The following is a 57358-nucleotide window of genomic DNA, read 5'->3' as shown; positions in this document are numbered from 1 at the left end:
TTCGCCGGCTCGCGCTGGGTCGACGATGCCCTGCGCATCGAGGATGATGACGGCAGCAATCCGGCCCGACGCTGGCTGGCCCGCTACCGCCTCGAAGCCGAGAGCCGCACCAGGGCCTCGGCGCAACCGCAGGTACGCGGCAGCCACGGGCTGAACGAGTTCGGCGTCGCCGATCTGGGCGGCAACGTCTGGGAATGGACGCAAAGCTGCCACCAGCGGGTCAATCTCGATGCGCAGGGCATCCAGACCGAGCGCGCCGAGTATTGCTCGATCCGCATCGCCGAAGGCCGCCACCGCACCGCCATCAACGATTTCGTCCGCGATGCCCGTGGCGGCGGTTGCAGCGCCGGGCAACCACCGGACAACCTGGGATTCCGCCTGGTCCGGGACATCCCCTGATTCCCCCAGCAAGGAGCGCGCCCTGGTTCGCGGCGGACGGCAGAAGCTGCTGGTACGCGATCCACAGCGACGGATGCGGATCGCCGGCGGCGAAGGGCGGGACATCGCGCACCCGCGCGCTTGACTGCAATCAAGGCGTGTTGGGGTCCTGCGTCCCTAGACTGGCCGCAACCGCCACGCTGATGGCAATCGCCATGCCCTTCCGTCCGAGACCCACCATGACCGACAAGCTTACCGAACGCACCCTGAGCGACCTGGCCTTCAGCCTGCCGGGCAGCACCGCGCTGTTCCACGACTACAAACTCGACTTCTGCTGCGCCGGCCAGCGCAGCCTCGGCGAGGCGGCCAGGGAACAGGGCCTCGACGTCCAGCGCATCGCCGCCGAGCTGCAGGCCCTGCCGCCGGCAAACGAGCAGGCCGACTGGCGGCACAGCAGCAATGACCAACTCATCGACCACATCCTCGAGCGCTACCACAAGGTCCACCGTGAACAGCTGCCGGCGCTGATCCCGCTGGCCGAGCGCGTCGAGAACACCCACGCCGCGCATCCGCAATGCCCGACCGGGCTGACCGCGCACCTGAAGAAGATGCTGGAAGAACTGGAATGGCACATGTGCAAGGAGGAAAGCGTGCTGTTCCCCTGGCTGCGCCAGGGTATTCCGCTGACCCACGTGCAGGGGCCGATCGGCGTGATGCGCCATGAGCACGACGAACATTCGCAGTCACTGGCGGTACTGGCCGATCTGACCGGCGACCTCAGCGTCCCCGCCGACGGCTGCAACAGCTGGCGCCGGCTCTACGCCGGGCTGGAAGAGCTACGCCGCGACCTGATGCAGCACATCCACCTGGAGAACAACCTGCTGTTCCTCGGCGCCAACCGTCCGGCCTGAGGCGCCGTCGAAAGCGGCGACGGTGGACACCGGCCGGACCCGTTTCACACTTGAGGCAAGGCGCGAAGGGTTGTTGATCGCCATCAAGCCGGGGCCGTTCAGGGCGCTCCTAGAATCGCCCCGGATGCCAGGCGGGAAGCCGGCGTCATCGACCGGCGCTCCGGCGCCCAGCCCCGAGGAGGAGATTTCATGAACAAAGCCCTGGTTGCCCTGCTGTTCGGCGGACTGCTGGTCCAGACGACGGCCATGGCCAGTACCGGCGAGGAACTGTTCAAGGCCAAGGCCTGCGTGGCCTGCCATGCCGTCAACAAGACACTGGTCGGCCCGGCCTTCAAGGAAGTCGCGGCGAAGTACGGCACCGACGGTGTTGCGCACATCAGCAACAGCATCGAGAAGGGCAGCAAAGGCGTGTGGGGCCCGATCCCGATGCCGGCCAACGCCGTCAGCCCGGAGGAGGCCAGGACCCTCGCCGAGTGGATCGTCACCCTCAAGTGACACCCCGCGCGGCCGGCGCGCTCAGTGCCGGCCGACGCTTCCCAGCAACTCCAGGCAATCCCCCGCCGCCAGCGGCGGGCTGATCAGGTAGCCCTGGATCTCGTCGCAGCCGTGGGCACGCAGGAAGCGCAGCTGCTCGGCCTGCTCGACGCCCTCCGCCACCACCTTCAGCTCCAGGCTGTGCGCCATGGCGATGATCGCGCGGGTGATGGCCGCGTCTTCGCCGCGCTCGGACAGGTCGCGGATGAAGGTCTGGTCGATCTTCACGTAGTCCACCGGGAAGCGCTTGAGGTAACTGAGCGAGGAATAGCCGGTGCCGAAGTCGTCGATGGCCAGTTTCACGCCCATCTCGCGCAGTTGGCGGAAGGTCGTGGTGACGCTCTCGACGTTGTCCAGCAGCTGGCTTTCGGTCAGTTCCAGCTCCAGCAGGTGCGACGGCAGGCCGGTCTCTTCCAGCACGGTGCGCACCAGGTCCACCAGGTTGCCGGTGCGCAGCTGGTGCACCGAGAGGTTCACCGAGACCCGCAGTTCATGGCCCTGGCGCTGCCAGTCGCGGGCCTGACGGCAGGCGCGGCGCAGGACGAACTCGCCGATGGCGCCGATCAGTCCGGTTTCCTCGGCCAGGCCGATGAAGTCGCTGGGCGGCACCATGCCCAGCTCCGGGTGGCGCCAGCGCACCAGCGCCTCGGCGCTGTCCAGGCGTTCGTTGGCGAGGTTCAGCTTGGGCTGGTAGTGCACGTCCAGCTGGCCTTCGTCGATGGCCTTGCGCAGCCGGGTTTCCAGCTGCAGGCGCTCCAGGGTGCAGGCCTGCAGGTTGTCGGTGAAGAACTGGAAGGTGTTGCCGCCCAGGTGCTTGGCGTGGTGCATGGCCATGTTTGCCTGGCTCATCAGCGCGGAGATTTCCCAGGCGTTCTCCGGCAGCAGGCTGATGCCCACCGAGGCGCTGATCACCAGTTCGTGGCCGCCCACGGTCATCGGCGTGCGCAGCTTGGCCAGCAGGCGGCTGGACAGGCGCGCCAGCGCGGCGAGGCTGGCGTAGGAGTCGATCAGCACGGCGAATTCGTTGCCGGACAGCCGGGCGATGGTGTCCGCCTCGGGTACCGTCTGGGTCATGCGCCGCGCCATCTGCCGCAGCAACTGGTCGGCGACTTCGTGGCCGAGGCTGTCGTTGAGGAGCTTGAAGCGGTCCAGATCGATCAGCAGCAGCGCCGCCGTGCGGCCCTCCTGGCGGGCGCGCTGGCTGGCTTCGTGCAGGCGCTCCTTGAACAGGCTGCGGTTGGCCAGCCCGGTGAGTTCGTCGTAGTGCGACAGGTAGCGCAGGCGCTCCTCGGCGTCGCGTCGGGCGGTGAGGTCGGCGAAGAAGCCGACCACATGGGTCACCTGGCCCCGGCCGTCACGCACCACGTTGAGTTGCAGCCACTGCGGGTACAGCTCGCCGTTCTTGCGGGTCTCGATCAGCTCGCCCTGCCAGGTGCCCTGGCACTCCAGCTCGGTGCGGATCGCCTGGTAGCGGCGCAGGGTCTCCGCGGAGCCCATCAGGCGGCTGACGTTGCGCCCCAGCAGCTCCTCGCGGCGATAGCCGGTGAGGCGGGTGAAGGCTTCGTTGAGGGCGAGCAGGCGGTAGCTCGGGTCGAGGATGATGATGCCTTCGCTGGCGGCCTCGAACACCGTGGCGGCCAGGCGCTGTTCTTCCTCGCGCAGCTTGCGGGCGGAGATGTCGCAGCGGGTGCCGACCATCCGCGTAACCTGCCCGGATTCGTCGCGCTCCATGGCCCGGCCCCGGTCTTCCACCCAGACCCAGTGGCCGTCGGCGTGGCGCACGCGGTATTCGATACGGTAGCCGTCGGTGCGGCCCTTGAGGTGTTCGACCAGCGCCCGGCGCAGCAGCGGTAGGTCGTCCGGGTGCAGGCGCGGGCGCAGGTCGTTGCGCACGCTCTTCACCGCGTCCTGGGTGATGCCGAAGATTTCCTCCAGGTGCGAGTGGTGCACCTCGTCGGTCAGCAGGTTCCAGTCCCACAGCCCGAGTTCGCTGGCTTCCAGCGCCAGGGCCAGGCGCGCCTCGGTGTTGCTGAGCTGCGCGCTGCCCGCCTCCACCCGCTCCTGCAGGGCGTCGCGGGCGCGGCACAGCTCGCGTTCGGCGCGGCGGCGCTGCTCGACTTCGCGCTCCAGATCGTGGTTCAGCGCCTCGGTCTGGCTGTTGGCGCGCTCCAGGTGCGCCACCAGCGCCTGGGCCTGGAAGCGCCGCAGCAGGCTGGTATGCACCAGCCGGTGAATCTGCCAGGCCACCACCAGCAAGGCCGCCAGCAGGATCACCCCGAGCACGCCCCAGCCCTGCTGCAGCGGGTTCTCGCTGAGCAGCAGGTAGGAAATCGACGGGAACAGGCAAGGCAAGGCGAAGGTCAGGAAGGCCGGCAGGCTAACCGCATAGGCCACGCTGGCCGAGAGGATGGCGGCGGCGATCAGGCCGAACACCAGGGATTGCTGGAGGAAGGCGTCCGCCGGCACCAGGGCGATGGCGGCAAAGGCCAGGGTCAGGCCGGAAGCCCCGGCGCCGAACAGGAAGGCGCGCTGCCAGTGCGGGCTGGCCTGGCGCTCGGCGCTGGCGGCGTGGAAGGCCGATACCTGGATCAGCCGCAGCACGGCCAGCAGCACCAGCGATACCAGCCAGCCGCCGAGCAGGGCGGTGGATACCCGTTCCCACAGCAGCCCGGCACAGGCCAGGCCGTTGAGCAGCATGAGCAGCGTCGGAATCCGCGACCCCTGATACAGCAGGCGGGTGCGTTCGACGGCAATTTCGTGAGCATACTGCTGGCGGATCTCGGCATGGCTCACCGGGATCGCCGAAGGCTCTACATACGCTGTCATAGGCAGTTTTTCTTGTAGGTTCTGGCCTAGGAGTCGGCGGAGCATACCCGAGGACAATCCTCCGCTGACAGCATCACAGATGGCATTTCGCCGGCTGCCTGCCCAACTTTCGTCGGGAATCCGCCGAACGGCGGGCCGGTTTGCCGGGGTTTCGGCCCCACCGGTAGAATGCCGCCCCATGAATGACGACCTCTCCCTCCTGCTCAACTCCCTCAATGACCCGCAGCGCCAGGCCGTGGCCGCGCCGCTGGGGCGCCAGCGCGTGCTCGCCGGCGCCGGGTCCGGCAAGACCCGCGTGCTGGTGCACCGCATCGCCTGGCTGATCCAGGTGGAGCGCGCCTCGCCGCACAGCATCCTGGCCGTGACCTTCACCAACAAGGCCGCCGCCGAGATGCGCGCGCGGATCGAGCAGTTGCTGGGGATCAACCCGGCGGGCATGTGGGTCGGCACCTTCCACGGCCTGGCCCACCGCCTGCTGCGCGCGCACTGGCAGGAAGCCAACCTGCCGGAGAACTTCCAGATCCTCGACAGCGACGACCAGCTGCGCCTGGTCAAGCGCGTGGTGCGCGAGCTGGGCCTCGACGAGCAACGCTGGCCGCCGCGCCAGGCGCAGTGGTTCATCAACGGGCAGAAGGACGAGGGCAACCGCCCGCAGAACATCCAGGCCAGCGGCGACCTGTACCTGTCGACCATGGTCAGCATCTACCAGGCCTACGAAGAAGCCTGCGCCCGCGCCGGCGTGGTGGACTTCGCCGAGCTGCTGCTGCGCTCGCTGGACCTCTGGCGCAACCGCCCGAGCCTGCTGGAGCACTACCAGCGGCGCTTCCGCCATATCCTGGTGGACGAGTTCCAGGACACCAACGCCGTGCAGTACGCCTGGCTGCGTTTCCTCGCCAAGGGCGGCGAGAGCCTGATGGTGGTAGGCGACGACGACCAGTCGATCTACGGCTGGCGCGGCGCGAAGATCGAGAACATCCAGCATTTCGCCGATGACTTCGCCGGCACCGAGGACATCCGCCTGGAGCAGAACTACCGCTCCACCGCGACCATCCTGAAGGCCGCCAACGCCCTGATCGCCAACAACAGCGGGCGCCTGGGCAAGGAGCTGTGGACCGACGGCGTCGACGGCGACCCGATCACCCTGTACGCCGGCTTCAACGAGCACGACGAGGCGCGCTACATCGTCGAGACCATCGAGGACGCCCTGCGCAAGGACGGCCTCAAGCGCAGCGAAATCGCCATCCTCTACCGCTCCAACGCCCAGTCCCGGGTGCTGGAAGAGGCGCTGCTGCGGGAGAAGATCCCCTACCGCATCTACGGCGGCCAGCGCTTCTTCGAGCGCGCCGAGATCAAGAACGCCCTGGCCTACCTGCGCCTGATCCGCCTGCGCGACGACGACGCCGCGCTGGAGCGGGTGATCAACGTGCCGCCGCGCGGCATCGGCGAGAAAACCGTCGAGGCGATCCGCAACGCCGCGCGCCTGAACGGCACCTCGATGTGGCGCGCGATCAACGACGTGATCGCCGCCAAGGCCGTGGCCGGCCGCGCCGCCAGTGCGCTGAACGGTTTCCTCGAAGCCGTCGACCTGCTGGCGCTGAAGGTCGAAGGCCTGCCGCTGCACCAGATGACCCAGATCGTCATCGAGCAGTCCGGCCTGATCACCTACCACAAGGAAGAGAAGGGCGAGAAAGGCCAGGCCCGGGTGGAAAACCTGGAAGAACTGGTCAGCGCCGCCCGCGCCTTCGAGACCCCGGACGACGAGGACACCCCGCCGCTGGTGGCCTTCCTCGACCACACCGCGCTGGAGTCCGGCGACACCCAGGCCGACGCCTTCGAGGACAGCGTGCAGCTGATGACGCTGCACAGCGCCAAGGGCCTGGAATTCCCGCTGGTGTTCCTGGCCGGCATGGAAGAAGGCCTGTTCCCGCACAAGATGAGCCTGGAAGAGCCCGGCCGTCTCGAAGAGGAACGCCGCCTGGCCTACGTGGGCATCACCCGCGCCATGCAGCGCCTGGTCATGACCTACGCGGAAACCCGCCGCCTGTACGGCAGCGAGACCTACAACAAGGTGTCGCGCTTCGTCCGCGAGATTCCGCCGAGCCTGATCCAGGAAGTGCGCCTGTCCAACTCGGTGAGCCGCCCGCTGTCGGGCAACCAGCGCAGCGGCAACCTGTTCAGCGGCGCCAGCGTGCCGGACACCCCGTTCAGCCTCGGCCAGTCCGTGCGCCACCCGCTGTTCGGCGACGGCGTGATCCTCAACTTCGAAGGCTCCGGCGCCCAGGCGCGGGTGCAGGTGAACTTCGACAGCGAGGGCAGCAAGTGGCTGATGATGGGTTACGCGAAGCTGGAAGCGATCTGAGGCGCTAGCAGCGAACTCACCGGGATACGTAGGAGCGGACTCCGTCCGCGATAGCTCTCAGCAAGCTCGGAACATCGCGGACAGAGTCCGCTCCTACGCCCCGTTCGGCAGCGACATCAAGGGTGATGCCCACCGCCGTTCTGCTCGAAGGTTTCGATCAGCGCCACCTGCATCCGCGAGTGCACGCGGATGAACCAGCGCCAGAACACCGCGATCACCAGCGCCGCGATCAGCGCCACCACCACCAGCAGCTCGCCCGGCGGCAGGATGCTGGAACTCAGCGCCGCCAGCAGCAGCATCATGCCGCCCAGCGACAGCAGCGGGATCAGCTCGGAAATCACCCGGCGCACCCGCGCCGTATGGCGGCCCGCGCTTTCCGCCTTCACGCCCATTTCCGCCAGCAGCATCGCCAGCGCCTTGAGCTTGCGGTAGGCGGCGATCAGGAACGGCAGCGACAGCAGCAGCGCGGCGCCCCAGACCAGCGCCTTGTGCAGCGCTTCCTGCTCGACGACATCGGCCAGCCACTGGGAAATGGTCCCGGCGAAGTAGGCCAGGCCGAAGAAGATGGCGATCACCAGGGTCAGGTTCACTCCCACCTGCAGCAGGATGCGGCGGATCATCCCGGCGAGGATCGCCTTGTCGCCACGCGGCTTGATGCTGCGCAGCCATTCGCCGTACAGGCTGAACACCCGCACCATGGGCGAGGGCAGGCTGCGCCCCAGGTACAGCGCCAGCGGGTCGGCGGAGCGGATCAGGTAGGGCGTCAGCAGCGTGGTAATGGCCGAGACGCCGACCACCACCGGATAAAGGAAGTCGCTGGTCACCCCCAGGCTCATGCCCAGCGCGGCGATGATGAAGGAGAACTCGCCGATCTGCGAAAGGCCCATGCCCACGCGCATCGAGGTGCGCCCGTCGTTGCCGGCGATGAAGGCGCCGGCGCCGCAGGACACCAGCTTGCCCAGCACCACCACCAGGGTGATCACCAGGATCGGCGCGGCGTAGTCCACCAGCACTTTCGGGTCGATGGTCAGGCCGATGGCGACGAAGAAGATCGCGCTGAACATGTCGCGCACCGGCTCCATCAGGCGTTCGATCTGCACCAGCTGGCGCGACTCGGCCATGATCGCGCCGATCAGGAAGGCGCCGAGGATCATGCTGTATTCCAGCTTCACCACCAGCAGGCAGAAGCCGAAGCACAGGCCCAGCACCGTCACCAGCAGCATCTCGTTGCTTTCGAACTTCGCCACGTAGGCCAGCAGGCGCGGCACCAGCAGGATGCCGACGACCAGCGCGACGACCATGAACAGGCTGAGCTTGCCGACCGTGGAGAACACCTGGTCGGCTTCTACCGTGCCGCTCACGGCGATGCCGGAGAACAGCGCGATGATGCCGATGCCAAGGATGTCCTCGATGATCAGCACGCCGAAGATCAGCTGGGCGAAGCGTTCGTTCTTCATCTTCAGGTCGCCCAGGACCTTGATGATGATGGTGGTGGAGGACATCGCCAGGATCGCGCCGAGGAACAGCGAATCCATGGTGTTCCAGTCGAACAGCCGGCCGATCTCGAAGCCGGCCCAGATCATCAGGGTGATTTCCAGGAAGGCGGCGATGAACGCCGTGGCGCCGACCTGGAACAGCTTGCGCAGGGAGAACTCCAGGCCCAGGCAGAACATCAGGAAGATCACCCCCAGTTCGGCGAGAGTCTTGATCGTCTCCTGGTCGTGCACCAGGGCGAAGGGCGGGGTGTGCGGGCCGATGATCACCCCGGCGATGATGTAGCCCAGCACCACCGGCTGCTTGAAGCGGTGGCAGAGGATGGTGACGAAGCCGGCGATCAGCATGATCACCGCGAGGTCCTGGATGAAGTCGATGGCATGCATGGTCGGCGGTCCTCGCGGCGTGGGGTCTGGGGATCGCGCGGCGAATGGCCTCGCTCAGCGAAGCCTAACACCCGACCCGACCGGCGGGCGGCTCTGAAAAAATCAGTAACAGACTGATTTGGAAAGGGAATCCATAGACCCCATCTAAGCGGCGAGCCCGAAAAAGACAGGGCAACAGCGCGAAACAAAATCCGACTGGTCCTCTAAGGCATTGCTCGGCAACATGACGCGCGTCGAATACCAACCAAGAGAATGACAACGATGAAGCGCTTTCTCAGCCTTGCCATGGCCTTCTGTGTCGCCGTGACGCTCAGCCTCGACGTCAACGCCGCCAAGCGTTTCGGTGGCGGCAAGAGCATGGGCTCGGCGCCGAGCCACCAGACCCGCCAGGCGCAACCTTCCGCCGCCCCGACTTCTCCCACCGCCGCCCCGGCCGCGACCGGTGCCGCCGCAGGTGCTGCCGGCGCCGCCGCCAAGAGCGGCGCTTCGCGCTGGCTCGGCCCGCTGGCCGGCCTCGCCGCCGGTGGCCTGCTCGCCTCCATGCTGATGGGCGACGGCTTCCAGGGCATGCAGTTCCTGGACATCCTGATCATCGCGCTGATCGCGTTCATCGCCTTCCGCTTCATCGCCTCCCGTCGCCGCCAGCAGCAGGGTCACCAGCCCGCCATGGCCGGTGGACATGCGCCGATGCAGCGTGAAATGCCGGCCCAGCCGTCGGTCTTCGGTGGCGCGTCCCGTCCGGTCATGGACACCCGTCCGGTGATCAACGCACCGAGCTGGTTCGATGAAACCCGCTTCGTCGGCGCCGCCCGCGAGCATTTCATGGCCCTGCAGCAGCACTGGGACGCCAACGAGATGGACAAGATCGCCGAGTTCGTCACCCCGCAGATGCTGCAGTTCCTCAAGCAGGAGCGCGCCGACCTGGGCGACGGCTACCAGTCCACCTACATCGACAACCTCGATGTGCAGCTGGAAGGCGTGGACGACAACGCCGAGAAGACCATCGCCACCCTGACCTTCAGCGGCGTGTCGAAGACCTCGCGCTTCGACCAGGGCGAGCCCTTCAGCGAAAGCTGGCGCATGGAGCGTGCCCAGGGCGAGAACCAGCCCTGGCTGGTGGCGGGCATCCGTCAGAACTGATCCTGCGCGCAACACTGGAAAAGCCCGGCCTTGCCGGGCTTTTTCGTTTTCGCTGGGAGCCACCGCCCGTCCGGCCACCGCCACGGCAGTGGCCTTGCGCGAAGTGCCGGCTACTACTGTATAAAGCGCGCCACCATCCAGACGTAGAGAGGCCCCGCCTGTGGAAGATGTGATCGAAAAACTGCGTGAAGCGAACGAACCGGTTCCCGTCCCGCTGGAATTGCCGGACGAAGAACTGCTGGTGGAGATCGAAGAAGCCCTGCTGATTGGCATTCCGTCGGAATTCCGCGAATTTCTGCTGCAGGTCAGCGACGTGGTTTATGGCCGCCTGGAGCCGGTCACGGTGACCGATCCGCAGTCCCATACCTACCTGCCGGAAGTGGCCGCCGTGGCCTGGGCCATGGGCCTGCCGCGCGAGCTGATCCCGCTCTGCGCCGATGGTGACGACTATTACGCGGTGGCCGAGGACGGCGAAGTGGTGCTCTGGGCCGACGGCGAGCTCACCGAAGAGACCTGGGACTCGGTCTGGACCTGGGCACGCGACGTATGGCTCGACACCTGATCGCGAGCTTCGGAATTTCCTGACACTTCGATGGTCTCACTGGCAACTCACCGTACCTTCGGCCCCTTTGCTGTCCAGGCCAGGCACGATGCCTTGTTGTGGAGATGCTATGAAGTTCAAAGCCCTGTTCACCAGCCTGTTGCTGCTCGGTCTCGCCGGATGCGCCGACAAGGCCGTGGTGACGCTGCAGGATGGCAGCGAAATCCTGGTGAAGGATCACTCTGATTACGACAAATACAATGACTACTACGAATTCGAGCAGCTCAATGGCGAAACGATCCTGATCAAGAAGGACAACGTCCGCTTCATCAAGACGCCTTGAATGCCGACACGGTGAGATATCGATCAGCCAGGAGCTGAGCGCAGCGCCCGCGCTCCTGGCTGATCCTGTCCGCTTTGCTGCGGGGCCTATCGCGCCCCCAGCCGTCCCCCGCTTTCCAGTTCGAGCAGATTGAGCAGGTACTGGCCGCAATAGCCCAGGTCCTGCTCGATGGCCTTGCGCGCGCCTGCGCCATCGCCGCGCTCCAGGGCGCGCAGCGCGTCTTCGTGGAAATCGTTCAGGCGCAGCGACAGGTCGGCCTCGGTGAACAGGCGGTTGAAGAACGGCCCGACCTGCAGCCAGAGCGCCTCGATCATGCGCAACAGGGTCGGGTTGCCGCAGGCGCTGTAGAGCGTGAGGTGGAACAGGCTGTTGGCGTCGAGATAGCCCTGGACGTCACGGGCGTTCAGCGCGGTTTCCATGCGCTCGGTGCATTCGCGCAGCACCTCCATGTCAGCCGGGCGCAGATGCCGGGCCGCGTCCTCCACTGCCAAGCCCTCCAGCGACTGCCGCACCTGCAGGATCTGCAGATAGCGCTCGCGGGTCATCACCGGTACCCGCAGCGAGCGCTGCGGCTCGCCTTCCAGCGCACCCTCGGCCACCAGCCGCTGCAGGGCGGCGCGCACGGGCATCGGGCTGGTGCCCCATTCTTCGGCCAGATCACGGATCTTGAGCCGCTCGCCGGGCTGGAAGCGCCCGCTCAAGAGAGCCTGGCGCAGGTCCAGGTACAGCTGTTCCTGAAGGTTGTCGGCCATCGCACATCACTCCCGGCCGGCCGGCGGCGCCGGCAGTTGGGCGAAGGTCAGGCTGCAGTTGTGCATCATCTTGCGTATCCTTTTTTTCAATCTGTGATCACAGAATTTGTTACAGGCCAGATTATCAGGCTACACATCTTCTGTATTGACATTTTTGTGATCACAAATGGAAGATGTGCGAAATAACAAACGAGGTGTGCAACATGACCGCCAGCGGAATCGCCCAACAGGCCGTTGATCTCTTCACCGCCCGTGAGCGCCAGCGCTTCCTGGAACAGAATCCCAAGTCCGTCGCCCTCGCCGAGCGTGCGCACAAGTCGCTGTACGCCGGCGTGCCGATGCACTGGATGGCCGACTGGTCCACGCCCTGCCCGCTGTTCGTCGAGCGCGCCCAGGGCGCCCGCTTCTACGACGTGGACGGCCATGACTATGTGGACTTCTGCCTGGGCGACACCGGCAGCATGTTCGGTCACTCTCCGGCGCCGATCGCCCGCGCCCTCGCCGAACAAGGCGCCCGCGGCCTGACCACCATGCTCCCCGGCGAAGACGCCGTGGTCTGCGGCGAGCTGCTCGCGGAGCGCTTCGGCCTGCCCTACTGGCAGGTGACCGCCACCGCCACCGACTCCAACCGCTACGTGCTGCGCTGGGCCCGCGCGGTGACCAAGCGCAAGACGCTGCTGGTGTTCGACGGCTGCTACCACGGCACCGTGGACGACGTGATGGTGCGCTACCGCGACGGCGAGACCGTGCACCGCTCCGGCCTGGTCGGCCAGGCCTACGACCTGACCCAGCACAGCCGCTCCATCCCCTTCAACGACGTGGAAGCACTGGAAGCCGCGCTGGCCCAGGGCGACGTCTGCGCCCTGCTGTGCGAGCCGGCGATGACCAACATCGGCATGGTCCTGCCCGATCCGGGCTTCATGCAGAAGTGCCGCGAGCTGACCCGTAAATACGGTTCGCTGCTGATCATCGACGAAACCCACACCATCTCCACCAATATCGGTGGCTGCACCAGGCTGTGGAACCTCGACCCGGACTTCTTCGTGGTCGGCAAGCCGATCGCCGGCGGCGTACCCTGCGGCATCTTCGGCTGCAGCGCGGAGATGGCCGAACGCATGGCTGCCTCGCGCAAGAGCGCCCAGGAAGACAGTCATGGCCACGGCCACAGCGGCATGGGCACCACGCTCTCGGCCAACGCCCTGGCCATGCACTGCATGCGCGCCAATCTGGAACAGGTGATGACCCAGGCGGCCTACGACCACATGCTGCCGCTGGCCAAGCGCCTGGCCGACGGCTTCCGCCGGCTGATCGCCAAGCACGAGCTGAAGTGGTCGGTGACCGAGCTGGGCGCGCGCAGCGAATTCCAGTTCTGCCCCGTCTCCCCGCGCACCGGCGCCGAGGCCGAAGCGGCCTTCCACGACGAACTGCAGATGGCCCTGCACCTATACCTGATCAACCGCGGCATCCTCATCACGCCGTTCCACAACATGACCCTGTGCTGCCCGGACACCACCGCCGCCGACGTGGATCGCCTGATCGAGACCCTCGATGCCGGCATCACCGAGCTGCTGGCGATCCCCGGCGCGCGCGAGGCCTGATCTCCAGGAACCCGTAGGAGCGGACTTCGTCCGCGATGCTTTTCGCCGCCTGCCGGCGGATCGCGGACAAAGTCCGCTCCTACAAAAAGAACAATTCGGCGCCTAGCGCCATCGAGGACCACCATGCAATTCGCCGATCGAAAGGAAGCCGAAGCCTTCCTCGCCGCCCACCCGGACGTGCGCAGCATCGAACTCTTCATCATCGATTCCAACGGCATCCCGCGCGGCAAGCTGCTGCACCGTGACGAGCTGCTGGCGATCTACGACAACGGCCGCCCGCTGCCCAGCTCGATCCTCGCGCTGACCGTGCAGGGCGAGGACGTCGAAGGCACCGGCCTGGTCTGGGAAGTCGCCGACGCCGACTGCTGGACCTATCCGCTGCCCGGCAGCCTGACCCTGCAACCCTGGCGCGCCAGCCCCACCGGGCAGTTGCAAGTGAGCATGCACCCGACCCAGGGCCTGCCGGCCACCCCGGCCGATCCGCGCCAGGCGCTGCTGCGCGTGGTCGACCGGCTGAAGGCCGACGGCTTCCACCCGGTGATGGCGGTGGAGCTGGAGTTCTACCTGCTGGACAAGCAGCGCGACGCCAACGGCCGTCCGCAGCCGGCAGTGCAAATGAACGGCATCCGCCCGGAGGCGCCGCAGGTCTATGGCGTCTACGAACTGGAACAGCTGCAGCCGTTCCTCGACGACCTCTACGCCGCGTGCGAAGCCCAGGGCCTGCCGGTGCGCACGGCAATTTCCGAATACGCGCCGGGCCAGGTCGAGCTGACCCTGGAACACCGCTTCGACGTGATGCAGGCCATCGACGAAGGCGTGCGCTACAAGCGCCTGGTGAAGGGCGTGGCGAACAAGCACGGGCTGCAGGCCTGCTTCATGGCCAAGCCGTTCGGCGACCGCGCCGGCAGCGGCATGCACCTGCACGTCAGCCTCGCCGACGAGCAGGGCAACAACCTCTATGCCAGCGAAGACATCCACGGCACCCCGCTGCTGCGCCACTCCATCGGCGGCATGATGGCGCGCCTGCTGGATTCCCTGGCAATCTTCTGCCCCAACGCCAACTCCTTCCGCCGCTTCCAGGCCAACAGCTATGCGCCGCTGGCCAAGAGCTGGGGCGTGAACAACCGCACCGTGTCGTTCCGCGTACCCGGCGGCCCGGCCAAGAGCCGGCACATCGAGCACCGCATCTGCGGCGCCGACGCCAACCCGTACCTGGCGGCGGCGGCGATCCTCGCGGCCATCCACGAAGGCATCCGCGAGCAGATCGATCCGGGTGCCCCCATCGTCGGCAACGGCTACGAGCAGGCCACCGAATTCCTCCCCACCGACTGGCTCACCGCGCTGCGCGCGCTGGAGTCCTCTACCTGGGCCCGCGAGGCGCTGGGCGAGGAATTCCTCAAGGTGTTCCTGGCGATCAAGTGGGAGGAGTACCGCCAGTTCATGGGCGAGGTCGGCGAGCAGGACTGGCGCTGGTACCTGAATCACGCGTGAATGGTCGCTCGGTGCCAGGGCTTCCCCCTCACCCCAGCCCTCTCCCTCAGGGAGAGGGGGCCGTCCGTGCCGGCTGATTGCGCAGTTTCATCCTGCACCATTCAGTCCCCTCTCCCTCCGGGAGAGGGTTAGGGTGAGGGGCCTTTGAACTTGCCGGGGACACGACCAACTCAACCCTCCCCACTGACCCACGACAGCCTTACGAAAAATTTACCCTGTCAGACTGAAGAATCTGGTCTTTTCTTGGTCTGTAATTGCACGGGGCGCAGACGCGCTTCGTGGTCACCTCGGCGCCGCCGGTACTGCCTGCCGGCCGCCGTCCTCTCTCAGGCAGGGAGAACCCGTAGACAATGAGCACTCCTGTCGTACTGATCACCGGCGCCGCCGGTGGCCTCGGAAAAGCCATCGCCAAACGTTTCGCCCAAAGCCACTGGCGCATCGCCGCCACCGATGTGGATAAAGCCGGCCTGCACGCGTTGAACGCCCAGGTGCCGCTGGATGCCACCGCCGTCGGTGACCTGCGACGCGCCGACAACTGCCACAGCCTGGTCTCCGACATCCTCGCCCGCACCGGCCGCCTCGACGCCCTGGTGAACGCCGCCGGCGTCTGGCGCGAAGGGCCGGTGGAAGACTTCAATGAGGACGACTTCGACCTGGTAATGGGCGTGAACCTCAAGGCTGCCTTCTACATGTGCCAGGCGGCGACGCCTTATCTCAAGGAGAACCACGGCTGCATCGTCAACATCTCCAGCGACTCCGGCCGCCAGGCCTATCGCGGCTCCGCGGCCTACTGCGCGAGCAAGGCGGCGCTGACCATGCTCACCCGCACCCTGGCGCTGGAACTGGCCGAGTCGGGCGTGCGGGTCAACGCCATTTCGCCCGCCGACATCGCCACGCCGATGCTCGATTACCAGGCCGAGCGCTATGGCCAGGGCAATCCGGCAGCCTACAAACTCGAACTGCTGAAAGATTATCCACAGGGCAAGGTGGCGCGCTTCATCCGCCCGGAAGAAGTCGCCGAACTGGTCTGGTACCTCTGCAAACCGGAATCCGAAGCCATCACCGGCGCGGACCTGGCCATCGACTTCGGTCTCTCCGCCGGACGCTGATCCGGCACCACCGACAACGGGCGGCCATGGCCGCCCGTTGTCGTTGCGGGGCGTTGATCGAACGACGGATACACCGCTGGCGGAGCCTCCACTGGTGCCAGGCGCCAATCGGCGGTATAGAAAAAACTGTGTCGCGAGCCCCGCCCCGGTGCGTCCAGAGTGGGTCCCTTTTCCATTGGCCACAGAGAACAGCATGGAACCCGGCAACCACCAGCTCAGCATGACCGTCCTGATGACCCCCGACATGGCCAACTTCTCCGGCAATGTCCACGGCGGCACCCTGCTCAAGTACCTCGACGAAGTCGCCTATGCCTGTGCCAGCCGCTATGCCGGCCACTACGTCGTCACCCTGTCGGTGGACCAGGTGATCTTCCGCGAGCCGATCCATGTCGGCGAACTGGTCACCTTCCTGGCCTCGGTCAACTACACCGGCCGCACCTCCATGGAAATCGGCGTGAAGGTGGTCACCGAGAACATCCGCGAGAAGTCGGTGCGCCACACCAACAGCTGCTTCTTCACCATGGTGGCGCTCGATGACGAGCGCAAAACCACCGCGGTGCCGCAGCTGGAGCCGCAGACCAAGGACGAGAAACGCCGCTTCGCCCAGGCCCAGCAGCGTCGCCAGCTGCGCCAGGAGCTGGAACAACGCTACAAGGCAATTCGCGACGAATGACAGACGATCGCGACATTTCTTGATAAGAATTGCCTGTGCCTCGAAAAAATTCTGTCGCGTCAACGGGTTACTCTTGCGCGAAAGCAATGTAGGAATTCATTCCAGCGCCTAGAGTTTTCGTACGCGGGTTTGCCCCCGTGATCCACCTTCGAGCAACCCGGGCCCACCGGCTCCGGTTGCTCCCTGCGTGCCCGGAGCCCAGACCATGCATCACACGCCCCTGCTTACCACCCTCGCCGTCGGCTTCGTGCTGGCCTTCGTCCTTGGCGCCCTGGCCAACCGCCTGCGTATTTCGCCGCTGGTGGGCTACCTGGTCGCCGGCGTGCTGGCCGGCCCCTTCACCCCCGGCTACGTCGCCGACCAGGCGCTGTCCGGCGAGATCGCCGAACTGGGCGTGATCCTGCTGATGTTCGGCGTCGGCCTGCACTTCTCGCTGAAGGACCTGCTGTCGGTCAAAGCCATCGCCATCCCCGGCGCGGTGGTGCAGATCGGCGTCGCCACCCTGCTCGGCATGGGCCTGGCCTGGATGATGGACTGGCAGTTCGGCGCCGGCCTGGTGTTCGGCCTGGCCCTGTCGGTGGCCAGTACCGTGGTGCTGCTGCGCGCCCTGGAGCAGCGCCAGCTGATCGACACCAAGCGCGGCCGCATCGCCATCGGCTGGCTGATCGTCGAGGACCTGGCGATGGTCCTCACCCTGGTGCTGCTGCCGGCGCTGGCCGGCTCCCTGGGCGGCACCTCCGACGGCAACGAAGGCAGCGTGCTGATGCCGATCCTGCTGACCCTGGGCAAGGTCGCCGCCTTCGTCGCGGTGATGATTCTCGGCGGCCGGCGCATCGTGCCCTGGGCCCTGGAGCGGGTGGCCAAGACCGGTTCGCGCGAGCTGTTCACCCTGGCCGTGCTGGCCATCGCCCTGGGCATCGCCTACGGCTCGGCGGTGATCTTCGGCGTGTCCTTCGCCCTCGGCGCCTTCTTCGCCGGGATGATCCTCAACGAATCCGAGCTGAGCCACGAGGCCGCTGAGAATTCGCTGCCGCTGCGCGACGCCTTCGCCGTGCTGTTCTTCGTCTCGGTGGGCATGCTGTTCAACCCGGCCATCCTGATCCACGAGCCGCTGCCGGTACTGGCGACCTTCCTGGTGATCGTCTTCGGCAAGTCGGTGGCGGCGTACGTCATCGTGCGGATGTTCGGCCACCCCAACAGCACCGCGCTGACCATCGCCGCGAGCCTGGCGCAGATCGGCGAGTTCTCCTTCATCCTGGTCGGCCTGGGCGTCAGCCTGCACCTGCTGCCCGAGGCGGGCCGCGACCTGGTGCTGGCCGGGGCGATCCTGTCGATCCTGGTCAACCCGCTGCTGTTCATCGCCATCGACCGCCTGCAGGCGCGCCAGGCGCAGAAGGCCGAAAGCGAGCCGGGCGTGGTGCAGGTAGAGGCCCAGGACCTGCCGCCGCCGGTGCTGGAGCATGACCATGCAATCCTCATCGGCCACGGCCGGGTCGGCGCGCTGGTGAGCGAGCGCCTGCGCCAGGACAAGGTGCCGCTGGTGGTGATCGAGGACAAGCGCGAGAAGGCCGCCGAACTGCGCGAGCACGGCCTGTGCGTGGTGGTCGGCAACGCTGCCCATCCCGAGGTGCTGGCCCAGGCCAACATCGCCTCGGCGCGCTGGCTGCTGATCGCCATTCCCAACGGTTTCGAGGCCGGGACCATCGCCAGCCACGCGCGGGCGATCAACCCGGATCTGAACATCGTCGCCCGTGCCCACTTCGATGCCGAGGTGGACTACCTGGAGCAGAACGGCGCCAATCTGGTGATCATGGGCGAGCGGGAAATCGCCCGGGGAATGGTCGAGCAGGTGGAGCGGCAGGGTGCCGAAAGGGCCGTCAGCGACGACGAGTTGCCGCAGTCGGCTTGAGCATCCCCTGCGCGGAGCGGATGCCACTTTGTAGGAGCGCGCCATGCGCGCGATCGCGGGCATGGCCCGCTCCTACAGGGAAGCGCCCCGAACGCGAATAACCGCGCTCAACTCACCCCAGCTTCACCGCCTCGAACTTCACCCGCGGATGCGCGATGCGATCCTGCGCCCGCACCAGCTCCAGCTCGTAGCTGCCGCAAACCTGGGTCTCCAGCAGCACTTCATGCACGGCGGCGGCGCAGAATTCGAAGGCGCTGCGCAGGTCGTCGCCCAGCAGCAGGCGGGCGAGGAACAGCCCGGAGGTGAGATCCCCCACCCCCACCGGCTGGCGCGGGAAAGCCAGCAGCGGACGGCGCAGGTGCCAGGTCTCGCCCGGCGTCACCAGCAGCATCTCGAAGGCGTCCGCCGGCTTGCCCGGATAGTTCAGGTGCTTCACCAGGACCGCCTTCGGGCCGCGCTCCAGCAGGCCGCGCGCCATGGCAATGCAGTCCTCCAGCGAGGTCGGCTGGCGGTCGCAGAAGCTGTCCAGCTCCAGCTGGTTCGGGCACAGGTAGTCGGCCACGGCGGCGGCTTCATTGAGCAGGAATTCACCGACTTCCGGGGCGACGATGCAGCCCTTTTCCGGATGGCCCATCACCGGGTCGCACAGGTACACCGCGCGCGGGTTCACCTCGCGGATACGGCGTACCACTTCGAGGATCGAACGCCCCTGCTCCGCGCTGCCCAGGTAACCCGACAGCACCGCATCGCAGTTGCCCAGTTCGCCGATGGCGGCGATGCCGTCGACCAGCGCGGGAATCTGCTCCGGCGGCAGCACCTGGCCGGTCCAGTGGCCATACTGAGTATGGTTGGAGAACTGTACGGTATTCAGCGGCCAGACGTTGACCCCGACGCGGCGCATGGGGAACTCGGCGGCGCTGTTGCCGGCATGGCCGAACACGACGTGGGACTGGATGGCGAGAACGTGGGGAGTGCGCGACATAACGGTGTCCTGCAACGGAATGGGGCAGTATGGGGCGCAATTCACGGGCTGTGAACATCCGCCCCTCGCCGCCCGGCGGCGGAGTGAGTAAGCTGATGCGCCGATTCCGAGGAAGTAGAAGTGGACCTGGGCAATCTTTTCGTCTTCATGCTGGTTGTCGCGGCTGCCGCCTGGTGGTGGCGCGCCCACGGCATCCGCGAGCGTGCGCTGGTCCTGGCCAAGCAGCACTGCGCGCGCGAGGGCGTGGAACTGCTCGACGAAGCCATGGCCCTGCAGCGCATCCGCTTCCGCCGGGATGGCCGCAACCATCTGCGCCTGGCCCGTGAATACGGCTTCGAATTCACCGCCACCGGGCAGGAACGTTACAACGGCACCATCCGCATGTTCGGCCACTACCTGGGCCGCATCGAGCTGGCGCCCTTCCGCATGACGCCCGAGCCGCGGGCGACCGTCGTCGCGCCGGTTGCGACCTTCAACCCGGTCGATGACGAGATCGTCGACGCGGTGTTCGACGACACCCCGCCGTCGCGCCCCAAGGCCGAAGTGGTGCGCCTGGACGAATGGCGCCGGGCGCACCAGGACAAGAAGGTCGGCGACTGAAGTACCTAGTCGCGACAGCGATATCCACGCTGCGCGAAGTCTCTGTAGCCGACCATCGCCGAGTCCTCAGACGCCTTCAGCAAGCGCCGCTCCTTGAAACTCCAGTAGTACAGGCCATCACCGGCAACCAGCGCACCGAAGTGAATGGGCACCTCACCGGACCAGCTGAGGATTCCAGCCTGGGTCAGGAGATTCTGGGTCAATAACTTGTCGGGCCTGATGCTGAACAGGGAGGTGGAGCAGTGAACGCCATGGGGCTCATCATCTGGGAAGAAGCCGGCGTCGGAGTAGAGATACTCGAACGGCCCTTTCTCCAGGTGAGTCTTCACCTCGATGAAGATGGCCAGATACGCTGTCGCCATGAAAACGGCATACACGCCTACCGCCACCGCTACCGCACGCAGCACCCTGCTCCTTCTGCTCACCGACCTTTACCTGCAACCGTTGGACATGTGGCCAGATACCACAACGTCGAGCACGGACATACAGGTGCTCCCCCGGATTATCCCGGATGTGAAAACGCTCTCATCGAGCGAGGGTAGCCCCCTGGACTAACGCCTTTACACTCTGCCAGTCGTCCTCGACCGCCGCCGTCATCGCCCGCCGTAGCAGCCGGCAACGCCCACGGTGCCACAGCGAATGCCGGCGCTTCTGGTTGCGCCGGCAGGCCTCGAACAGCCAGTCCGGATCGAAGCCTTGCCACACGCCCGCCGTCGCCCAGGCGTTGGTCCAGACCACCGGCGCCACTTCCAGGCGGTAGATCGCCTCCAGTTCCGCCACGGAAAACCCGCTGATCGCCAGGGTCTTCGCAATGGCGGCGCGATCGGATTTATCCAGCTCGGTGTCCAGCCATAGCTCGGACAGCGCCAGCCAGACGGACTCGCGGGCCGGATCGTTCATTCGTGGCCCAGCAGGAAGCGCGAAACGCGCTCCGCGCTGTCCTCGGGATACTCCTGCATGAAGCAGTGCCCGCCATCGACGCATTGCCCGCTGATCACCGGGTTGCTCGCGCACCAGCGCGCCACCGCCTTGGGCACGAAGGGATAGGTGTGTTCGCCGAACAGCACCTGGGTCGGCGTCACCACCTTGTTCAGCGACGGCCACAGGCGCTTGGGGAAGGAGCTGAAGATTTCCGCCTCGCGGCTGGGCCGGCATTTCAGTTCGACGCCGCCCTCCACCGCCTTCATCGCGTGCTCCACATAGGCCCACAGCGCGGCGTCGGTCCAGCCCTTGAAGATGCCCCGGCCGTGCAGGCTGGCGTAGGCGGCTTCACGGTCCGGCCACTGGCTGCGCCGGGCGCGCGCCTTCTGCACCATGGTGCGGCGCTGGTGCAGGCCGAGCACCTCGGAGAGCGCCATCACGCCGATCATCGCCGGGGTGAACAGCACCGGATCGAGCAGCACGGCGCGACGGAACAGCTGCGGATGACGCCCGAGGATCAGGCTGGTCAGCACGCCGCCAAAACTGTGCCCGCAGGCGTAACGCGACACGTCGCCGAACGGCCCACGCCCGGCCTCGAAGGCTTCCACCGCCATCTCGGCGTTGCGGTTCCAGCCGTGGAAGCGCCCGCCATGGTCGCTGTCGCCGTGGCCCTGGACATCGCACAGCCAGAGGTCGAAATCCTTCGCCAGCAGCTTGAGCAGCGGCTCATAGGCGCGGGTGCAGAAACCGTTGCCATGAATGAAGTGCAGCAGCGGTTTGCCGCTGGGCTCGCTGCGCCAGCCGCGCAGGGTGAAACCGGCGGACCCTTCGTGGGTCCAGGACAACAACTGCATGGATGCGTCTCCGTCGGGATGCCCGCAGTGTAGCGAGGCGGCCGGCCGCCGAACCAGTGCGACAACATGCTATCGTCGCCGTCCTATGCTCGACTTGCTTCGAAAATGCCGCTTCCCCGCCCCCTTCGCCTCGCCCTGATCAGCCTGCTCCTGCTGGCCGGCCTGCTGCTGTCGGCGTACTGGGCGGGCGAACAGGCGCGGCACCGCGCGCTGCTCGCCGAGACGGAGGCGGCCCACGAGCAGCTCGGCCTCTACGCCAATTCCCTGCACACCCTGATCGAGCGCTTCCGCAGCATTCCGGCGGTGCTCGCCCTCGACCCGGACCTGCGCAGCGCCCTGCAAGGCCCGGTGACCGGCGAGCGGCAGCACCGGCTCAACCTCAAGCTGCAACAGATCAACGCCGCGGCACGCTCCTCCACCCTGGAAGTGCTCGACCGCGACGGCCTGGCGGTGGCGGCGAGCAACTGGGACCTGCCGACCAGCTATGTCGGCCACAACTACAGCTTCCGCCCCTACTTCCGCCAGACCATCGCCCAGGGCGCCGGGCGCTTCTATGCGGTCGGCGTGACCACCGGGATTCCCGGCTACTTCCTGTCCAACGCCGTGCGCGACGACGCCGGCAACTTCCTCGGCGCCATCGTAGTCAAGCTGGAGTTCCCCGACCTGGAACGCCAGTGGAGCCAGACCCCGGACGTGGTGCTGGTGAGCGACAGCAAGGGCATCGTGTTCCTCGCCAACCACCCGCGCTGGCGCTACCGCGAGCTGCTGCCGCTGGACGCCGTGGCCCGCGCCGAACTCAGGGACACCCGCCAGTACCACCAGCACCCGCTGAGCGCCCTGTCCCACCAGACCCTCCAACGCCTGGGCGACAACGCCCGGATGACGCGGGTGGAAGGCCAGGACATCGGCGGCGACTACCTCTGGCAATCGGTCGAGCTGCCCGAGGACGACTGGACCCTGCACCTGCTGCGTGACGCCGGCAGCATCCAGAACGACGTCACCAGCGCCCGCCTCGCCGCCGCCGGCGCCTGGCTGGCGCTGGTGTTCCTGGTGCTCTGGCTGCACCAGCGGCGACGCCTCGCCCGCCTGCGCCAGCGCAACCAGGCGGAACTGGAACAACTGGTCGAGCAGCGCACCGCCGCCCTGCGCACCGCCCAGGACGGCCTGGTGCAGGCCGCCAAGCTGGCCGCGCTGGGGCAGATGTCCGCGGCGCTGGCCCACGAGATCAATCAGCCGCTCACCGCCCAGCGCATGCAGCTGGCCAGCGTGCGCCTGCTGCTCGACGCCGGCCGCCAGGACGACGCCCGCAGCGCCTTGCAGCGGGTGGATGAACTGCTGGAACGCATGGCCGCACTCACCGGCCACCTGAAGACCTTCGCCCGCAAGACCCCCGGCGGCCTGCGCGAGCGCATCGAGCTGGGCCATGTGCTGGACCAGGCGCTGCACCTGCTCGCCGTGCGCATCCGCGACGAGCGGGTGGAAGTCGTCCGGCAGCTGGACGAGCCGGCCTGGGTGCTGGGCGATGCGATCCGCCTGGAACAGGTGCTGGTCAACCTGCTGCGCAACGCCCTGGATGCGCTGGCCGGCATCGAACACCCGCAGATCACCCTGAGTCTGCGCCGCGAAGGCGATCACTGGTGCCTGGACGTCGCCGACAACGGCCCCGGCATCGACGAAGCCAACCTCGCCAGCGTCTTCGATCCCTTCTTCACCACCAAGCCGGTAGGCGAAGGATTGGGCCTGGGGCTCGCGGTATCCTACGGCATCGTCCATGAACTCGGCGGGCGCCTCGGCGCCGCCAACCAGCCCTCCGGCGGCGCGCTGTTCCACCTGAGCCTGCCCGCCGCCCCGGAAGAAATCCGAGCATGAGCCAGACCATTCTCTTCGTCGACGACGAAGCCGCCATCCGCGAAGCCGTGCAGCAGTGGCTGCAACTCTCCGGCTTCGACGTGCGCCTGTGCAGCAGCGCCGACGAGTGCCTGAAGAGCGTGGCGCGCGAACTGCCCGACGTGATCATCAGCGATGTGCGCATGCCCGGCACCGATGGCCTGGCCCTGCTCGAACGCCTGCAGCAGCAGGACCGCGACCTGCCGGTGATCATGGTCACCGGCCACGGCGACGTGCCTATGGCGGTGCAGGCGATGCGCCAGGGCGCCTACGACTTCATCGAGAAACCCTTCACCCCCGAACGCCTGCTCGACAGCCTGCGCCGCGCCCTGGAGAAACGCCGGCTGGTTCAGGAAAACCGCCAGCTGCGCGAACAGGCGGCGCTCAAGAACCAGATCGAATCGCGCCTGCTCGGCGTGTCGCGGCCGATGGAAACCCTGCGCCGGCAGATCATGGCGCTGGCCGGCACCCCGGTGAACGTGCTGATCCGTGGCGAAACCGGCAGCGGCAAGGAACTGGTCGCGCGCTGCCTGCACGACTTCGGCCCGCGCGCCGGCAAGCCCTTCGTCGCGCTGAACTGCGCGGCGATCCCCGAGCAGTTGTTCGAGAGCGAACTGTTCGGCCACGAGAGCGGCGCCTTCACCGGCGCCCAGGGCAAGCGCGTCGGCAAGCTGGAACACTCCAACGGCGGCAGCCTGTTCCTCGACGAGATCGAGAGCATGCCGCTGGCCCAGCAGGTGAAACTGCTGCGCGTGCTGCAGGAACAGCAGCTGGAGCGCCTGGGCTCGAACCAGAGCATCAAGGTCGATTTGCGGGTGATCGCCGCGACCAAGCCGGACCTGCTGGAAGAGGCCCGCGCCGGGCGCTTCCGCGAGGACCTGGTGTACCGCCTGAACGTCGCCGAACTACGCCTGCCGCCGCTGCGCGAGCGTCGCGAGGACATCCCGCTGCTGTTCGAACACTACGCGCTGCTGGCCAGCGAGAAATTCGGCCGCGAGTCGATGCCGCTGTCGGCCACCGAACTGGCTCGCCTGCTTGCCCACGACTGGCCGGGCAACGTGCGCGAACTGGCCAACGCCGCCGAGCGCCACGTGCTCGGCCTGGACCGCGACGACACGCCCATCGAGCCGGCCGGCAACGGCCTGTTCGAACGCATGGAAGCCTACGAGGCGCAGTGCATCCGCCAGGCGCTGGGCCAGTGCAAGGGCGACATCAAGGCGGTGATGGAGCTGCTCGGCCTGCCGCGCCGCACCCTCAACGAGAAGATGCAGCGCCATGGCCTGAGCCGTGGGGATTACCTGGGCGAGGACTGACGCCCCGGCAACCAGCGCGCGCCAAGACAGGTGCTGCCGGCCAACAACAGCAGCGGCCCGAGGATCGAGATCGACGCGACCAGGGGCAGGCCCGCGGAGGTCTGCATACGCATCAGCGCGTCATGGAACAACACATAGCCGAGCGCGCCGAACAGCGCCGTGCACAGCAGCCAGCCAAGGCCGACGGTCAAGCCCGCCAGCAGGACGCGGCCGGCGCCATAACGCTGCAGCCGGTTCGGCAGCCGCGCGTAGACGCACAGCAGCACCAGCGCGGCGGGAAGCATCCATGCCAGGACCTCCAGCGCAGTCCCCCAATACCCCATCCGGTTGAGCACGAAGAGACGCACCAGCCCCGACAGCAGCTTGGCGGTGAGCCCGGCGAAAGCAAGGGCAACCCCGAGCGCGACGTGCATCCGCCGGATCGGCGGCAGCGCCTCCGAGGTCTGGCGTTCAGAGCGCGAGCGGGTCGCCGCCAGAACCATCCACAGGCAGATCAGGTACAACGCCAGCTGCACCAGCACCCCGCCAATGAGCGCGACCGGTATGACGAGGAACGACTGGTCGCTGAGATCGCCCAGCCAGAAGGCGAACTCCTGTATCGGCTGGACGAGGATCTTGCTGTAGAGCTGATCGGCGACCATCTGCAACGCGAAGAACGCCACCGCGATGACCGCCAGGGGGCGGAATCGCAGGATCCCGTGCCGCTCCCGCTGGGCCTGCATGAACAGCACCACCAGGGCGCCACTGACGGCCAGCGAGGACAGCCAGGCGCCGAGTTGCCCCGGCAGTGTCTGCAACAGTCGTTCGACGGGCACACCGCTGTGCCATTGCCACAGCCTGCCCAGCACCTGCGCGCCGATGCCAAGCAGGAACAGCACGGCCACCGCGAGATAGGGTTGCCAGAGTGCCGGGACGGGATATTCCGTTTCGGCGCGCAACCCGGCCCGTGGGGGGATGAAGGGGCTTTCCTGCACGGCTTCGGCATCCTCGGCAGTTGAAACGAAGCGCCATTATGCCGGGGGGAAGAACCAACCGGTGCTCCACCGCGTCAGTGGCCAGAGCGCTGCCAGGCAGAGGACGGCGGGCATCAGCACGATCGGCGGCGGATTGAGATAGTTACCGCCGTCCAGCACCAGGAACGCCAGCGCAATCGAGCAGAGCAGCACGCAGACGCCCCACATCGTCAGCAGCACCAGCGAGGCGCCCAGGACCCTGCCCGCGGCAAAGCGCGCCACCTGCGCGGGCAACCGCGCCCTTGCCGCCAGCATGACCACTGCGAAAGGCACCGCACAGCCGATGAACTGGAAGAGCGGCTGCCAGTAGTCGCCCTCCCGGTAGAGCATTATCACGCTGACCGCCAGGGATGACGCCACCTTGTAGAGCACCGCGCTGAAGCACAGCCCGATGCCCAACGCCACCTGCCAGCCGGCCACGGGCGTGCGCAGCCCCCTGGCGATGCGCTCCGAGCGAGAGCGGGCCAGGCACAGCACCAGCCACAAGGGCAGCAGGCAGGTCAGCAGCAGGTTCAACAGGCCGCTGCCCTGCGTATACAGGAGCACCCAGAACTGACGGCTTTCCTGCTCCAGCGCCCAGCCGTAGAACGAGGTACCAAGGAAGGCCAGACCGGCATTGAGCGCCAGGCTGCTCAGCAGATACAGCACCAGGTAGACCGCCAGCAGCGCGCCCAGCGGACGGAAGCGCAGGATGCCGTGGCGCTCGCACTGGCCATGCACCAGCAGCAGGACGGCAGCGCTGTAGATGAGCAGGCTGCCCACCGTGCTGGAGATCAGCATCGGCATGACGCGCTCCATCTGCTCCCGGAACTGCTCTGCGCTGTTGAACCATTGCCAACCGATGCTGAGGCTGAACAGACAGAGGGTCGCGACGATCTGCGCGGCGATGAAGGGATAAGGCTGGCGGGAAGCGGGCGCCGGCACGGACTCTGACGAGGTCAGCTCGGCCTGCGGCGTGGCGAAGGGGTTGTCGGTGTTCATGGGCAGCGTCCTTGTCGATCCGCGCCGATTCCACCAGAAGCCTTGCGCCGTTGCCAGCACGTTGCGTGCAGGCAAAAAAAAAGCCGCTGATAGCAGCGGCCTTGAGATAGACGTCGATTCGGAGCAATCACATATCGACGTCGGGAAGCTTGCCGGCGGTGAGGCCGGGAACGACGCTCCTCGAAAGCAGCGCTGTTGGGTCAAGTATATTGACCGATAAGACAGGAATACAGGCCACTGGCAGCGAAAGACTGTTACCGCATCTGTAACAGTCGCCGGCTGGCCGCAGAAAATTCGGGCAAAAAAACGCCGCATGTCATATGCGGCGCAAGGTGTTGAGAAGCCCGGCTCACGCACCGGGCCTCCCGGGGGAAGTGGCCGATCAGGAATCGGCGCGGCTGTCGGCGGCGGCCTTGGCAGTCTGCTCGGCGGACTGGGCCTGTTGCTGAGCGATGGCCGCCTGGTTGGCCTCGACCATCTTGTTGGTCATCAGGCGCGATTCTTCGGCGAAGCTCAGTTGGGTGAAGGACAGCGTGCAAACGGACAGCAGGGCAGCAACAAAAAGCGAACGGGACATGATGAAGATCCTTTCTGAACACCCGGTTGGTCGGGGATGTGGAAAGGTTACGGCGCAACAGTGGGTAGAAAAATAGCTAGCTAACCAACAAAGCATTGCCTAAAAAGCAACAATCGCCGGTATTCGATCAAGAAGCCTGATATAGAGCGTCCGCGGCGTTCTGCCGCAGCCAGGTGGCGGCTCAGGCCCAGTTGACGGGATCGTTGAGCGCTGCTTCATCTTCCGCGAAGACCCGGGGCAGCTCCGCCTTGAGGAACTCCACCCAGGTGCGGATCTTCGCGTCGAGGAAGCGCCGCGACGGGTACAGCGCGTAGATCTGCCGCACGTGAAGGCTGTGCCGGGGCAGCACCCGCACCAGCGAACGCTTGCGCAGCGCGGGCGCCGCGACGTAGCTGGGCAGCAGGCAGATGCCCATGCCAGCGGCGGCGGCGCCGGTCAGCGCCTCGGCGACATTGACCATGAAGGTGTCGCGCGGGCGGATCACGCTGGCCTCGTTGCCCTCTTCGAAAGCCCAGCCTTCCGGGAATGTCGGGTCCTGCAGGCGCAGGCACTGGTGCTGGTGCAGGTCGGCCACGGTCTGCGGGGTGCCGCGCCGCTTGAGGTACTCGGGGCTGGCGCAGAGCACGCTGTAGATGGTGCCCAGGGTCTGGGCGACGAATTCGGAGTCGGGCAGTTCGCGGTCGCGGGTGATCACCACGTCCTGGCCTTCTTCGAGGATGTCCGGCTGGCGCTGGGCCAGGGTCAGCTCGATGTAGACCTCGGGGAAGGACTCGCAGTAGCGGGAGATAAGCGGGATCAGGTGCTGCTGGCCCAGGCCGGTGAGCGAATGCACGCGCAGGCGGCCACGGGGATTGAGGTGCGCACCGCTGGCTTCGGCTTCCGCCTCGTCGACATCGGCGAGGATTTCCCGGCAGCGCTGCAGGTAGCGCTCACCGGTTTCGGTCAGCGCCAGACGGCGGGTGGTGCGGTGCAGCAGGCGGGCTTCGAGCTGGGATTCGAGATCGGAGACGACGCGCGAGACCTGGGCTGTGGATAACCCCAGGGCGTTGGCGGCGGCGGTGAAGCTGCCGGCGTCCACCACGCGGACGAAGGCCCGCATCGCGTGAAGTACGTCCATGGAGCCCCCTGCTCATTTCAGCCTGTAGGAAACGACGACCATTGTTGTCTTCGTCGCAAAACTGAATCGCAGTATAGGGTCGTTTTCTGGCGATTGTTACTGCGTATAGTGCCAGCCAAGTCGCTGCAGCAACGTTGGGCATACCAGGCTCATCGTACGGCCGCCGATACACCAATCGACGGCCCTCTCCCCCGCGCATACCTGGCTGCAGCGACTGACTTTTTCTCCTGGGGCGGCCATCTGCGGATGGCCGCCCTTTTTCATTTCTGACCGGAGCACCGGAGTCGAGCCGGAATGTGTAGGAGCGAGCTTGCTCGCGAACCCACTTCATTCCGGAGTCGCCGGGAATCTGTTCGCGAGCAAGCTCGCTCCTACAAAAAGCGAAAGCGGTCAGCGCGGCAGCGGGTACAGGCGCTCGTCGAACTGGTCCAGGCGCACGAACTCCAGCGGCTGGTCGTTCTCCAAGTTCTGCAGGCGGTCCTGGTACTGGCGCAGGAAGTCCACGCGCGCGTCGTTGCTGATATAGGGCACGTGCCAGGCGACGAAGGGCGGCAGCACGGTCATGCCGGTGTAGGCCAGGGTACCGCGCAGGATCGGCCGCAGCATGTCTTCCAGCGGGCCGTGGATGGCGCCTTCGCCGAACATGTGGTCGCGCCCGCCGAGGGTCACGGTCACCAGCGCCTTCTTGCCGGCCAGGCCGCCCTGGTCGTAGAAGCGCTTGCCGCCGTAGCAGATGCCCGAGACCAGCACGCGGTCGAACCAGCCCTTGAGAATGGCCGGCGCGGAGAACCAGTAGATCGGGAAATTGAAGATCACCAGGTCCGCCCAGAGCAGCTTGTCCAGCTCGGCCTGGATGTCGGCGGCGATGGTCTTGGCCTTGGCGCCTTCGCGCTGTTCCAGGGCATAGACCAGGTAGTCCGGGTTGGCGCGGGCACCGAAGTCGGCGGCGCTGGCTACCGGGTTCCAGTTCATCGCGTAGAGGTCGGAGACCTGCACCTCATGGCCCTGGCCACGCAGGGTTTCCTCGGCGAGTTGGTACAGCGCGGTGCTGAAGGATTGCGGTTCGTTGTGGGCGTGGACGATCAGTACGTTCATAGGGATTCCTGACAAGTCGGTGAGCGGCGCTGCCCTCACCCCAGCCCTCTCCCGGTGGGAGAGGGGGTCTGTTTAAAGCTGGATGGCCTTGAGCTCGACGAATTCGTGCAAGCCCTGCTCGCCCCATTCGCGGCCGTTGCCGGACTGCTTGTAGCCGCCGAAGGGCGCACGGTAGTTGAAAGCACCGCCGTTGACGAAGCATTGGCCGGCGCGCATCTGCCGGGCGAGTTTCAGGCCCTGCTCGCGGTCGCCCGCCCACACGGCGCTGGACAGGCCGAACGGCGAGTCGTTGGCAATGGCGATGGCCTCGGCCTCGTCGGCATAGGGGATCAGACAGAGCACCGGACCGAAGATTTCCTCGCGGGCGATGCGCATCTGGTTGTTCACGCCGGCGAAGATCGTCGGCTGCACGTAGTGGCCGCGCTCCAGATGGGCGGGACGCTCGGCGCCACCGCAGATCAGTTGGGCGCCCTCTTCCAGGCCGACGCGGATGTAGTCGAGCACGGTGCGACGCTGGCCGGCCGAGCACATCGGGCCCAGGAAGCTGTCGGCGTCCTGCGGGTCGCCCATCTTCAGCGAGAGGGCTTCGGCGCGGGCGATTTCCACGGCTTCTTCGTAGCGGCTGGCGGGCAGCAGCATGCGGGTCAGTGCGGTGCAGGTCTGGCCGGAGTTGATCATCACGTCCTGCACGCCATGGCGCACGGCGGCGGCCAGGTCGGCATCGGCGGTGATCAGGAAGGGCGACTTGCCGCCCAGCTCCAGGCACACGCGCTTGACCGTCGGCGCCGCGGCTTCGGAGACCTTGACGCCCGCGCCGGTGGAGCCGGTGAAGGACACCATGTCCACGTCCGGGTGGCGCGCCAGGGCTTCGCCGACCTTGGAGCCGGGGCCGCTGACCAGATTGAACACGCCGGCCGGCAGGCCGATGGCGTGGACCATGTCGGCCAGCAGGAAGGCGTGCAGCGGGGTGTCCTGGCTGGGCTTGACCACCACGGTGCAGCCGGCGGCCAGCGCCGGGGCGAGCTTGCCGATCATCTGGTGCAGCGGGTAGTTCCAGGGGTTGATGAAGGCGCAGACACCCACCGCCTCTTTCACGATCAGCGAGTTGCCGACCTCGAGCACTTCGTCCATGTGCGCGGCCATTGCGGCGTAGCTTTCCAGGCCCTCGATCGGCCCGTCGACCTGCACCATGCGGCACCACTGCACCGGCATGCCCAGCTCGGCGGTGATCAGCGCGGCCATCTCGTCGGCGCGGTTCTTCAGTTGCTCGGCCAGCGCGCGGATGTAGCCGGCGCGCACGTGGGACGGCGTCTGCGACCAGGCCGGGAAGGCGCGGCGCGCGGCGTCCACCGCGCGGTTCACGTCCGCTTCGCCGCCCAGCGGCACGCGGCCGACGCATTCCTCGGTGGCCGGGTTCTGCACCTCGGCCAGGCCTTGGCCTTGCGGCGCCACCCAGGCACCGTCGATGTAGAGCTGCGTGCGGTCATGCATAGCGTTTTTCCTTCAGCAGTTCGGCAGCGCACAGGGCAATGCGGCGGCAGGCTTCGCGCAGCGGTTCGGCGCCAAGCACCAGGCCCAGGCGGATGTGCCCGGCGGCGCTGGGGCCGAAGGCTTCGCCGGCCAGTACCGAGACGCCGTGGCGGTCCAGCAGCAGGTTGGAGAAGTCCTGGGCGGAGAGCCCGGTGGCGCGGATGTCCACCATCACGAACATGCCGCCGTCCGGGCGCAGGGCGCGCACGCCGACGCAATCGGCCAGGCAGTCGAGCACCAGGTCGCGGCGCTGGCGGTAGGCCTCGCGCATGGCTTCCAGTTCCGGCAGCTTGGCCTCCAGCGCGGTGCAGGCGGCGTCCTGGATGAAGTCCGGCGAGCCGTAGAGCATGCACAGGGCAAGGTTTTCCAGGTGGACGCAGAGCTCCTGCGGGCCGACCACCCAGCCCACACGCCAGCCGGTCATGGCGTGGGATTTCGACAGGCTGTTGAGGGTCGCGGTGCGCTCGGCCATGCCCGGCAGGCTGGCGGGGCTGATGTGCTCGCCGTCGAACAGCAGCTCGCTGTAGACCTCGTCGGAAATCATCCACAGGTCATTTTCCACGCACAGCTCGGCCAACTTTTCCCAGGTGGCGCGCGGCAGGCTGGCGCCGGAGGGGTTGTGCGGGCTGTTGATGGCCAGGGCGCGGGTGCGCGGGGTGATCAGCGCGGCGACGTCCTCGGCCTGCACGCGGAAGCCGTGCTCGGAGCGCACCGACACCGGGATGACCTTGGCGCCGCAGGCACCGAACACCGCCTCGTAGGTGACGTACATCGGCTCGGCGACGATCACCTCGTCGCCCGGGTTGAGCACGCACTGCGCCACGGCATAGAGCGCGCACTGGGCACCGGCCAGCACGACGACTTCGTCGGCGGTGACGGCCTGGCCGCTGCGCTGGGTGTGGCGGCGGGCGATGGCTTCGCGCAGCGAGCGCTTGCCGCGCACGTCGGCGTAGTGGGTGTTGCCGGCCAGCAGGCTGTCGATGGCCGACTGCACGATAGGCACCGGGGTATCGAAGTCCGGGTCGCCTACCGACAGCAGGAGGATGTCGTCGCCCTTCTCCATGCGCGCCAGGGCGCGGTAGTGGATGTCCCAGGCGGCGGCGCCGTCGCCGGCGATGCGTTGGGTGAAATTGGAATAGCGCATGGGATTCTCCTTGGAGCCTGCCTGCACGGACGGCGGACGGCTCGAAATGCTCAGTGACCGCGCCGGAGCCTGCACGGCCCCGGCGGGTGCGACGGACCTACTTGGCGCAGGCGTGTTTCAGCTCGATCAGGGTCACGCCCGGATGGGCGAAGCCGGCGCGCAGGTCGCGCTCCAGTTCGTCCAGGCTCTGCGGCTCGCGCATCTCGCAGCCGTAGGCGCGGCCGAGCAGGGCGAAGTCCGGGTTGCGCGGCAGGACGCCGATGGGCTCGATGTCCAGGCCGATCATGTCGTCGCGGATCTGCCCCAGCGCGTCGTTGTTCCACAGCAGCACCACCAGCGGGCTGTCCAGCTCCTCGGTGGCGGTGGCCAGTTCCTGGGCGGTGTAGAGGAAGCCGCCGTCGCCGACCAGCACCAGGCCCGGACGCTCCGGCGCGCCGAACTTGGCGCCGATGCCGGCGGGCACGCCGTAGCCGAGGGTGCCGTAGCCGGTGGGGTGCAGCCAGCCGCGCGGGGCCTTGCTCGGGTACAGGTAGTTGGCGGTGTAGGCCAGCTGGGTCATGTCGCTGGCGATGAAGGCGTTGTCCGGCAGGACCTTGGCGATGCGCTCGAGGATCGACTGGTGGATACGTTGCAGCGGCGCGTGGCCGGCTTCGATCTGCGCGCGCAGTTCGGCGATGCGCGACTGTGCTTTCGCGGCGTCGCGGGTCGCGTTCGGCAGCGCGGCGAGCAGCGCTTCGGCGGTGGCCTTGGAATCGCCCAGCAGCGCCACGGCGCTCGGGTAGAAGTCGTTGAACTTGCGCGAATCGACGTCGACGCGGATCACCTCGCCGGTCAACGGCAGGCGCTCGCGCCAGTAATCGGTGTCGGCCATTTCGGTGCCGATGGCGAGGACCACGTCGGCCTCGGCGATCATGTCCCAACCGGCCTGGGTGCACAGGGTGGCGCCCGCGGCGAGCGGCGCTTCCGGCGCCAGCAGGCCCTTGCCGGCGACGCTGGTGAACAGCGGCGCGGCCAGGCGTTCGCTCAGCGCGGCCAGGGCATCGGCGGCATGCAGCGCGCCACCGCCGGCGATGATCATCGGGCGCCGGGCCGCCTTGAGCTTATCCACAGCCTGCTTCAGCGCATCGGCGCTGGGTTGGCCACGGCTGGCGCGACGCACGACTTCGTGGGTCCAGTCGCGGGCGACGGGGTTGGCCAGCACGTCCAGCGGCACGGAGATGTGCACCGGGCGCGGACGCTCGCTGTCGAACACGGCGTAGGCGCGGGCGATCAGCTCGGGCAGGTCCTCGGCGCTCAGGGCGACGGCAGAGAACGCGGTGATCGGCGCGGTCATGGCGCGCTGGTCCTGGGTCTCGTGCAGGCAGCCCCAGCCCTTGCCCAGGCTGGCGGTGTGGTTGACGCTGGAGATCACCAGCATCGGGATCGAGTCGGCGTAGGCCTGGCCGATGGCGGTGGCGGCGTTGGTCACCCCCGGCCCGGTGATGATGAAGGCCACGCCGGGCTTGCCGCTGACTCGCGCATAGCCGTCGGCCATGAAGCCGGCGCCCTGCTCGTGGCGCGTCAGAACGTGACGGATGCCGCTGCCGGGCAGGCCACGGTAGAGCTCCAGGGTGTGTACGCCGGGAATGCCGAACACGGTGTCGACGCCGTAGTTGGCCAGCAGGCGGACCAGGGCCTGGCCGCCGGTGAGGTTCTTGTTCTCTTGCATGAGGTTGCTCCCCAAGGCTAATGCGTGGCCTGCAGGAGCGAGCTTGCTCGCGAACCAACCCCGCTGCGGGGCGTTCGCGAGCAAGCTCGCTCCTACAAGGACGTGCGTTTCATTCGGCGGTACGGATCAGCGCATCCACCGCCACGGCGCCTTCGGCGTCCGCCAGCAGCGGGTTCACGTCCAGTTCCAGCAGGTTGTCCACGTGCTCGCAGGCGTAGTCGGCCACCGCGCGGATGGCTTCCACCAGCGCCTCCAGGTTCACCGCGGGGCGACCGCGGAAGCCGGTGAGCAGCGGCGCGCTGCGCAGGCTCAGCAGGGCATCGCGGATCGCCGCGTCGGTGGTCGGCAGCAGCAGGCTGCGGCTGTCCTTGAGCAGCTCGACGAGGATGCCGCCGGCACCCAGCACCAGCGCCAGGCCGAAGCCGTTCTCGCGCTTGATGCCGACGATCAGCTCGGCCAGCGGCGGGTTGGCCATGCTCTCCAGCAACACCTGGTCGAAGGGCACGCCCGGTGCGTGGCGGGCGATGTTCTCGCGCATGTCGAACAGCGCGGCTTCCAGCGCCGCCTCGTTGCGCAGGTTGAGCGCCACGCCGCCGGCTTCGGTCTTGTGCGGCAGCTGCGCGCTGACCACTTTCAGCGCCAGCGGGAAGCCGACGTCGGCAGCCGCTTCGCGGGCTTGCGTCGGGGTGCTCAGCGCAGCGCGCGGCAGCGGCAGGCCGAAGGGTTTCAGCGCCTGCTTGGAATTCCACTCGTCCAGCAGCCGGCCTTCGCCGTCGATGGCCTGCGGACAGAGCGGCACCAGCGCGGCTTCGCCACGGGCCAGCAGCGCTTCGCGGCGCTGGCGGTAATGGGCGATGCGACCCCAGGCGGCGAGGCCGTCTTCCACACCCTGCAGTGCGGCGACGCCACGGGCGTGCAGCAGTTCGCGGGCATGTGCGGGCAGCAGTTCGGGCAGCGCGGAGGCGATGAAGCCGACCTTGCCGTGGCGCTCCAGGGCGGCGCAGTACAGTTCCAGCAGCAGGTCGCACTGCGGGCGCTCGCCGGTTTCCTCGCCAGGGTAGTCCAGCACCAGCAGGGCGGCATCGGCGTCGGTCTGCAGGGCGCTGTCGAGCATGCGCTGTAGGGCCGGGCCATCGCCCCAGATGGCGGTGGTGAAGTCCAGCGGGTTGGCGATGTTGGCGTAGTCCGGCAGTACCTGTGCCAGCTCGGCGCGCTGGGCGTCGACCAGCTTGGGCAGGGCCAGGCCGTTGCGCTCGGCGTAGTCGGCGATCAGCCCGGCGTCGCCGCCGGAGCAGGCCAGCGCAGCCAGGCTCGGGCCGGCCGGCAGGTTGCCGCAGGCGGCTGCCTTCAAGGTTTCGATGAAGCTTACCGGGCCGCTGACGCGGATCACCCCGAGACGGTCGAACAGCGCGTCGTACAGCGCGTCGGAGCCGGCCAGGGAGCTGGTGTGGCTGAGTGCGAGTTCGGCGCCGATCTCGGAGACGCCAGTCTTCAGGGCGATCACCGGGATGCCTTTCTGCAGCGCCTTGTAGGCGGCGCGGGCGAAGCCGGGGACGTTCTTCAGGCCTTCCAGGTGCAGGCCGATGGCGGTGACGCGCGGCTCGTCGAGCAGCACGTCCATCAGCTCTGCCACGCCCAGCTGGGCTTGGTTGCCCACCGAGGCCATGTAGGCGATCGGCAGCGAGCGGTCGCTCATGGACAGGTTGTAGGCGAAGTTGCCGCTCTGGGTCAGCACCGCCACGCCCTTCTCCACCAGGTGCCCGCCGTGGGCCACCGGCCACAGCGCCGAGCCGTGCAGGTAGTCGAGCAGGCCGTAGCAGTTCGGGCCGAGCAGGGCCATGTCGCCGGCGCTGGCCAGCAGGCGGCGTTGCAGCGCTTCGCCCTCCTCACCGGTTTCGGCGAAGCCGGAGGCGTAGCAGATGGCACCGCCGGCGCCCCTGGCGGCCAGTTCGGCCACGGCCTGTACGGTCAGGTCGCGGTTGGTGGCGATGAACACCGCGTCCGGTCCTTCGGGCAGTTCGGCGATGCTGCGTACGCAGGGCACGCCTTCGAGTTCGTCGTATTGCGGGTTGACCAGCCACATCGGGCCGGCGAAGCCGCCTTCGGCGCAGCGCTTGAGGGCGCGCGCCATGCTGCGGCCGCCGATGAAGGCCAGGTGCCGGGGCGCCAGCAGGCGCTGGAGGTTTTCGCGTTTCATCGCCAGTACCTCAGCGCAGCAGCGGGCGCAGCAGTTCGCGGGAAATGATGTGGCGCTGGATTTCCGAGGTGCCTTCCCAGATGCGCTCGATACGGGCGTTACGCCAGATGCGCTCGACCGGACCCTCGTCCATCAGGCCCATGCCGCCGAAGATCTGCACGGTCTCGTCGGCGACCTTGCCCAGCACTTCGCTGGCGAACAGCTTGGCCATGCCGGCCTCGCCGTCGGTCATGCTGCCGCGGTCCATCTTCCAGGCGGTGTGCAGTGTCATCAGCTCGGCGGCGCGGATCTGCGTGGCCATGTCGGCGAGCTTGAAGGAGATGCCCTGGTAGCTGCCGATGGCCTGGCCGAACTGCTTGCGGTCGGCGGACCATTGCAGCGCCAGGTCCAGCGCGCGCTGGGCCTGGCCGACGCAGTTGGCGGCGACCATCACGCGGCCGGCGGTGAGCCAGGCGTTGGCCACTTCCCAGCCCTTGTCGACTTCGCCCAGGACCTGGGAGGCCGGCACGCGGCAGTCATCGAAGAAGATTTCGTAGGTGTGGTAGCCCTTGTTGCTCACGCATTTCGGGCCACGGCGTACGGTCATGCCGGCGGTGCCCTTGTCCACCAGGAAGGCGGTCACGGCGTTGCGCTTCTTGCCGTTGCGCTCGAAGGTGTCGGTCACCGCGAAGACGATGGCGAAGTCGGCGTGGCCGGCGTGGCTGATGAAGTGCTTGGAGCCGTTGATCACGAAGTCGTCGCCGTCACGCACGGCGCGGGTCTTGATCGAGTTGGCGTCGGAGCCGGCGCCCGGCTCGGTGAGGGCGAAGCAGTCGATCTTCTCGCCCTGCACCACCGGCAGCAGGTAGTCCTGGATCTGCTGGCCCTTGCAGGCCATGAGGATCTTCGAGGGACGCGCGACGAACACGTGCAGCGCCCAGGAGACCTTGGACAGTTCGCGCTCGACCAGCGCCTGGGACAGGTAGTCCAGGCCGCCGCCGCCCACTTCCTCGGGCATGTTGAAGGCATAGAAGCCAGCCGCCAGGGCCTTGCCGCGAATCTGCGCGGCCAGTTCCGGGGACACCGCGTCAGCGCGGTCCACTTCTTCCTCGTACGGCAGCAGCTCTTTCTCGACGAAAGCCTTGACCGCCTCGACGAGCATTTCCTGTTCCTGGGTCAGTTGGAAATCCATCACATCACCTGCAGCCGTTAGCGGCCTTTGAATTGGGGGGAGCGTTTTTCGGCCACGGCGCGCAGCGCCTCTGCGGCATCTTCACTGCGGCCGCAGAGCAGGCCGGCGGCCTGTTCGGCCTCCAGTTGCTGGGCCAGCGTGCGGGCGGCGCCGTCGCGCATCAGGCGCTTGGTCTGGGCGAAGGCGAAGGTCGGGCCGGCGGCCAGGCGCGCGGCGAATTCGCCGACGTGTTCCAGCAGTTGTTCATCGGCGACCACTTCGCTGACCAGACCAGCGTTCAGGGCGCGCTCGGCGTTCCACAGCTCGTCGAGGAACAGCAGGCGCTTGGCCGCTTCGCTGCCGATCAGGCGCGGCAGGTGCCAGCTGGCGCCGGCGTCCGGGCAGTAGGCCATGCCGGTGTAGCCGGCCTTGAAGCGGGCGGAGGCGCCGATGATGCGGAAGTCGCAGCACAGGGTCAGGTCCATCCCGGCGCCGACGGCGGTGCCGTTGACGGCGGCGATGGTCGGCTTGTCCAGGCCGTGCAGGCGGCGCATCAGGGCGTGGGCGGTCTCGGTCCAGCCGTAGGTTTCCAGCTCGCCACGGGCTTCGGCCTCGGCCCATTCGGCGAGGTCGGCGCCGGCACAGAAGCTGCGGCCCTGGCCGGTGAGCACGATGACGCGCACCGCCGGGTCGGCCTCGTGGGCGTCGAGCAGGGCGTGAAGGTTCTTGAGTGTCGGGATGTCCAGCGCGTTGCGCTGCTCGGGACGGTTCAGGGTGATCCAGGCGATGCCGTCCTGGACCCGGCTGAGCGGGGAAAGTTGAGTCATGCGGCCCTCATTCTTGTAGACGATTGTGTTGAGGCGTTGGCGCCAATACTAAACAAGTGTTCAGCAAGGCGGCAATCCACCCGAATGGGTGGCTTGTAACGCCCCTGGCACCGGCGCGAAGGCCGCGCGGTGCGGGGGCCGAGGGGTTTTCCCATGGTGTCCCCCGAGAGCTTGTTACAACTTCGAACAAACGGCCTTGCAGGCCTTCGCGGACAGAGTCCGCTCCTACGTAACCGGCTGGCGTAGGAGCAACTGTCTTGTCCCGGATTAAATCCGTGCCTGTGCTTCCCCCTCACCCCCAGCCCTCTCCCGCTTGAGGAGCGGGGCGCGCAGCCAGGGTTAGGGTGGGGGCTTTTGATCTCGTAGGAGCGGACTCTGTCCGCGATGGATTCCCGGCGGCTCTGTAGCTGGGCGAGTTCGCGAGCAAGCTCGCTCCTACAAGAGCCAAAGAAAAAGCCCCGCGATGCGGGGCTTTTTCGGTGCCACCAGGCTCAGCCGATACTCGGCACCGCCTCGTCGGTCAGTACATGGCCACGCTTGCGCTTGAGCACGTAGTAGGCCAGGTAGCAGGCCGCCATGAAGCCGAAGCCCCAGTACAGCGACGGACGCTGGGTCGGGTCCAAGGCGAGGAACACGAACAGCGAGCAGCAGATCGCGATGCACGCCAGCGGGATCAGCGGGAACAGCGGCGCGGCGTACTTCAGATCGGCCACAGTGCCGCCCTTGGCGATGTGCTCGCGGCGGAAGCGGTACTGGGCGTAGGCGATGACGATCCAGGTGACGGTGCCGGACATCCCGCTCACCGCCATCAGCACCATGAACAGGGTGTCGGCGGCGACGATGCTGGTCAGCAGCGACAGCAGGGCGAACGCCAGGCTGATCAGCAGCGCGTAGAGCGGCACGCCACGGGCGCTGAGCTGGGACAGCTTGCGCGGCGCCATGCCGGTCTTGGACATGGCCCAGAGGATGCGGGTGGAGGCGTACAGGCCGGAGTTGCCCACGGACAGGATCGCGGTGAGGATCACGAAGTTCATCAGGTCGGCGGCGTAGGGAATGCCGACCATGTCGAACACCTGCACGAAGGGGCTTTCCATCAGGCCGGCCTGCTTCCACGGCACGATGCAGGACAGCACGACGATCGCCAGCACATAGAAGATCAGCACGCGGAACACCACGTTGCGCACGGCGCGCGGGATGCTCTTTTCCGGCTGGTCGGTTTCGCCGGCGGCGACGCCCATGATCTCGCAGCCCTGGAAGGCGTAGACCACCGTCATCATCACCGCGAACACGGCGGACAGGCCGTTGGGGAACAGGCCGTCGCTCACCAGGTTGGAGAAGCCCGGCGCAGGGGCGCCGTCGTTCAGGTGGATGCCGCCGAAGATCACCAGCAGGCCGACCACGATGAAGGCCAGGATGGCGGCGACCTTGATGCCCGAGAACCAGTATTCCGCCTCGCCGAAGGCGCGGGTGGCCAGGGCGTTGAGGGAGAACAGCACGACCACGAAGAAGCCCGACCAGATCCAGATCGGCACCTCGGGGAACCAGCGGGTCATCAGCATGCCGGCGGCGGTGAACTCCAGGCCCACGGTGGAGGCCCAGCTCATCCAGTACACCCAGCCGATCATGAACCCGGTGGCCGGGCCGATGAAGCGCGTGGCGTGGGCCTGGAAGGAGCCGGAGACGGGCATCTGCACCGACAGCTCGCCCAGGCAGACCATCACCAGGTACATCAGCAGGCCGGCAACCAGGTAGGCGAGGATGGCGCCCATGGGGCCGCCGGAACCGATGGTGACGCCCGAGCCCATGAACAGGCCGGTGCCGATCACGCCGCCCAGGGACAGCATGAAGATGTGGCGGCTCTTCAGCGCGCGGGTGAGTTGAATCTTCTCTTGCGACTCAGACATGGCGCACCTCCAGGGAACGGCGGGCGCGGCTGAGCGGAACTCTACGTTGGATCATTATTGTTATCTCCAATCAATCAGAGGCCGTGGCTCGGGCACGGATGCCACCGGATTATTGGAAGACGATGTAAGACGCCGTTGTTCGGCGGGATCGAAGTTGTAGAAAGATGTAAGGAATTTGTGCAGGGCGCGTGGGGCGGGGGTTTCAGGGGTTTGGCTTTTCGTAGGAGCGAGCTTGCTCGCGAACAGGATTGGCAGAGGATTCGAACTGTAGGAGCGCGCCATGCGCGCGATCGCGGGCATGGCCCGCTCCTACAAAGTTTGGCGCTCCCTATTACTTCGGCGCTCGGGCTTTCCCCTCACCCTAACCCTCTCCCAAAGGGAGAGGGGACTGTTCGGTGCAGGATGAAGGTGTGTCGTCAGCCGGCACAATTGGCCCCCTCTCCCTTCGGAGCGGGGCGCGCAGCCAGGGCTGGTGTGGGGGCACGCCGTCCGCGCAGGAGTTACACCTGAGCGCCCTTCAAGAGCTCGAAGGCCACCCTCCTCTCCCGCTCCAACCGCTCAGCCCAATCGCCAGACAGCGAACCTGCCAACGCCGCCTGCTCCAGCTCCGCCAGGCCATCCCCCAGCCCACGCAAGCCCATCGACCGGCAGCTCCCCGCCAGCCGGTGGGCCAGGCTGGCCACCTCCACGGCGTCCTCCTGATGCAGCGCATCCAGCAGCAAGGGCCACTGCTCGTCGAGCAACTTCCACAGGCTGGCGAGCAGTTCGTTCAGCTTGTGCTCGCCCAGCAGACGACGATGGGTATCCAGCACCTGCCGATCCAGCGGCCCGTTATCCACAGCCTCCGGCACAGGCGCCGACGCCACGCCGGACAGCGCGCGGCGCAGGTCGTCCAGGCGCAGTGGCTTGCCCAGCACGCCCTGCATCCCCGCCTCGAAATAGCGGCGGACCATTCCCGGCTGCACGCTGGCGGTGAAGGCGTGGATCGGCGTATCCCCATTGAGCCCGCCGGGCTGCTTGCGGATCGCCCGGCACAGGTCGAGGCCGGTCATGCCCGGCAGGTGCATGTCCAGCAGAATCAGGTCGAAGGCCCGCTGGGCGGTGAGCGCCAGCGCAGGCCCGGCGTCGTCGGCGAGATAGACGTGATGGCCGTCGCGCTCCAGCAGCCCCTGGGCAACTTCGCGGTTGAGCGCGACGTCTTCCACCAGCAGCACCTCCAGCGCCAGCGCCCGCTCGGCCACCCGCGGCGTACGCGGGAGGTGCCCCGGCGCCAGGGTGATCTCGAACCAGAAGGTGCTGCCCTCGCCCTCCAGGCTTTCCACGCCGATCTCGCCGCCCATGGCTTCCACCAGGCGCTTGCTGATCGCCAGCCCCAGGCCGGTGCCGCCGTAGCGCCGCGCCACCTCGTCGCTAGCCTGGGTGAAGCGCTGGAAGATCTTTTCCTGCTGCTCGGCGGAGATGCCGATGCCGTCGTCGATCACCGCGAAGCGCAGGTGCTGCCCGGCCTCGCCGCTCTCCAGCAGCGTCACCTCCAGCAGCACTTCGCCCTCCTCGGTGAACTTCACCGCGTTGGCCAGCAGGTTGCTCAGCACCTGCCGGAGGAACTGCTCGGCGCCCCGGCAAGCGTCCTGCACCTGCGGGTCGACGCGCAGGCGCAGGCCGATGCCGTTGTCGGCGGCGCGCGGCTCCAGCAGGGTCACCACGTCGTCGAGCAGGCGGCGCAGGGAGAAGTCCACCGGCTCCGGCTGGCTGGCGCCGTCTTCCAGCTTGGCGAAGTGCAGCACCTCGTTGAGGATCGCCAGCAGCCCCTCGCCGGCCGTGGACAGCGCCTGCAGCCGGCGCCGGTCCTGCTCGCCCAGCGGCGCGGCGCGCAGCAGCTCGGCCATGCCGAGGATGCCGTTGAGCGGCGTGCGGATCTCGTGGCTCATGGTGGCGAGGAAGCGGCTCTTGGCGCGGTTGGCCTCCTCCGCGTCCTCCTTGGCGCGACGCAGGCTGGCGGTGCGCCGTTCGACCCGGCGCTGCAGCTCGTCGCGCTTGCTCTGCAGGGCAGCGCGATCGGCCTCGCGCCGCCGCAGTTCCGCGCGCAGGGCACGGCGCAGGTCGTCGAGCGCGTCGGCAACGGTGTCGATCTCGTCCTCATGGCGACGCTTGTGCAGCGCCAGCTCGGTCTGCAGGTCGCCACCGGTGAGGCCGCGGACGAAGTCGGCCATGGCCCGCAGGTGACGGGTGACCAAGCTGTGGAACAGCCAGCTCAGCGCCACCGCCAGGCCGCAGAGGAACACACCCATCCACAGCAGGCTGGTCAGGCCGCCGTGCAGCAGGCGCCGGTAGACCGCGCCGAGGTCGATGCTGATTTCCAGTTCGCCCAGCGCGCGGCGCTCGCCGTCCGGCGGCTGGAAGGCCAGGGCGTAGCGCTCGACGCGGAACGGGCCATGCTTCACATCGGCGTCCTGCGCCAGGTTGAAGTCGGCGCTGCGCAGGCGCACCTGGGCGATGTCGGGGAAGTCCGCCAGGCCGTGCAGCTGCACGTTGAGCTGTTCCTGGTTGAGGTCCCAGAGGCTGCGCTCGAAGCTGGCCAGGTAGCCGACGCGGATCAGCTCCAGGCGCGCATCGATGTCACGCATCTCGCGGCGGTATTCGAAGTACAGCTGCACGGCGCTGGCCAGCACGGTGAAGCACAGGCTGAACAACAGCACCCGCAGCAGCAGGCGCCGGGCCAGGCCGCCGGGCAGTTTCATCGCGGCACCCCGTCGCCGGCGAGCATGGCGCGGTAGCCGCGCTCGCTGTCGTCCAGCCAGCGCGCCACGCTGCCGTCGTCCACCCGCTTCTTCAATACCGCATCGATCTCGTCCATCCGCGCGGCCAACGGCGAGTGGCGGGACACGGCGATGCGCAGGTAATCCACGGTCAACGGCCGGGGCAGCGCGACGATGTCCTCGCCGCCGGCCAGTTGTTCGACGAACAGGGTGCCGGTGCGCCGCTCGTGGGCGATGAAGTCGATGCGCTGGCGAATCAGCTTGCCGAAGTTCTGGCGGCTGTCGGAGACCCATTCGACGTTGCCGCGCTCGACGACGAAGCGGTCGAACTCCGGTCCGTAGCTTTCGCCGAACAGCAGTCCGCCCCGGTAGTTGGCGAGGTCGCCGAGCTGGTCGAAACGCACTGGCCTGCGGCGGTTGTAGAAGATCGCGACCTCTTCACGCAGCACCGGCACGCGGGAGAACAGCAGGCCGTCGTCGCGCTGCGGCGTCTGGTAGGCGAGCACCAGATCGACGCGGCCCTCGGCGGCATCCAGCAGGCAGCGCTTCCAGTTGCCCAGCACCACGGTCTGCACCTCGTAACCCAGTTCGCCGAGCACGCTGCGCACGGTCTGCGGCGCCAGGCCGCGCACATCGTGGCCGTCGCTCCAGGAAATGGGCGGGTAGACGGGATAGTCGCAGTAGCGGATCGGCTGCGCGGCACCGGCAAGGCTGCTGAACAGCGCCAGGCACAGCAGGGCCAGCCAGCGCATGGATCAGGCGTCGACGGGCGTGGCGGTGAACAGGTAGCCGGCGCCGTGGATGGTGATGATCAGCTCGGGCTCGGCCGGGTCGTCGCGCAGCTTGCGGCGCAGACGGCCGACCAGCACGTCGATGGAGCGGTCGTTGGGCAGCCATTCGCGGTTGCGGATCTGGTCCATCAGCTGGTCGCGGCTCAGGGTGTGGCCGGTGTTGCGCAGGAACACGCAGAGCAGCTGGAACTCGCCGTGGGTCAGCGGGGTTTCGCTGCCGTCGCGGTCGATCAGGCGACGGCGGTCCGGGTCGAGCGTCCAGTGGGCGAAGCGCTTGTGGTTCTGCCGCGCCGTCTGGGCGGCCGGGCCCTGGCGGGCGTGGCGCACGCGGCGGATCAGGTTCTTCGCTCGCGACACCAGCTCGCGCGGGTTGAGAGGCTTGATCACGTAGTCGTCGGCGCCGCACTCCAGGCCGACGATGCGGTCGATGTCGTCGTTGCGGCCGGTGATCAGGATGATGCCGACCTCCGAGCGCACGCGCAGTTCGCGGGTCAGGGTCAGGCCGTCCTTGCCGGGCAGGCGGATGTCGAGCATCACCAGGTCGATGGGCTGGTCGCTGCGCTCGGCCTCGGCCAGGCTCGTTTCGGCCTGTTCGGCGGTGCCCGCGCAGAGCACGTCGTAGCCTTCCTCGCCGAGGTAGGCCTGGAGGAGCTCGCGAATCACCGGATCGTCGTCGACGATCAGTACACGGGAAGTCATCGCAATACCCTGCTGACGCCACGCTGTTTGCGGGGCAATTCTTGTTATTAGTCTAGAGAGGTCTGTAGGACCGGTCCTGCGGAGGCAGCAGGTTACCGATCGCTGAATAGCTGATCAACAACCCGCCGCCGCACGGCTGAAGCGCTGCCGGCCACCGTATTGCAGGCCATCCACCCAGGCTTCGCAAATCTGTACGCCCTGCTCCGGGGTGAAGGTATTGGGATTCAGACCGGACTCCAGCCACAGCCCGTCGAGCAAGGCGCTGAGGGCAATGGCGGCGAGGTCCGCGTCAAAATCGGACCAGCCCTGCTCCTTCGCCAGCTCATTCAGCGCCTGCGCCAGCAGCGAGCGGTACTCGCCGTAGGAATGGTCGTGCGCCTTGTTGATTTCCTCGGCGGTCTTCACCGCCCCCCAGAACGCCAGCCAGGCATCCAGCAGCTGCGGGTCGAGCAGTTCGGCGGAGAACGATGCGCGGAAGAACGCCGACAGCCGGGCGCGGGCGTCGGGCGCCGCCTGGGCGATGGCTTCGCGCAGCAGCAGCATTACTCGCCCGGTGACCGTCAGGTAGGCCTCGGCCACCAGTTCGTCCTTGCCCGAATAGTGGTGGTTGATCAGCCCCACCGAGACCCCGGCCTCGGCGCAGATCTTGCGGATCGACGCACCCTGGAAGCCGTGGCGCTTCAGGCAGGCGAGCGTCGCCTCGATCAGCAGCGCCTTGCGCTGTTCGGGCTCCAGTCGGGAAAAGCGGACTTCCTGGTTCATTCCTGTGCTTCCGGGAGGGGGATGGGGAGAATTTGAACGATTGTTCGACAAGATGCCAGTCCCAGGGTCTGTCGTCGCCTGGGCGCCGTCATTGCAACGGTAACAGAGCCTACCTACCCGTTCGGGGAATGGTCCGCCAACCGGGGGTGGCCGAGAGTGGCCCCATCAGCGAACACAACAACAACAGGTGGACTGACATGCAGAAAACCCTCGCTGCAGTACTCAGCGCGGCCCTGGCGACCTTGCCGGCGCTGGGCCACGGGGAAGACAGCAGTAGCGCCAACACGCTGCGGCTGTACAACTGGGCAGACTACATCGGCGAGCACACCATCGCCGATTTCGAGAAGGCCACCGGGATCAAGGTGGTCTACGACACCTTCGATTCCTACGAGACCGTGCAGGGCAAGCTGCTGCCCGGCCGCTCCGGCTACGACCTGGTGGTGCTCAACGCCGCCCTGGTGCCGCCGCTGCTGAAAGCCGGCGTGTTCCAACCGCTGGACAAGTCCAAGCTGCCGAGCTGGAACAACCTCGATCCGGACGTGCTCAAGCACCTGGACCACTACGATCCGGGCGTGCAGTACTCGGCGCCCTACACCTGGGGCAGCAACGGCATCACCTACAACATCGACAAGATCAAGGAGCGCATGCCCGATGCGCCGATCGGCTCGCTGGCGATGCTGTTCGATCCGAAGATCGTGTCGAAATTCGCCGATTGCGGGGTGACCATCATCGACTCGCCCACCGACGTGATCCCCCTGGCCCTGGCCTACCTCAGGCGCGACCCGAACAGCGCACTGCCCGAGGACCTGAAGGCCGCCCAGGACCTGCTGCAGTCGATCCGTCCATACATCCGCAAGTTCGACTCCACCAGCTACCTCAACGGCCTGGCCAACGGCGACCAGTGCATGGCCATGACCTGGTCCGGCGACTACGCCACCGCCCAGGCCCGCGCCGACGAGGCCGGCGCCAAGGTGAAGCTGGGCTATTTCGTGCCCAAGGAAGGCTCGCTGATCTGGTTCGATGACTTCTACATCCCGGCCGACGCGCCGCACGTGGCCAACGCCCACAAGTTCATCGAATACATGCTGCAACCCAAGGTGGCCGCCGACATCAGCGACTTCATCCGCTACGCCTCGAGCAACGCCGCCGCCAAACCGATGCTCACCGCCGAAGTGCGCAACGACCCGGCGATCTACCCCGACGCCGAGACCCGCTCCCGGCTGTTCACCCAGAAGGTGCAGAACCCCAAGGCCACGCGCCTGATCACCCGCACCTGGGCGGCGGTGAAGACCGGAACCTGACGGATCGCGACGAACCCGCCCCGGCCTGAGCGCCGGGGCACGGGGAGAAGGCTCTCCCCCACACGAATAACCGAAAGACGAAAGGTACAGACGATGAACACCCCAACCCCAGCCTTCTTCGCCCAGTTCAACGACGAGCAGCTGGTCGCCGCCGACAAAGCCCACTACGTGCACGGCTACCACGTGTTCGACGATCACCGTGTCAACGGTGCGCTGAACATCGCCGCTGGCGAGGGCGCCTACATCTACGACACCAAGGGCAATCGCTACCTGGATGCCGTGGGCGGCATGTGGTGCACCAACATCGGCCTGGGCCGCGCGGAAATGGCCGACGCCATCGCCGAGCAGGTCCGCCGCCTGGCCTACTCCAACCCGTTCTGCGACATGGCCAACGTCACCGCCATCCAGCTCTGCGAGAAACTCGCGCAACTGGCGCCGGGCGACCTGGACCACGTATTCCTCACCACCGGCGGCTCCACCGCCGTGGACACCGCGTACCGGCTGATCCAGTACTACCAGAACTGCCGCGGCAAGCATGCCAAGAAGCACATCATCAGCCGGGTCAACGCCTACCACGGCTCGACCTTCCTCACCATGTCGCTGGGCGGCAAGGTCGCCGACCACCCGGCCGAATTCGACTTCCTCAAGGACGTCATCCACCACATCTCCTGCCCGAACCCCTACCGCGCGCCGGAAGGGATGACGGAAAGCGACTTCCTCGAATTCCTGGTGAAGGAATTCGAAGACAAGATCCTCGAACTGGGCATCGACAACGTAGCCGCCTTCTTCGCCGAGCCGATCATGGGCTCGGGCGGCGTGATCATCCCGCCCAAGGGCTATCACAAGCGCATGTGGGAGGTGTGCCAGCAGTACGACGTGCTCTACGTCGCCGACGAAGTGGTGACCTCCTTCGGCCGCCTCGGCGCCTTCTTCGCCTCCGAAGACGTGTTCGGCATGCAGCCGGACATCATCACCACCGCCAAGGGCCTGACCTCCGGCTACCTGCCGCTGGGCGCGTGCATCTTCTCCGACCGCATCTGGAAGGTGATCGCCGAGGCCGACCAGGGTCGCTGCTTCGCCCACGGCTTCACCTACAGCGGGCACCCGGTGAGCTGCGTCTCGGCGCTGAAGAACATCGAGATCATCGAGCGCGAAAACCTGCTGGAGCACGTGAAGGACGTCGGCACCTACCTGGAGCAGCGCCTGCAGGAACTGGCCGGGCTGCCGCTGGTGGGCAGCGTGCGCTGCCAGAAGCTGATGGCCTGCGTCGAGTTCGTCGCCGACAAGCGCACCAAGGCGCTGTTCCCCGAGGAGCTGAACATCGGCGAGAAGATCCACCTCCGCGCCCAGGCCCGCGGCCTGCTGGTACGGCCGATCGTGCACCTGAACGTGATGTCGCCGCCGCTGACCATCACCCGCGAGCAGGTCGACGAGATCGTCGACACCCTGCGCGAATCGATCCTCGAAGCCGCCGAAGACCTCAAGCGCAGCGGTGATTACGCGGGGAACTGATGAGCGATCCGAGGATTTTGCCTACACCCCGGCAGCCCTTTAGACTGCCGGACATGAGCGAATCCCAGGCAATCAGCGAATCGTCCGACGCACCGGCCCTGCATGCCTGGCATGCGGGGCTGGCGCGCGCCATGGCCAGCGTCGGCGAGGTCGTCTTCGTCGAGCGACTGGCCGAGGCGCTGGACTGCCTGGTGCCGGTGGAATCGATGATGCTCGGCCTGGAGCAGCGCGGCCAACCGCCGCAACCGCTGTACCAGCGCGGCATCGCCCCAGCGCACCACGAGGCGCTGATCGACCGCTACTACGCCCGCGGCTACCTGCTCGACCCCTTCTGCCTGGCCATGGAAGACGGCCTCACCGAGGGCTTCTACCCGCTGGCCGACATCGCCCCGGACGACTTCTTCGCCAGCGAGTACTACAAGACCTACTACCTGCGCTGCGGCTGCACCGAGGACTGCCACTTCATCGTCGACCTGGGCGAGCAGCGCAAGGTGTCCCTGTGTCTGTACCAGGGCAACAGCGGCGCGCGTTTCAGCGAAACCCAGCTGGACCTGCTGGCCGGCGCGCTGCCGCTGGTGCGCGAGCTGATCCGCCAGTTCGAGCGCAACGGCGGCCTCGACCTGCTGCTGGCGGGGCGCGGCGAGGGCAATGCGCAGGCGGCCCAGGCACCGCTGAACCGGCACATCCGCGCGGCCTTCATGAACTTCGGCGCGGACCTCCTGACCGAGCGCGAACGGGAAATCGCCCACCTGCTGCTGCGCGGCCACTCGGTGAAATCCAGCGCGCGGGTGCTCGACATCTCCCCGGAGACGGTGCGCATGCACCGCAAGCACCTCTACACCAAACTGGAGATCAACTCCCAGGCGGAGCTGTTCTCGCTATTCATCGACTGGCTCACTGGCGGCGTCAGCGCGGCCTGAAGCCGGCTCCTCGTAGGATGGCGTGGAGCGAAGCGATACCCATCGGACTCATACGCCATCAGCATGGGTATCGCTGCGCTCCACCCATCCTACGGTTCGAACCCGAAGTGATCGGGCACCCAGGCCAAACGGCGTATAACGCGGAGCGTTATACGCCCTACCCCCGGGTTGGGCGGCGTGGATATCGAGCACACATCGAGCTCAGCCGATGCGGCGCCGGCCGAGAAAATCTGCCAACCTATTGCCGTTCCCGCTGTCTGACCCGTGCCCAAACCACCCGGAGAGCTCCCCGATGCGCCGCTGGCTACCCGCCCTGCTACTGGCCGCCACCCTGCCGCTGCATGCCGCTGAAACCAAGCCCACCTACGGCCCGGAACTGGAGCGCTTCCAGTACGCTTTCCCGGTCGGTCACTACAGCTTCGCTTCCCAGGGCCATCACATGCATATGGCCTACATCGATGTGAAGCCCAAGCAGAAAGCCAACGGTCGCACCGTGGTGCTGCTGCACGGCAAGAACTTCTGCGCCGGTACCTGGGAAAGCACCATCGCCGCACTGAGCGACGCCGGCTACCGGGTCGTGGCGCCGGACCAGATCGGCTTCTGCAAATCCACCAAGCCCGAGCGCTACCAGTACAGCTTCCAGCAGCTGGCGACCAACACCCACGCCCTGCTGGAGCACCTGAAGGTCGGCAAGGTCACCCTGCTCGGCCACTCCACCGGCGGCATGCTCGCGACCCGCTATGCATTGATGTACCCCGAACAGGTGGAGCAGCTGGCGATGGTCAACCCCATCGGCCTGGAAGACTGGAAGGCCCTGGGCGTGCCCTACCGCACCCCGGACCAGTGGTACGAGCGCGAGCTCAAGACCAGCGCCGAGGGCATCCGCCAGTACGAACAGGCGACCTACTACGCCGGTCAGTGGAAGCCCGAGTACGACAAGTGGGTGAACATGCTCGCCGGCCTGTTCAATGGCGCCGGCCACGAGCGCGTGGCGTGGAACTCGGCACTGCTCTACGACATGATCTTCACCCAGCCGGTGGTCTATGAATTCGGCCAGTTGAAGATGCCGACCCTGCTGCTGATCGGCACCAGGGACAATACGGCCATCGGCAAGGACATCGCGCCGGCCGAGCTGAAGGCCAGGCTGGGCAACTACGCCGAGCTGGGCAAGCAGACCGCCAAGGCGATTCCCAACGCCACCCTGGTGGAGTTCGACGACCTCGGCCATGCGCCGCAGATCCAGGACCCGAAGCGGTTCCATGAAGCGCTGCTCAAGGGTTTGGCCGACCTCAAGCACTGAGGCGAGCCCCTTTTCGGCGCCGGGTGAGGGCCGTTGTAGGAGCGAGCTTGCTCGCGAACCGCCCAGCATCCGAGCCGCCGGCAAATCCGTTCGCGAGCAAGCTCGCTCCTACGAAGAGCAGCCTCGGCGTAGCCCTCCAGGAGCGGACTCCGTCCGCAATCCTGGTCCCGCGCTGGGCTATCGCGGACGAAGTCCGCTCCTACGCGGGCGCAATACGTGGGCAGATCCCTGGGGAAACAGAGTCATCCGCGAGGGATTTCGCGGATAAGATCCGCTCCTACGAGAGCGGCGCCGGCGTAACCCTGTAGGAGCGGGCCATGCCCGCGATTGGCGCCCATCGGGCGCGCCTGCATCGGCAACGCAGCGCAAGCGGCCCAATCCCCACCAATAAAAACGCCGGCTCCCCTCGCGGAGAACCGGCGTCGAGTGCCCCGAGCCCCGTCAGCCCAGGTTCTTGCCCAGCAGCGCGTGGTACAGCTCGCTGTCGCCGAGCACGCCCACTACGCGATTCTGTTCCTGCAGCACCAGCTTGTGACCGGTCTGGTAGCGAATCTGCAGCGCATCGCGCATGCGGATGTTGACGTCCACCAGGGTCGGCTCGTGCTTGAGCTTCTCCACCGCGTCGCCCGGCTGCCACTGCTGCAGGTCGATGATGTTGCTGCCCAGGCGCGCGCCCTTGATCTGGTTGGTCTCGGTCAGGCCGAGCCAGCAATCGCGGCCCTGGTCGAAGCACACTTCGTCGGCCTGGCGGCGGCACTGGTCCAGGCCCCGCATCAGGCTGGAGCCGCACAGCACGTTGAGCGGGTTGGTGTGCGCAACGAAGGTCCGCACGTAGTCGTCCGCCGGGCTGAGCACGATTTCCTCGGGCTTGCCGTGCTGGATGATGCGGCCGTCCTTCATGATCGCGATGCGCGTACCGATCTTCAGCGCCTCGTCCAGGTCGTGGCTGACGAAGACGATGGTCTTGTGCAGCTGGCGTTGCAGCACCAGCAGTTCATCCTGCAGCTGCTGGCGAATCAGCGGGTCCAGTGCGGAGAAGGGTTCGTCCATCAGCAGGATGTCGCCATCCATCGCCAGCGCGCGGGCCAGGCCGACACGCTGCTGCATGCCGCCGGACAGCGAGTCCGGACGCTTGTCGCGCCATTGCGACAGGCCGACCAGCTCCAGCTTCTCGTCGATCACCTTCTTGCGCTCGTTCGCCGGGCGACCCTGCATCTCCAGGCCGAAGCCGATGTTCTCGGCCACGGTCAGCCAGGGCATCAGGGCGAACTTCTGGAACACCATGGCGATGCGCTTGGTGCGCATGGTCTTGAGCGTTGCCGGCGAGCAGTTGGCGATGTCCACCTGCTGACCTTCGTGCTCGATCAGCAGCTTGCCGCGGCTGACCCGGTTGAGGCCGTTGATGCAGCGCAGCAGGCTGGACTTGCCCGAGCCGGAGAGCCCCATCATCACGCAGATTTCGCCGCGGTTGACGTCGAGGTTGGCGTTCTCCACCCCCAGTACCTGGCCGGTGCGCTTGAGGATTTCCTCGCGGCCCATGCCCTGGTCCAGCAGCTTGATGGCTTCCTTGGTGTGGGTGCCGAAAATCACATCCACGTTCTTGAATTGAATCGCCGACATAGTGCTTACCTCCCCCGCAGCGAACGTTGCTTGCACACCCGGTCGAGCAGGATGGCGAGCAGTACGATGGCCAGGCCGGCCTCGAAGCCGAGGGAAATGTCCGCCGTGTTGAGTGCGTTGACCACCGGCTTGCCGAGGCCATCAGCACCCACCAGCGCGGCGATAACCACCATCGACAGCGACAACATGATGCATTGCGTGATCCCGGCGCCGATGCTCGGCATGGCGTGGGGCAGTTCGATACGGGTCAGCAGCTGCCAGCGCGAGCAACCGAAGGCCTTGCCGGCGTCCATCAGTTCCGCCGGCACGTCCTGGATACCCAGGCAGGTCAGGCGGATGGGCGCGGCGATGGCGAAGATCACCGTGGAGATCAGGCCCGGCACCACACCCAGGCCGAACAGGGTCAGGGTCGGGATCAGGTAGACGAAGGTGGGTACCGTCTGCATCAGGTCCAGCAGCGGCCTGAGCGCGGTGTAGAACCAGGGTTTGTGCGCCGCCAGGATGCCCAGCGGTACACCGACGGCGATACACACGACCGTGGCGAAGATCACCTGTGCCAGGGTCTCCATGGTCTCCTGCCAGTACCCCAGGTTGAGGATCAGCAGCAGGGAGGCCAGGGCGAACGCCGCCAGCCCCCAACTGCGCTGGATGTAGAACACCAGGATGACCATCAGCGCGATCAGGGCCAGCGGGTTGAACCAGAGCAGGCTGTTGGTGACAGCGTGGATCAGGAACTCAAGGGTGTCGGAAATCTTGTCGAAAAAAGCGGCGCCATGCTGGGTAAGCCACTCGACGAAGGCGGCGATGTGTTCACCCAGCGGGAGCTTGTGGTCAGTCAGAAACATAATGCGGGCCCATCAGAAGCTTGAGGAATCGTCCAACGGCAATGACTTCGGCACTTATTTCGCGAATGCCACCTTGGCTGCCGCCAAGGCCGGTTTGCCGTCACGGGTGGTCACGCCGGCGAGCCAGGCGTCGAGCAGTTCCGGATGGTCCTTCAACCAGGCTTTTGCCGCCTCTTCGGGCTTCTTGCCTCCGTTGAGCACGGCGTCCATGAGTTTGTTTTCCATCTCCAGGGTGAAGGTCAGGTTGGTCAGCAGCTTGCCGACGTTGGAACACTCCTGAACGTACCCCTTGCGCACGTTGGTATAGATGGTCGCGCCGCCGTAGTTGGGGCCGAACACGTCATCGCCACCTTCGAGGTACTTCATCTTGAAGCGGGTGTTCATCGGGTGCGGTTCCCAACCCAGGAACACGATCCACTGGTTGCGGCGGTCAGCGCGTCCGACCTGCGAGAGCATGCCGGCCTCGCTGGACTCCACCAGCTTGAACTTGCCCAGGTTGAACATGTTCTTGTCGAGCATGCCCTGGACCAGGCGGTTGCCGTCGTTGCCCGGCTCGATCCCGTAGATCTTGTTGTCGAGCTTGTCGGCGAACTTGGCGATGTCGGCGAAGGTCTTCAGGCCGCCGTCATAGGCCGCCTGGGTGACCGCCAGGGTGTACTTGGCGCCTTCGAGGTTGGCCCGCACGGTTTCCACCGAGCCGTTGTCGGCGTAGGGCTTGATGTCGTTGGCCATGCTCGGCATCCAGTTGCCGAGGAACACGTCCATGTCCTTGTTCGCCAGCGACTTGTAGGTCACCGGCACGGAGACCATGGTCACCTTGGTCTTGTAGCCAAGCGATTCGAGCACCTGGCGGGTAGTCGCCGTGGTCACGGTGATGTCGGTCCAGCCGACGTCGGAGAAACGAACCGTGCCGCACGACTCAGGTTCAGCGGCCTGAACCGCCAGCGGCGCGCAAACGGACACAGCCAGCAGCAAAGACTTGCAACCTTTCATGGACGTACTCCTCTGCGGGGTTGGGCGCCGGCGCTACCCGCAGTGGGCGCGGCGGTCTCTTGTTGTAAGAAGGGCCGAGATCTGCGCCCTTTTTCGTCATTTCGTGATCGATCATGGAACAGGAAAAATTCGCCGCATACCGGGTGCGTCGCAACCAGTGCAGGCGAAGTCGCATTCAGCACCAGGCATGTCGCATCCAATTCAAAGGCCCGGTCCAGGCGACCTGCAAGGGTCGCGATCAGTCCTTCGCGAGGGACTTCGACCCCTCCGCCGCACCGCCGGAAGCGCTCGGTGCGACACCCTGCAACCACATGTCCTGCACCTGCGGATTGGCCTTGAGCCAGCTCTTGGCGGCCTGCCGCGGATTGCGTCGCTCGTTGAGCACCGCATCCATCAGCTGGTTCTCCATCGCCAGGTCGAATTTCAGGTTCTTCAGCAGCCGCGCGACATTCGGGCACTCCTGAAGATAGCCTGCCCTGACGTTTGTGAAGACCGTGGCGCCGCCATAATTCGGCCCGAAGTAGGCATCGCCGCCGTCCAGGTACTTCATCTGAAGACGCGTATTCATCGGGTGAGGTTCCCAACCCAGGAACACGATCGGCTGCTTCAACGCCCCGGCGCGCTTCACGTAGGCCAGCATGTCGGCCTCACTGGACTCCACCAGCTTGAAGTCGCCCAGGCCAAAGGCCTTCTCGTTGATCATCTTCTTGATCAGCTGGTTGCCGTCGTTGCCCGGCTCGATGCCGTAGATGCGGCCGCCCAGCTGCTCCTTGAACTTCACGATGTCGGCGAAGCTCTTCAGGCCCGCGTCATAGGCGTACTGCGGCACCGCCAGGGTGTACTTGGCGCCTTCGAGGTTGGCCCGCACGGTTTCCACCGTGCCCTTGTCGGCGAAGGGCTTGATGTCGCTCGCCATGCTCGGCATCCAGTTGCCGAGAAACACGTCGATCTTGCCCTGCGCCATGGCCTTGTAGGTGTCCGGCACGGACAGCCGCTCGACCTTGGTGCGGTAGCCCTGGTGAGCGAGCACCAGGCGGGTGACCGCGGTGGTGACGGTGATATCGGTCCAGCCCACGTCGGCGAAACGCACGACGGCACAGGATTCCGGTTCGGCCGAGCGGGCAACGCCCGGCAGTACCACGGATAACGCCAACAGCGACGACACAAGACTCTTCATGAGACCAGCCTCTGACTGCGGGAAAGGGGGCGCGCACGGTCCGATACCGTTCGTCGGGTACGGATCATGGAGCAAGGCGGATTCCCGCGCCTATCGACCAATCGATGTCCGGCCCCTGGATGTCGTGTCCAGACATGACCTCGTCGTCGGTGGAACACCAGCGACGGCTTTACCGCCGCGGCGCCCTGCCGTGCCGCGCCCACGGCGCTTTTGGATATGGGCAAGTCGGTGCCGGAAGTGGCCGTGCCGGCGCTTGGGTCGATGATGACGGCGCAACGCGGGCACAGGGACGTGCCCCCGCCCCCACCCTCGCAGGATGCAGCCCGCTCGGAGTTCGGCATGGCAATCAGTGTGTTCGACCTGTTCAAGATCGGTATCGGCCCTTCCAGCTCGCATACCGTAGGCCCCATGCGCGCCGCCGCGCTGTTCGTCGGCACCCTGGGCGAGCGCCGGCTGCTCGAACGCACCCGCCGTGTGGAAGTCCGCCTGTACGGCTCGCTGTCGGCCACCGGCGTCGGCCACGGCACCGACCGCGCGACCATCATGGGCCTGATGGGCGAATGGCCCGATCGCATCGACCCGCAGCAGATCGAGCCCCGCATGGCAGCCCTGCGCGAATCCGGCGAACTGTTGCTGGCCGGCAAGCACGCCGTGCCCTTCGACTGGGTGCGCGACATGCGCCTGCTCGACGAGAACCTGCCCTACCACCCCAACGCCATGCGCCTGACCGCGTTCGACGACGGCGGCGAGCTGCACAGCGATACCTATTACTCCATCGGCGGCGGCTTCGTCGTCGACGAAGAGCAGGCCGCCTCCGGCAGCCTCGACACCGACAACACCGTCCTGCCCTACGACTTCTCCAGCGCCGCCGAACTGCTCACCCTGTGTCGCCGCCACAACCTGCGCGTGTCCGAGCTGATGATGGCCAATGAGCGCATGTGGCGCAGCGAAACCGACATCCGCGAAGGCCTCAAGGTCATCTGGCAGGCCATGCGCGACTGCGTGAACAGCGGCCTCAACCAGGAAGGCATCCTTCCCGGCGGCCTCAACGTGCAACGCCGCGCCGCACGCCTGCACCGCAGCCTGCTGGAGATCGGCAAACCCAACGTCATCGGCTCGACCCTCTCCGCCATGGAATGGGTCAACCTCTTCGCCCTGGCGGTGAACGAGGAAAACGCAGCCGGCGGGCGCATGGTCACCGCGCCCACCAACGGCGCGGCGGGGATCATCCCGGCAGTGCTCCACTACTATATGCGCTTCAATCCCGACGCCAGCGATGACGATGTCACCAACTACTTCCTGGCGGCCGCCGCCGTCGGCATCCTGTGCAAGAAGAACGCTTCCATCTCCGGCGCCGAAGTCGGCTGCCAGGGTGAAGTCGGCTCCGCCTGTGCCATGGCCGCCGCCGGCCTCGCCGAAGTCCTCGGCGCCAGCCCCGAGCAGGTGGAGAACGCCGCCGAGATCGGCCTGGAACACAACCTCGGGCTGACCTGCGACCCGGTCGGCGGCCTGGTCCAGGTGCCCTGCATCGAGCGCAACGCCATCGCCGCGGTGAAAGCCATCAACGCCGCCCAGATGGCCCTGCGCGGCGACGGCCAGCACTTCATCAGCCTCGACCAGGTGATCCGCACCATGCGCGACACCGGTGCCGACATGCACGACAAGTACAAGGAAACCTCCCGCGGCGGCCTGGCCGTCAGCAGCATCGAGTGCTGATCCCAAAATCGACCACCCGGTCGTAAAAACGCCTCATTCTGGCGCAGCGGTACGCTCGTACTGATCTCCCAACGAGCGTTACCGTTTGGCGCAAAGCACCGCCGGCAACGTGACCGGCGAGTGCTACCGAAATCCCCAGGCCCCACCTCATGCGTATTTGCGACCTCCAGCGGGTCGCAATCCGCCCCGTCAAAAACGGCATTTCCATGCCGTTTTCTTTTTTTATTGAACGCTCAATCAATGTAGGCATGGCATTTGCCTTGCTATACGTAGAGGAACAACCAGGGGACCGCCCACGGCGGATTTCCCGACCAGAAAACAACAAGCATAAGAAACGCCTCCATAGAGGCGACTGTGACTAGCGTGAGGTGATCGAATGAACGCGTTCAACCCCGGAGTTCCCCCGCAAAACCGAGCTCCGCAGTCCATCGGCTTCCTGCTGTTGGACAACTTCACCCTGATCTCCCTGGCCTCGGCGGTGGAACCGCTGCGCATGGCCAACCAGCTATCCGGTCGCGAACTCTACCGCTGGCACACCCTGAGCCTCGACGGCCGCCAGGTCTGGGCCAGCGACGGCCTGCAGATCACCCCCGACGCCTCCTGCGACAGCGCCCCGCAGATGGACACCCTGATCGTGGTCGGCGGCGTCGGTATCCAGCGCAGCGTCACCCGCGAACACGTCACCTTCCTCCAGGCCCAGGCCCGCCACGGCCGCAAGCTGG

At 66.8% G+C, this 57358-nt stretch carries 48 protein-coding genes (2 of these 48 cut by a window edge); 21 read left to right on the top strand and 27 right to left on the bottom strand.

The genetic code is table 11. The annotated features are described in order from the left end of the window. From ACQ5BL_RS18905 to ACQ5BL_RS18895, 3 genes are all read left to right on the top strand, one after another. Positions 1 to 399: the 3' portion of an SUMF1/EgtB/PvdO family nonheme iron enzyme gene (locus tag ACQ5BL_RS18905; RefSeq protein ID WP_430293204.1), read on the top strand. The gene continues 408 nt to the left of window position 1, outside the view; 399 of the gene's 807 nt are visible here — the last part of the coding sequence; the start codon falls outside the window, past its left edge; it ends in the stop codon at positions 397 to 399. A gap of 218 nt (positions 400 to 617) precedes the next feature. Next, positions 618 to 1289 (top strand): iron-sulfur cluster repair protein YtfE, encoded by a 672-nt coding sequence (gene ytfE, locus ACQ5BL_RS18900; protein WP_243807468.1) that lies wholly within the window; start codon positions 618 to 620, stop codon positions 1287 to 1289. Between the two features lie 189 nt (positions 1290 to 1478). Next, complete coding sequence (locus ACQ5BL_RS18895; protein WP_243807466.1) at positions 1479 to 1784, top strand: c-type cytochrome; 306 nt, start codon at positions 1479 to 1481, stop codon at positions 1782 to 1784. A 21-nt stretch (positions 1785 to 1805) separates the two neighbouring features. Here ACQ5BL_RS18895 and ACQ5BL_RS18890 read toward each other — a convergent pair whose 3' ends face one another. After that, on the bottom strand, positions 1806 to 4649 hold the full coding sequence (locus ACQ5BL_RS18890) for an EAL domain-containing protein (protein ID WP_243807464.1): 2844 nt from the start codon (positions 4647 to 4649) through the stop codon (positions 1806 to 1808). 178 nt (positions 4650 to 4827) lie between these two features. Here ACQ5BL_RS18890 and uvrD point away from each other — a divergent pair, with 178 nt between their 5' ends. Beyond that, on the top strand, positions 4828 to 7008 hold the full coding sequence (gene uvrD, locus ACQ5BL_RS18885; RefSeq protein WP_243807463.1) for a DNA helicase II: 2181 nt from the start codon (positions 4828 to 4830) through the stop codon (positions 7006 to 7008). Positions 7009 to 7124: 116 nt separating this feature from the next. Here the strand turns inward: uvrD and ACQ5BL_RS18880 are convergent, their stop codons facing one another. After that, positions 7125 to 8888, bottom strand: coding sequence for a cation:proton antiporter (locus ACQ5BL_RS18880; protein WP_243807462.1), 1764 nt, complete (start codon positions 8886 to 8888; stop codon positions 7125 to 7127). A gap of 261 nt (positions 8889 to 9149) precedes the next feature. Between ACQ5BL_RS18880 and ACQ5BL_RS18875 the strand changes: the two genes are divergently transcribed. The 3 genes from ACQ5BL_RS18875 to ACQ5BL_RS18865 all read left to right on the top strand — a co-directional run bounded on the left by ACQ5BL_RS18875 (position 9150) and on the right by ACQ5BL_RS18865 (position 10912). Next, the gene (locus ACQ5BL_RS18875) at positions 9150 to 10028 is read left to right on the top strand and encodes a Tim44 domain-containing protein (RefSeq protein ID WP_243807461.1); all 879 of its coding nucleotides are present in this window, start codon (positions 9150 to 9152) and stop codon (positions 10026 to 10028) included. 160 nt (positions 10029 to 10188) lie between these two features. Next, positions 10189 to 10590, top strand: coding sequence for an SMI1/KNR4 family protein (locus ACQ5BL_RS18870; protein ID WP_207884961.1), 402 nt, complete (start codon positions 10189 to 10191; stop codon positions 10588 to 10590). Positions 10591 to 10699: 109 nt separating this feature from the next. Beyond that, on the top strand, positions 10700 to 10912 hold the full coding sequence (locus ACQ5BL_RS18865; RefSeq protein WP_015479678.1) for a YgdI/YgdR family lipoprotein: 213 nt from the start codon (positions 10700 to 10702) through the stop codon (positions 10910 to 10912). A gap of 86 nt (positions 10913 to 10998) precedes the next feature. On the opposite strand, the gene ACQ5BL_RS18860 is transcribed toward ACQ5BL_RS18865, so the two are convergent. Continuing rightward, a complete protein-coding gene (locus tag ACQ5BL_RS18860; RefSeq protein WP_279577303.1) occupies positions 10999 to 11664 on the bottom strand; it encodes a GntR family transcriptional regulator in 666 nt (221 codons plus the stop codon). A 203-nt stretch (positions 11665 to 11867) separates the two neighbouring features. Here ACQ5BL_RS18860 and ACQ5BL_RS18855 point away from each other — a divergent pair, with 203 nt between their 5' ends. From ACQ5BL_RS18855 to ybaL, 5 genes are all read left to right on the top strand, one after another. Further along, complete coding sequence (locus ACQ5BL_RS18855; protein ID WP_243807460.1) at positions 11868 to 13262, top strand: aspartate aminotransferase family protein; 1395 nt, start codon at positions 11868 to 11870, stop codon at positions 13260 to 13262. A 123-nt stretch (positions 13263 to 13385) separates the two neighbouring features. Continuing rightward, entirely contained in the window at positions 13386 to 14753 is a 1368-nt protein-coding gene (locus ACQ5BL_RS18850) for a glutamine synthetase family protein (protein WP_207884958.1), read from the top strand. 350 nt (positions 14754 to 15103) lie between these two features. Next, positions 15104 to 15862, top strand: coding sequence for an SDR family NAD(P)-dependent oxidoreductase (locus tag ACQ5BL_RS18845; RefSeq protein WP_207884957.1), 759 nt, complete (start codon positions 15104 to 15106; stop codon positions 15860 to 15862). 193 nt (positions 15863 to 16055) lie between these two features. Next, the gene (locus ACQ5BL_RS18840; RefSeq protein WP_207884956.1) at positions 16056 to 16535 is read left to right on the top strand and encodes an acyl-CoA thioesterase; all 480 of its coding nucleotides are present in this window, start codon (positions 16056 to 16058) and stop codon (positions 16533 to 16535) included. Positions 16536 to 16740: 205 nt separating this feature from the next. Further along, positions 16741 to 18444: a YbaL family putative K(+) efflux transporter gene (ybaL, locus tag ACQ5BL_RS18835; RefSeq protein ID WP_243807459.1), complete on the top strand. Its 1704-nt coding sequence runs from the start codon at positions 16741 to 16743 to the stop codon at positions 18442 to 18444. Between the two features lie 112 nt (positions 18445 to 18556). On the opposite strand, the gene pdxY is transcribed toward ybaL, so the two are convergent. After that, entirely contained in the window at positions 18557 to 19426 is an 870-nt protein-coding gene (gene pdxY, locus ACQ5BL_RS18830; RefSeq protein ID WP_243807458.1) for a pyridoxal kinase PdxY, read from the bottom strand. Between the two features lie 147 nt (positions 19427 to 19573). Here pdxY and ACQ5BL_RS18825 point away from each other — a divergent pair, with 147 nt between their 5' ends. Further along, complete coding sequence (locus ACQ5BL_RS18825; RefSeq protein ID WP_279577312.1) at positions 19574 to 20026, top strand: DUF3301 domain-containing protein; 453 nt, start codon at positions 19574 to 19576, stop codon at positions 20024 to 20026. 5 nt (positions 20027 to 20031) lie between these two features. Here ACQ5BL_RS18825 and ACQ5BL_RS18820 read toward each other — a convergent pair whose 3' ends face one another. From ACQ5BL_RS18820 to ACQ5BL_RS18810, 3 genes are all read right to left on the bottom strand, one after another. Continuing rightward, on the bottom strand, positions 20032 to 20433 hold the full coding sequence (locus tag ACQ5BL_RS18820) for a hypothetical protein (RefSeq protein ID WP_243807456.1): 402 nt from the start codon (positions 20431 to 20433) through the stop codon (positions 20032 to 20034). Positions 20434 to 20551: 118 nt separating this feature from the next. Then, positions 20552 to 20926, bottom strand: a complete 375-nt coding sequence (locus ACQ5BL_RS18815; RefSeq protein ID WP_243807455.1) for a DUF7079 family protein — start codon at positions 20924 to 20926, stop codon at positions 20552 to 20554. After that, positions 20923 to 21801, bottom strand: coding sequence for an alpha/beta fold hydrolase (locus ACQ5BL_RS18810; protein WP_243807454.1), 879 nt, complete (start codon positions 21799 to 21801; stop codon positions 20923 to 20925). The genes ACQ5BL_RS18815 and ACQ5BL_RS18810 overlap by 4 nt, the downstream gene beginning before the upstream one ends. Positions 21802 to 21906: 105 nt before the next feature. On the opposite strand from ACQ5BL_RS18810, the gene ACQ5BL_RS18805 reads away from it, so the two are divergent. Continuing rightward, the gene (locus ACQ5BL_RS18805; RefSeq protein ID WP_243807453.1) at positions 21907 to 23670 is read left to right on the top strand and encodes a sensor histidine kinase; all 1764 of its coding nucleotides are present in this window, start codon (positions 21907 to 21909) and stop codon (positions 23668 to 23670) included. Continuing rightward, a complete protein-coding gene (locus ACQ5BL_RS18800) occupies positions 23667 to 25001 on the top strand; it encodes a sigma-54-dependent transcriptional regulator (RefSeq protein ID WP_243807452.1) in 1335 nt (444 codons plus the stop codon). Before ACQ5BL_RS18805 ends, ACQ5BL_RS18800 begins: the two co-directional genes overlap by 4 nt. Here ACQ5BL_RS18800 and ACQ5BL_RS18795 read toward each other — a convergent pair. The 16 genes from ACQ5BL_RS18795 to ACQ5BL_RS18720 all read right to left on the bottom strand — a co-directional run bounded on the left by ACQ5BL_RS18795 (position 24983) and on the right by ACQ5BL_RS18720 (position 45252). Beyond that, positions 24983 to 25975 (bottom strand): hypothetical protein, encoded by a 993-nt coding sequence (locus ACQ5BL_RS18795; protein WP_243807451.1) that lies wholly within the window; start codon positions 25973 to 25975, stop codon positions 24983 to 24985. The genes ACQ5BL_RS18800 and ACQ5BL_RS18795 overlap by 19 nt on opposite strands. 36 nt (positions 25976 to 26011) lie before the next feature. After that, positions 26012 to 26995, bottom strand: coding sequence for a hypothetical protein (locus ACQ5BL_RS18790; RefSeq protein ID WP_243807450.1), 984 nt, complete (start codon positions 26993 to 26995; stop codon positions 26012 to 26014). Between the two features lie 382 nt (positions 26996 to 27377). Beyond that, complete coding sequence (locus tag ACQ5BL_RS18785; RefSeq protein WP_207884947.1) at positions 27378 to 27572, bottom strand: hypothetical protein; 195 nt, start codon at positions 27570 to 27572, stop codon at positions 27378 to 27380. A gap of 181 nt (positions 27573 to 27753) precedes the next feature. Continuing rightward, entirely contained in the window at positions 27754 to 28689 is a 936-nt protein-coding gene (locus ACQ5BL_RS18780) for a LysR family transcriptional regulator (RefSeq protein WP_207884946.1), read from the bottom strand. A 390-nt stretch (positions 28690 to 29079) separates the two neighbouring features. Continuing rightward, a complete protein-coding gene (locus ACQ5BL_RS18775) occupies positions 29080 to 29784 on the bottom strand; it encodes an NAD(P)H-dependent oxidoreductase (protein ID WP_207884945.1) in 705 nt (234 codons plus the stop codon). 72 nt (positions 29785 to 29856) lie between these two features. Beyond that, complete coding sequence (locus ACQ5BL_RS18770; protein ID WP_243807449.1) at positions 29857 to 31275, bottom strand: aldehyde dehydrogenase family protein; 1419 nt, start codon at positions 31273 to 31275, stop codon at positions 29857 to 29859. Next, positions 31268 to 32458: a pyridoxal phosphate-dependent aminotransferase gene (locus ACQ5BL_RS18765; RefSeq protein ID WP_243807447.1), complete on the bottom strand. Its 1191-nt coding sequence runs from the start codon at positions 32456 to 32458 to the stop codon at positions 31268 to 31270. The genes ACQ5BL_RS18770 and ACQ5BL_RS18765 overlap by 8 nt, the downstream gene beginning before the upstream one ends. Before the next feature lie 97 nt (positions 32459 to 32555). After that, positions 32556 to 34166 carry a 5-guanidino-2-oxopentanoate decarboxylase gene (locus tag ACQ5BL_RS18760; RefSeq protein WP_243807444.1) on the bottom strand — a complete coding sequence of 537 codons (1611 nt, stop codon included), beginning with the start codon at positions 34164 to 34166 and terminating at the stop codon, positions 32556 to 32558. Positions 34167 to 34275: 109 nt separating this feature from the next. Continuing rightward, positions 34276 to 36363 (bottom strand): acetate--CoA ligase family protein, encoded by a 2088-nt coding sequence (locus tag ACQ5BL_RS18755; RefSeq protein ID WP_243807442.1) that lies wholly within the window; start codon positions 36361 to 36363, stop codon positions 34276 to 34278. Positions 36364 to 36373: 10 nt separating this feature from the next. Then, positions 36374 to 37534 (bottom strand): acyl-CoA dehydrogenase family protein, encoded by a 1161-nt coding sequence (locus ACQ5BL_RS18750; protein WP_207884940.1) that lies wholly within the window; start codon positions 37532 to 37534, stop codon positions 36374 to 36376. 17 nt (positions 37535 to 37551) lie between these two features. Next, the gene (locus ACQ5BL_RS18745) at positions 37552 to 38340 is read right to left on the bottom strand and encodes an enoyl-CoA hydratase/isomerase family protein (RefSeq protein WP_243807440.1); all 789 of its coding nucleotides are present in this window, start codon (positions 38338 to 38340) and stop codon (positions 37552 to 37554) included. Between the two features lie 491 nt (positions 38341 to 38831). After that, positions 38832 to 40244 (bottom strand): amino acid permease, encoded by a 1413-nt coding sequence (locus ACQ5BL_RS18740; protein WP_243807438.1) that lies wholly within the window; start codon positions 40242 to 40244, stop codon positions 38832 to 38834. Positions 40245 to 40744: 500 nt separating this feature from the next. Beyond that, positions 40745 to 42982, bottom strand: a complete 2238-nt coding sequence (locus ACQ5BL_RS18735) for an ATP-binding protein (RefSeq protein WP_243807435.1) — start codon at positions 42980 to 42982, stop codon at positions 40745 to 40747. Continuing rightward, on the bottom strand, positions 42979 to 43752 hold the full coding sequence (locus ACQ5BL_RS18730; RefSeq protein ID WP_243807432.1) for a substrate-binding periplasmic protein: 774 nt from the start codon (positions 43750 to 43752) through the stop codon (positions 42979 to 42981). The genes ACQ5BL_RS18735 and ACQ5BL_RS18730 overlap by 4 nt, the downstream gene beginning before the upstream one ends. Before the next feature lie 3 nt (positions 43753 to 43755). Continuing rightward, entirely contained in the window at positions 43756 to 44496 is a 741-nt protein-coding gene (locus tag ACQ5BL_RS18725; protein WP_207885001.1) for a response regulator, read from the bottom strand. Between the two features lie 108 nt (positions 44497 to 44604). Continuing rightward, complete coding sequence (locus ACQ5BL_RS18720; RefSeq protein WP_207884935.1) at positions 44605 to 45252, bottom strand: TetR family transcriptional regulator C-terminal domain-containing protein; 648 nt, start codon at positions 45250 to 45252, stop codon at positions 44605 to 44607. A 197-nt stretch (positions 45253 to 45449) separates the two neighbouring features. Between ACQ5BL_RS18720 and ACQ5BL_RS18715 the strand changes: the two genes are divergently transcribed. The 4 genes from ACQ5BL_RS18715 (at position 45450) to ACQ5BL_RS18700 (ending at position 50285) form a co-directional block, all read left to right on the top strand. Continuing rightward, on the top strand, positions 45450 to 46553 hold the full coding sequence (locus ACQ5BL_RS18715; RefSeq protein WP_430293203.1) for a polyamine ABC transporter substrate-binding protein: 1104 nt from the start codon (positions 45450 to 45452) through the stop codon (positions 46551 to 46553). Between the two features lie 93 nt (positions 46554 to 46646). Next, positions 46647 to 48065, top strand: coding sequence for an aminotransferase (locus ACQ5BL_RS18710; RefSeq protein WP_243807428.1), 1419 nt, complete (start codon positions 46647 to 46649; stop codon positions 48063 to 48065). A 53-nt stretch (positions 48066 to 48118) separates the two neighbouring features. Beyond that, on the top strand, positions 48119 to 48985 hold the full coding sequence (locus ACQ5BL_RS18705) for a response regulator transcription factor (protein WP_243807425.1): 867 nt from the start codon (positions 48119 to 48121) through the stop codon (positions 48983 to 48985). 292 nt (positions 48986 to 49277) lie between these two features. Further along, on the top strand, positions 49278 to 50285 hold the full coding sequence (locus tag ACQ5BL_RS18700; protein WP_243807423.1) for an alpha/beta fold hydrolase: 1008 nt from the start codon (positions 49278 to 49280) through the stop codon (positions 50283 to 50285). A gap of 441 nt (positions 50286 to 50726) precedes the next feature. Here the strand turns inward: ACQ5BL_RS18700 and choV are convergent, their stop codons facing one another. From choV to ACQ5BL_RS18680, 4 genes are all read right to left on the bottom strand, one after another. Then, on the bottom strand, positions 50727 to 51905 hold the full coding sequence (gene choV, locus ACQ5BL_RS18695) for a choline ABC transporter ATP-binding protein (protein ID WP_207884930.1): 1179 nt from the start codon (positions 51903 to 51905) through the stop codon (positions 50727 to 50729). A 5-nt stretch (positions 51906 to 51910) separates the two neighbouring features. Next, positions 51911 to 52750: a choline ABC transporter permease subunit gene (choW, locus tag ACQ5BL_RS18690; protein WP_207884929.1), complete on the bottom strand. Its 840-nt coding sequence runs from the start codon at positions 52748 to 52750 to the stop codon at positions 51911 to 51913. Between the two features lie 54 nt (positions 52751 to 52804). Continuing rightward, positions 52805 to 53743 (bottom strand): choline ABC transporter substrate-binding protein, encoded by a 939-nt coding sequence (locus tag ACQ5BL_RS18685; RefSeq protein ID WP_207884928.1) that lies wholly within the window; start codon positions 53741 to 53743, stop codon positions 52805 to 52807. 238 nt (positions 53744 to 53981) lie between these two features. Further along, a complete protein-coding gene (locus ACQ5BL_RS18680) occupies positions 53982 to 54920 on the bottom strand; it encodes a choline ABC transporter substrate-binding protein (RefSeq protein ID WP_243807421.1) in 939 nt (312 codons plus the stop codon). 339 nt (positions 54921 to 55259) lie between these two features. Here ACQ5BL_RS18680 and ACQ5BL_RS18675 point away from each other — a divergent pair, with 339 nt between their 5' ends. Together ACQ5BL_RS18675 and ACQ5BL_RS18670 are read left to right on the top strand one after the other, a co-directional pair. Then, entirely contained in the window at positions 55260 to 56636 is a 1377-nt protein-coding gene (locus tag ACQ5BL_RS18675) for an L-serine ammonia-lyase (RefSeq protein WP_207884926.1), read from the top strand. Positions 56637 to 57012: 376 nt separating this feature from the next. Beyond that, a protein-coding gene (locus ACQ5BL_RS18670; protein WP_152227726.1) for a GlxA family transcriptional regulator crosses the window boundary here: on the top strand, positions 57013 to 57358 show its beginning. It continues 761 nt past the right edge of the window; the window shows 346 of its 1107 coding nt (coding positions 1-346); the start codon lies at positions 57013 to 57015; its stop codon lies beyond the right edge, outside the window.

This window comes from Pseudomonas sp. B1-22 (assembly GCF_050474425.1).
Taxonomy (GTDB): Bacteria; Pseudomonadota; Gammaproteobacteria; order Pseudomonadales; family Pseudomonadaceae; genus Pseudomonas.
This window is presented reverse-complemented; position numbering and strand designations above follow the sequence as displayed.

Coding starts and splice junctions, on each gene's coding strand:
- ytfE (WP_243807468.1), top strand. CDS start 618: ATGACCGACAAGCTTACCGAACGCACCCTGAGCGACCTGGCCTTCAGC.
- ACQ5BL_RS18895 (WP_243807466.1), top strand. CDS start 1,479: ATGAACAAAGCCCTGGTTGCCCTGCTGTTCGGCGGACTGCTGGTCCAG.
- ACQ5BL_RS18890 (WP_243807464.1), bottom strand. CDS start 4,649: ATGACAGCGTATGTAGAGCCTTCGGCGATCCCGGTGAGCCATGCCGAG.
- uvrD (WP_243807463.1), top strand. CDS start 4,828: ATGAATGACGACCTCTCCCTCCTGCTCAACTCCCTCAATGACCCGCAG.
- ACQ5BL_RS18880 (WP_243807462.1), bottom strand. CDS start 8,888: ATGCATGCCATCGACTTCATCCAGGACCTCGCGGTGATCATGCTGATC.
- ACQ5BL_RS18875 (WP_243807461.1), top strand. CDS start 9,150: ATGAAGCGCTTTCTCAGCCTTGCCATGGCCTTCTGTGTCGCCGTGACG.
- ACQ5BL_RS18865 (WP_015479678.1), top strand. CDS start 10,700: ATGAAGTTCAAAGCCCTGTTCACCAGCCTGTTGCTGCTCGGTCTCGCC.
- ACQ5BL_RS18860 (WP_279577303.1), bottom strand. CDS start 11,664: ATGGCCGACAACCTTCAGGAACAGCTGTACCTGGACCTGCGCCAGGCT.
- ACQ5BL_RS18855 (WP_243807460.1), top strand. CDS start 11,868: ATGACCGCCAGCGGAATCGCCCAACAGGCCGTTGATCTCTTCACCGCC.
- ACQ5BL_RS18850 (WP_207884958.1), top strand. CDS start 13,386: ATGCAATTCGCCGATCGAAAGGAAGCCGAAGCCTTCCTCGCCGCCCAC.
- ACQ5BL_RS18845 (WP_207884957.1), top strand. CDS start 15,104: ATGAGCACTCCTGTCGTACTGATCACCGGCGCCGCCGGTGGCCTCGGA.
- ACQ5BL_RS18840 (WP_207884956.1), top strand. CDS start 16,056: ATGGAACCCGGCAACCACCAGCTCAGCATGACCGTCCTGATGACCCCC.
- ybaL (WP_243807459.1), top strand. CDS start 16,741: ATGCATCACACGCCCCTGCTTACCACCCTCGCCGTCGGCTTCGTGCTG.
- pdxY (WP_243807458.1), bottom strand. CDS start 19,426: ATGTCGCGCACTCCCCACGTTCTCGCCATCCAGTCCCACGTCGTGTTC.
- ACQ5BL_RS18825 (WP_279577312.1), top strand. CDS start 19,574: ATGCTGGTTGTCGCGGCTGCCGCCTGGTGGTGGCGCGCCCACGGCATC.
- ACQ5BL_RS18815 (WP_243807455.1), bottom strand. CDS start 20,926: ATGAACGATCCGGCCCGCGAGTCCGTCTGGCTGGCGCTGTCCGAGCTA.
- ACQ5BL_RS18810 (WP_243807454.1), bottom strand. CDS start 21,801: ATGCAGTTGTTGTCCTGGACCCACGAAGGGTCCGCCGGTTTCACCCTG.
- ACQ5BL_RS18805 (WP_243807453.1), top strand. CDS start 21,907: ATGCCGCTTCCCCGCCCCCTTCGCCTCGCCCTGATCAGCCTGCTCCTG.
- ACQ5BL_RS18800 (WP_243807452.1), top strand. CDS start 23,667: ATGAGCCAGACCATTCTCTTCGTCGACGACGAAGCCGCCATCCGCGAA.
- ACQ5BL_RS18790 (WP_243807450.1), bottom strand. CDS start 26,995: ATGAACACCGACAACCCCTTCGCCACGCCGCAGGCCGAGCTGACCTCG.
- ACQ5BL_RS18785 (WP_207884947.1), bottom strand. CDS start 27,572: ATGTCCCGTTCGCTTTTTGTTGCTGCCCTGCTGTCCGTTTGCACGCTG.
- ACQ5BL_RS18780 (WP_207884946.1), bottom strand. CDS start 28,689: ATGGACGTACTTCACGCGATGCGGGCCTTCGTCCGCGTGGTGGACGCC.
- ACQ5BL_RS18775 (WP_207884945.1), bottom strand. CDS start 29,784: ATGAACGTACTGATCGTCCACGCCCACAACGAACCGCAATCCTTCAGC.
- ACQ5BL_RS18770 (WP_243807449.1), bottom strand. CDS start 31,275: ATGCATGACCGCACGCAGCTCTACATCGACGGTGCCTGGGTGGCGCCG.
- ACQ5BL_RS18765 (WP_243807447.1), bottom strand. CDS start 32,458: ATGCGCTATTCCAATTTCACCCAACGCATCGCCGGCGACGGCGCCGCC.
- ACQ5BL_RS18760 (WP_243807444.1), bottom strand. CDS start 34,166: ATGCAAGAGAACAAGAACCTCACCGGCGGCCAGGCCCTGGTCCGCCTG.
- ACQ5BL_RS18755 (WP_243807442.1), bottom strand. CDS start 36,363: ATGAAACGCGAAAACCTCCAGCGCCTGCTGGCGCCCCGGCACCTGGCC.
- ACQ5BL_RS18750 (WP_207884940.1), bottom strand. CDS start 37,534: ATGGATTTCCAACTGACCCAGGAACAGGAAATGCTCGTCGAGGCGGTC.
- ACQ5BL_RS18745 (WP_243807440.1), bottom strand. CDS start 38,340: ATGACTCAACTTTCCCCGCTCAGCCGGGTCCAGGACGGCATCGCCTGG.
- ACQ5BL_RS18740 (WP_243807438.1), bottom strand. CDS start 40,244: ATGTCTGAGTCGCAAGAGAAGATTCAACTCACCCGCGCGCTGAAGAGC.
- ACQ5BL_RS18735 (WP_243807435.1), bottom strand. CDS start 42,982: ATGAAACTGCCCGGCGGCCTGGCCCGGCGCCTGCTGCTGCGGGTGCTG.
- ACQ5BL_RS18730 (WP_243807432.1), bottom strand. CDS start 43,752: ATGCGCTGGCTGGCCCTGCTGTGCCTGGCGCTGTTCAGCAGCCTTGCC.
- ACQ5BL_RS18720 (WP_207884935.1), bottom strand. CDS start 45,252: ATGAACCAGGAAGTCCGCTTTTCCCGACTGGAGCCCGAACAGCGCAAG.
- ACQ5BL_RS18715 (WP_430293203.1), top strand. CDS start 45,450: ATGCAGAAAACCCTCGCTGCAGTACTCAGCGCGGCCCTGGCGACCTTG.
- ACQ5BL_RS18710 (WP_243807428.1), top strand. CDS start 46,647: ATGAACACCCCAACCCCAGCCTTCTTCGCCCAGTTCAACGACGAGCAG.
- ACQ5BL_RS18705 (WP_243807425.1), top strand. CDS start 48,119: ATGAGCGAATCCCAGGCAATCAGCGAATCGTCCGACGCACCGGCCCTG.
- ACQ5BL_RS18700 (WP_243807423.1), top strand. CDS start 49,278: ATGCGCCGCTGGCTACCCGCCCTGCTACTGGCCGCCACCCTGCCGCTG.
- choV (WP_207884930.1), bottom strand. CDS start 51,905: ATGTCGGCGATTCAATTCAAGAACGTGGATGTGATTTTCGGCACCCAC.
- choW (WP_207884929.1), bottom strand. CDS start 52,750: ATGTTTCTGACTGACCACAAGCTCCCGCTGGGTGAACACATCGCCGCC.
- ACQ5BL_RS18685 (WP_207884928.1), bottom strand. CDS start 53,743: ATGAAAGGTTGCAAGTCTTTGCTGCTGGCTGTGTCCGTTTGCGCGCCG.
- ACQ5BL_RS18680 (WP_243807421.1), bottom strand. CDS start 54,920: ATGAAGAGTCTTGTGTCGTCGCTGTTGGCGTTATCCGTGGTACTGCCG.
- ACQ5BL_RS18675 (WP_207884926.1), top strand. CDS start 55,260: ATGGCAATCAGTGTGTTCGACCTGTTCAAGATCGGTATCGGCCCTTCC.